Genomic DNA, 57671 nt, shown 5'->3' on the forward strand with positions numbered 1-57671 from the left:
CCGTTGATGTCGCTGATGCGTGCCCGAATGACATGGTTGAATGCAGAAGCGTACTTACGGTACAAGTAAATCCACACGACCATGATTGGCAAAATGACCAGACAAACGAGCGCGAGTCGTACATCAAGCAAAAACAGCGCCGAGAAAATCCCGATTAAATAAATCCCGCTCGTAATAAAGTTGCCGAGAACATTCGTAAACAGCTCACGGATTGCCTCCGTATCGTTTGTGACACGAGCAACCACCTTCCCGGCAGGGAGATGATCGAAATATTGAATAGGTAATCGTTGAATATGCGCGAACACATCAATGCGCAGTCTCTCGATGACCTGATTCGCCGATTTTTGCCATAAGAACTTTTGTCCATAATGGAAAAGCGAGGCAACTACCAATAATCCGAAATAAAGGGCAGCCAGCGTGAGCAAGCCGTTTGTTTCTGGCCGGAAAAATTCGAAAATCTCCTGATTGCTTAAGAGCGTCGCTGAATACTCTGCTCGATCCGTACCTTTGACAATGACGAGCTTCCCATTCTCAATGGAGCGCTGCCCATCATACGAAATCGCCTGATTCAAGAAATAATAGTCGCGCCCCACCTGCAGAACACGAACTTCCCCACCTTTGCTCTCACCTGCTGCCAAGTGATCCTGTCTGGTGTAATACTTCCCTTTGTACAGCACGGAATCCTCACCCTGTGCCGTCTCATACCAAGGGAATTCAATGCCCATGATGTGCGTATCGATCATTTTTTTCGCCAAAAACGGTCCTGTCAGTTCTGCCCCAACCGAGATGGACAACATCAATACCGCCAAGAGGATCGTCTTTTTAAAAATCGCTGCATAGTGGACTAGCCGTTTCCCTGTCGTCATTCATTCACCCGCTTTCTGTCAGCGTCGCTTCAATCTGCTGTTTCTCGAATTGTTCTTTATACCAACCGCCCAGCTCCAATAGCTGTGCATGTGTACCTTCCTCGACGATTCGTCCTTCGTCTATGACGAGAATCCAATCTGCATGCTGGACAGCCGTTAAACGATGTGTGGTGATCAGTGTTGTTTTGCCTGCACGCTCCCGGCGAATATTCGTGATCATCTCTGCTTCGGTTTTGCCATCCACCGCTGACATGGCATCATCGAGAATCAATATTTCCGGATTGACCAAAAGAGCCCGAGCAATTGAGACCCGCTGTTTTTGCCCACCTGAAAGGGCTACTCCTTTTTCACCAACGAGCGTTTGCAAGCCTTCGGGCAATAGCTGCACATCCCGGGCAAATGCGGCCTGCTTCAACACTTCCTGTAATTCTTCTTCTGTTGCCTCGTTGTTCCCGAACAGGATGTTTTCGCGGACTGTCTTCGAGAACAGAATCTGCTCTTGGGGTACATAGCCGATCCAGCTCTTGATGTTATCCAGACTAATCTGTTCTAGCGCTTCTCCCGAAACACTGATGGCTCCCCGTCCGATCGGATATTCACGAAGCAGTTGTCGCACCAGCGTGGATTTCCCGCTTCCCGTACGCCCGACGATTCCTAGCGTTTGACCCCGACCAAGAGTAAAGGAGACATCCACTAGCTGGTCAACCTGCGCAGATGGATAGCGGAATGTCACGGAATCGAACCGAATGACTTCTGGTACCGCCACATGTACCGGACTGTCGTGATCCGTCACATCGGCTTCGTACGCCAAGGTTTCATTGACCCGATCCAGCGAGGCACTTCCTCTTTGCATCACATTGATCAATTCACCAATCGCAAACATCGGCCAAATGAGCATCCCGAGATAGACGTTGAACGAGACCAGTTCTCCCAAGGTCAGTTCTCTTTGGAACACGAGGTATCCACCGTAGATCAAGCCGATCATATAACTGATTCCAACCAATATTTTGACGGTTGGCTCAATTAACGAATCGATTCTCGCCACATCGATATTTTTTTGATACACTTCATGTGTTTTTTGGCGAAAGCGCTCCTGATCCGCCATTTCCTGTACGTAGGCTCGAATTACGCGAACCCCGGAGACGGATTCCAGCACGCGGTCGTTCAGCTCGCCGAACGATGTTTGTGCGGTAGAAAAACGCTCGTGAATTTTTTTCCCATACTGCTTGATGATATAAGCCATGAACGGTAATGGAAGGATTGCCGCTAAGGTCAGCTTCCAACTGATCAAGAAGCCCATTGTCAGCACAATCGCCCCTGTAAAGGATAGCGAATCCACCATCGTCAAAATTCCGAAGCCTGTCGTCATCGAGACAGCCTTGAGGTCATTTGTCGCTCGCGCCATCAAATCTCCCGTCCGATTACGCTGATAAAACGTTGGCGTCATCCGCAAAAAATGCGTCATGAGCTTCGACCGTAACGTCCGCTCCGCCAGAAACGCTCCCCCAAACAGCTTGCGAATCCAGATAAAATTGACCCAATAAATCGCGACAGACAATACACCGAAAAACAGCAAAATGGATACCAGCCGCTCGCCAGTCAGCGTGCCCAGGTGAATCTCATCAATAGCCACCCCGATGATTTTTGGAGGGATAATCTCCAGTAGGCCGCCCAGAATCAATAGCAGAATAGCGACCGTATAACGTTTCCAATGCTCCTTGAAAAACCAATCAAGCTTTGCCAAAACCGAGAACATCCGTGTTTCTCCCCTCTCTTTAGCTGGATGGGTGACCTTTTAAAGAGGCCAAAAAAAGACATATCGCCCGTGAGCAACATGCCTTTTCCTCAACAAAAATAGAAAAGGCGCAAGTTACGAAAAATGTAACCTACGCCATGTTAACGAGATCAAAAAAACGATACTACGCTCGTATCAATGGTGGGGTTACGTCATGTATGCCCTTGTATGAATGACCCATACGTACAATTCTTTTCATGACTAGCCCACCTTTCCATTAATATTTTGAATTTCCAATAAATACATTCTGAACTTTACCACTCTTGCGGATACATTGTCAACTGATCTTTTCCGCGCTTTTGCTTCCCTTCATTTATTTGGTATGATTATCCTCATGAAGCTTATTCAGGAGGCCATTTATTTTGTTATCATCCAATCAAAAGCGTCGATTGACATCTGTTCAAATCATCGTGTTCGCCTACGTTGGGCTCATCCTGATCTCAGCGTTTCTTCTGTCATTGCCGTTTTTTCACTTGCCGGGAGTCTCTCTTTCATTTATTGACTCTTTGTTTACCGCGGCAAGTGCCATCAGCGTTACCGGGCTTACTGTCATTGCGATTCATGAGGTTTTCAACCAGTGGGGGATTCTCTTTCTTACGTTGCTCTTTCAGGTTGGCGGGGTCGGAATCATGACACTCGGAACGTTCATCTGGATCCTCATGGGTCAAAAAATCGGACTGGAGCAGCGCATCTGGATCGCGACGGACCACAACCGCTCCACATTGTCCGGTCTGGTCGACCTGATGCGCAATATTCTTGTGATTGCGCTCTTGATCGAGCTGGTGGGAACCATCCTGTTAGGCAGTCATTTTATTTACGCCGGCTACTACGACGATTGGTACACCGCGTTCTATCACGGCTACTTTGCATCTGTCAGCGCTTTTACGAATGCCGGGTTTGACCTGCACGGAAATTCCATGCTCGACTTTACCCACGATTACGTGTTTCAGACTATCGTGATGATCTTGATTATTTGTGGAGCGATCGGGTTTCCCGTACTCGTAGAGCTGAGAACGTACTTTTCCTATCGCCGTGCAAAAGTGCGTTTCACCTTTTCGCTCTTCACCAAGATTACGACACTGACGTTCTTTTCCTTGATCGCTATTGGCGCCCTGCTCATTTTCGTTTTTGAACGAAATCAGTTTTTGGCCGATAAGACCTGGCATGAAATGTTATTCTACTCGTTGTTCCACTCCGTCTCTTCGCGAAGCGGCGGCTTGGCTACGATGGATATCAGCCTCTTGTCGACTACAACACTCATCATGCTCTCCGGGATGATGTTCATTGGCGCCTCCCCGAGCAGCGTGGGTGGGGGGATACGAACCACGACGTTCTTCGTCCTGATTGCCTCTGTTTTTGCCAACATGCGTGGTTACAAGGAAGTAAAGGTGTTCGGAAGAGAGCTGGTTGATGAGGACATTCAGCGCTCCTTCAGCGTCTTTTTCATCGCGATCATCCTGGTGTTTACAGCGGTCATGCTGCTCGTCTGGCTGGAGGATTTACCTTTCCAGTATGTCTTGTTCGAGGTCTGCTCTGCTTTCGGTACGACCGGATTGTCTACCGGGATCACGGCTCAGATGGGCATAGGCGGCAAGCTCATCCTGATTATTACGATGATGATCGGACGTATCGGGATTATCAATTTGCTCCTCTTCTTGAAGCGCAATGACCGAATCGTACGCTACCATTATCCGAAAGAACGCATCATCATTGGTCAATAGAGGAAAGGAAATCCCCCAAAGCTATGTAGCCGTTGGGGGATTTTTTCTAGAAGAATTTTCATAAAAAAAAAGCTCCGCCAAGTCATGTTGGCGAAGCCTTCCTTGTCATCAAATGATGCCGGATTAATACGGGCCCCAGTTAATCAAGACCCCGATTACGATAAACACGATGGAGAGAACTGTCCATACCGCTGTGAGCGGAAGCATGAACTTCAGCCATTTGCCGTAGGAAATGCCACTCATCGCCAAAATACTCATCAGAACGCCTGAGGTCGGGTTAATGCAGTTGACCACACCTTCTCCGAGCATCAGAGCCTCTACGGCTACCTGGCGCGTAATGCCCATCAGGTCGGCCAATGGAGCCAGCAACGGCATCAGCATAACAGCTTCACCTGAACCGGACGAAATCAAGAAGTGCAGCCCCGCGCTTCCGAGGAACATTCCAATCGCCCCTGCCATCGGTGAGAGCGGCTCCAGAATGGTAGCAAGCCCGTACACGATGGTATCGAGGAACTTCCCATCTTCCAAAATGACCGTGACCGCACGTGCCATACCGACAATCAAAGCCCCATAAATCAGTCCCTGACAGCCCTTTAAGAATGTTTTGGCGATATCGTTGCCGCTCATCTTGTTGAGCAAGCCTACACCGATCGCAATGAAAATAAAGATTCCGGACATCTCGTTTACGTCCCATTTGAACAAGATCGTGCAGACGATAAATCCAATCAGAACGATCCCCGTAAACGCCAAGATTAATTTGTGACGGGTTGTAAAATCAACATTTTTCGTGTCTACTTCCATCGTGGTTGAACCACTATCAGAAGGAAAGAGCTCGTCCCCCAAGATACTCTTGTTTTGACGAACCTTCCGCGCGTAACGCCCGATGTACAGAATGGTTACGATCACGAACGTAACATAAATGATGGTGCGGTAGCCAATACCTGAAAACAGCGGCAGCTCCGCAATTTCTTGGGACAAGCCCAGCGTTCCTGGAAAAGCAATTGTCGTATTGAATCCGGCATACACACCCAAATAAATGAGAGCCACACCGAAGATCGCATCCATTTTCATCGCTCGCGCAATCATGATGCCAAGCGGAACGAAAGCAATAACAGAATTAACGATGACACCCAACGTACCCAATACGGAAAAGACGGAAGTGATCAAAATAACCAGCAGCCACTCTCTATTTCCTAATTTTCGGACCATGGTCAGAATCGCTGCGTTGAGTGCACCTGTCTTATCCAAAACAGCTAAAGCACCGCCTGTGAACAAAACGAGGAAGATGATCGGTGCGCCTTTGACCATCCCTGTCTGGATCGCGGTAAAAAACTCGATAAAGCCCGTAGGATTTGGCTCCACCGCATGATAGCTGCCCGGGACAACCGTCGTCACATTGCCGTTTTTTACACGGTCAAATTCTCCTGTCGGGACCACATAGGTAGCCAAAGCACATAGAAGTAGGATGCAAAACAAAAGGACGTAAGCGTCTAGCCGAAATAAGCTTTTCTTTTTTAGTTGCTTGCTCTCTGTCATAAGGTAACCCCCTGCGTATGTAGCGGTTCTCTAAGAATGTTGGGCTGCTTCATAAATCGCAGCTGTCATGATTTTCGCCCCATAAATCAAGGCATCTGTCTGAAAGGTCATCTGTGGATGATGCAGAACAGGTGTGAGCCCACATCCCAGACCAATCATCGTGGTAGCCAGCTCAGGGCGGTGAATCGCGTAAAAATGGAAGTCCTCTCCGCCTGGTGTCACGCATATATCGGCAATTTTGTCCTCACCCAGCACTTGCCCAATTGCCTTTTTGGCTACTTGGATCATACTCGCATTGGCGACCGCAGCCGGTGTGACTCCCGACCATTCCCACTCCACATCCATGCCCATCAAAGCCCCTGTCTGACTCATGGCATGCTCGGTCTTTCTCCGCAATTCTGCCATGCCTTCATTGGACTGGGCACGTACATCGAGGCTAAAGGTCGCTCGATCAGGGATGACATTCACCGTTTCTCCCCCTGCTTGCAATTGGGTCATCTTCACGGAAAAAGAGCATCCGTCTTGCAGGCGAATGTTTTGCAACGCCATAACCAAAAACGAAGCGGCTTCGATGACATTTTTACCGAGCGCTGGACGTGCCCCATGTGCTTGCAAGCCTGTAATCGTCCCTTTGATGGAGCTAGACGATCCATGCAAAATCGCCGGAGCAGCGCTACCATACGGCACTTCCATTTCTGGGCGCAGATGAACGCCGATCAGCTTTGTCACGCCTTCCAGGGCGCCATCCTTCATCATCTGCAAGGCTCCACCCATCTTCTCCTCAGCAGGCTGGAAAAGAAAGCGCATCGTTTTCGGCGGCACCACTCCGCTTGCTTGAATAGCAAGGGCGCTGTAGAGAGCCAGTGTCGAGTGAGCATCGTGTCCGCATGAATGATTCGGTCTCACCACGCCATCCACTTCCTGCACAAGTGCATCCATATCCGCGCGCAAAGCCACGATTTCAGCACTCTCTCCAGGAATCTCTGCAAAAAAGCCGTGGTGCCCCTCGAAGCGTGTGACGGCAATACCGGCCGCCTCCAAGCGCTCTCGCAAATATCTCGCCGTTTTCTCCTCGTGCCAGCTCGGCTCCGCCAATTGATGCAAATCTTTGTATGTTCGCACTATTTCGTCGCGATGCTCGTCCAAGTATAAGAACGGATTCATCCGATACATCATCCTCCTTGATGTCTTTTCTAGTATCTCTTTTTGCTCTACCGGATGTATAGCAAGATTTGTGCCAAAAGCATATTGTTATAAAAGTTAAGCATTTCTGAACAATTCTGGATTTTTAGGTTATAATATAGGTTGTTTTTTTGTTGATATTCAATCCAATATTTCCACCCAAATCTAAAAGCTATTCGGCAGATATAAAGGAGTCGCATCATGATAAAACAGAAACCATGCATCTTGTTGATGACCCGACTGGAGACCATCAGCCTGCTATTTGCAAACACGCTTACGTCTTTTTTCGGTAACCGCTTGGACATCATTCGAAACCACATGCAAGAACAGCTTCACCCGAGTGTGTACGATGAAGTTGATCTCATCCTCGTTTCGGACACGAGCCTCTTGCACGATCAGCCAGTTCCTCCGTCAGACATCCCCGTGCTACTAGCAAGACGCACGATTGACATTAACAAATTGGATCAACTCATGGACTTGCCGCCAGGAACGCGCTGTCTATTTGTGTCCAACTCCATCGAAATGGTAGAAGGCGCGATTGAGCTCTTGTTTCATCTCGGGTTCTCTCATCTGACATTTGTGCCGTACGTACCCGATACCAAGACTCCGCTTCCTGAAAAAGATCAAATAGATGTCGCTGTCTGTCATGGGCTCAGGGAGCTGATTCCTGCTCATTTTGAAAACGTCATTGAGTTGGGCCACCGCCCTTTGGATTTGACGACGATCTTTGATATTTCGCGTCTGCTTGATCTGTCTCCGGATAAGGCAAATCTGTACACGGCTGACTTCATCAGTGATTTCGTCCATATCGGGCGTAAGCTGACCAACTCGGTACACAATGAACGGAAACTGAATGAAAAGCTGAGCTCCATTTTAAATGCCGTCCATGAAGGCATCATTGGCACAGATGCCACAGGGAATATCACTGTGCTGAACAAAGAAGCCGAGAAAATTTTGCATATGGCTGAAACCACTTGCATCGGGCGAAATGTAGCGGAAGTCATTCCCGAATTTCTTATTCTGGAGGTAGTAGAGTCACACACGGAAGTAACGAAGCAAGTATTGGAGTTCCGCGATTTGTATCTCTTGGTGACCAAGATCCCCACGTTCTTGGATGACCAGTTTCTTGGCGCTGTCATTACCTTTCAGGACGTGACGAAGGTACAGCAGATCGAACAGGAAATCCGGACGAAGAGTGCCAATCTCGGACTGATGACCAAGTATTCGTTTGACAATATCATCGGCAAAAGCCCGTCTATTCAGACCAACAAGCGAGTCGCGACCAAGCTGGCCGAAAGCGACTTTACGATTCTCATCACAGGGGAAAACGGAACCGGGAAGGAGGTTTTTGCCCAAGCCATCCATCAACACTCGACACGCCGTGACGGTCCGTTCGTCCCCGTCAATTTTGCAGGGCTGACCGAGAGCTTGGTAGAAAGCGAATTGTTCGGGTACGAGGAAGGTTCTTTTACCGGAGCTCGAAAAGGCGGAAAAATGGGGCTGTTCGAGCTGGCTCACAACGGGACCATTTTTCTAGACGAGATTGGGGATGCCCCGCTTAGCATCCAGGCGTCACTGCTTCGTGTTCTCCAGGAAAAGCAGGTCATGCGCGTAGGCGGCTATCGCGTCATTCCAGTCAACGTCCGCGTCATCGCCGCTACGAATTGCAACCTGATGGAAATGGTCAAAAAAGGGACGTTTCGCGAGGATTTGTACTACAGACTAAACGTCCTGCCCCTGCACATCCAGCCCTTGCGTGATCGTCCCGATGATATTTTGGTGCTGATCGATTATTTCTTGCAGAAAAAAAAGCAGCGTCTGTCCTTCTCACGGGAAGTGACGGAACAGCTACTCCGTTACGATTGGCCAGGCAATATTCGCGAGCTGGAAAATTTCATTCACTATGCAGTCGTCATCGCAGAAGGGAATCAGGTGGAGTTGGCTCATTTGCCGGAGCGTTTTTTTGCGGGGCATGTCTCTACTCCGCCACTTCTCTCTCACCGGGATGATACGTTAGAAGATACAATCCGGTATTTGTCCAGGCAAGGCTCCTTGGGAGATTACGCAGCGATCCTGCAAGTGCTGTCCGATTGCTACAAGCGTCAGGAGCGTATTGGACGCAGTGCCCTGCTCGCGAGAATGGAGGGCCCTTCCATAACTGAAGCCCAAATCAGACAAAAGCTGACTGTGCTGGACCGCGCTGGATGTGTATCGATCGGGGTCAAGAAGCAAGGGACGCAGATTACTGCGTTTGGGCAGCAGGTGTTGGAGGCTTTGCTGATTGCTACGAAGGGGTAATTATTGTTGTCTTCCAACAGATGTGGAGCCCGAAGCCCTGCCACATGTTTTCCAGTCGCCTGTATCCTCTCTTCGTTCGGGCGGTCTCCTTCCAAACATGTGGCAGTACTTCTTTACAGCAATGTTATTATTCATTTTTTAAATCATTTTGTAGGTCAGTGCAGAGAAGCTTACTTGCTACACTTCTTGAATCACTCTTAAAAGGTTGACCAAAGCTACGTAGGAAGAAGTGCATTTCCAGTCCAAGCGCCTCTGGAGCCCTACCCAGCGTAGAAATGAATAACGGGGAATTTCAGCTTCACTTATGAGATACTTCCTCGAAACTTCAACGTTTGAAGCGCTCCCGATATTCATTTAGGAGCGACCAGTCAATCCCCTTGCGGGGCGTAGGCCGAAGCGTAGACTGGAAATGCACTTCTTCCTTCCACTACAGCATATAAAAAAAGCGGATAGGTTTTAGCTCCTCCGCTTTTTTCATGAATCCACCTAGGTAGTCACGATGGACGACTCTATTTTTTCTGATTGAATCATAGGCAAAATAGGCAGCTCCATCAAATTCCGATGCTTGCCCGGCCCGTAGTAATCCTGCTCAGCATGAGCCAGGCGGAAGCCATAGGCAGACAACGCACGAATAGAGGATGCGTTCGTTTCACTCACCGTAACCCGCACGGTGCGAAGTGTTGGAAACTGGCGCAGGGCTTGCAGTCTGGCTTCGATAAGCCGCTTGCCGATGCCTTGACCTTGAAACTCCTTGCTCACATTGCTGAACAGAAGCCAGCCAGTCGTCTGGTACATATCAATGCCGGCGCAGCTAAAACCGATGAGCTGGCCGTTATAGGTCGCCTTGAAAATCAGCTCAGGAAACAGCTCCATATACTTTTTCAGCTCATGCAAGTTCATTCGATCGGGTAATGTCATATCCGCCAACGTGATCATTTCCGCAAAATCATCTCTTACGACGCGCTCAATCTGCACTTCCACCCTACCCGCCTCCTGTACATTCGCTCTTACATTTACACTGTAGCAAACGGGTATAAAGCTGGAATGGATGGCGTGTGAAAGTACTGTAAAATTCATTGTGTCCGGTTGAACAAACGTCTAGAGAAGTGGGATATATATAGATATTTTCATCGCCTCAGGAAAGCTCGAGTCCCTCGCCTCTCTCATAGCTCGATTGAGGCAACCATGTTCCGTAAATGTAGCGACGTGTATTTTGCACAAGTTCGGCGTCACCCGTCACCTTTCTGACAGCCTACGCTTGCGAATGTACTCTTGTACGTGTCCATCTTTGACTTCCTTCACCTATTTTTTCTTTTAGTATACGGGAGATCACTGGCATTTTTTTTGATCCATTGTGCTATCTTTCAAGCTTTACGTCGTCAGTCGCTCTACCAATATGGGCGTCAGTTCCATCTCTTCCTTTTTCCCCTCCTGCTGCTGTGTCCAAATCCGCTCATGCAGCATCTCAAATGCGTATTTGCCCATTAACGTACTGGAGCTGGATACGGTGGTGATTTCTAGCAGTTCTCCGATTGGCTGATCATCGCAACCAACTACAGCTAAATCTTCCGGTACGCGAATCCCCAATCTGCTTGCTTCTTTGATGATCCCTGCCGCTATATGATTGCACGATACGATCATTGCTGTCGGCCGCTCTTCTGTTTGCAGCAATTTCCCCACGACATCCTTGCCGTCTTGGATCGTTAAACACTCTTCAAACGACCATTCAGGAGAGGGTGTCACGTAAATCGAGCGCAGCTTTTCGTAATAGGCACGTTTGCGATGCTGACTGTTAAAACTGTTTTTTCTGCCGATACAATATCCGATCCGGTGATGCCCCTTCTTCATCAGGTACTCCATCCCGATCAGAAACGTTTGATAGTGGTCGATATGAACACTCGAAACAGAGGTGGTATCATTAGCTTCACACGTGATGATTGGTCCGTATCCTGCGTATTCATTGAGCGTTTCGCAAGAGCTGGACCTGGAGCACATGATGAGCCCGTCGATTTTTTTATTTTTCAGCAAGTGTAGTACGCTGCGTTCTTGTTCGGGGTTGTTATTCGTTTGGCACACCATCAGCTTGTAATGATGCTGGACTGCTTCTGCTGCAATGCCTTCGATAATGGAGCTGTAGTATTGGTTATTGACGAGAGGCAATGTCACACCGATGACCATCGTTTTTCCCGTAGAGAGGTGGACCGCATTACTGTTTTGAACATAGTTTTGCTCTTCTATAATCTTGAGAATCTCCGCGCGTTTTTTCTCGTTCACGTACGGATGGTTGTTAAGCACACGGGAAACGGTTGAAACGGATACACCTGCCAATTTCGCGATTTCTCTTATGTTAGCCACTCAGATTACTCCTCTAAGTCGGATCAGTACTTATTACATACATCAAAGCACATTCCGCTTGCTCTGAAAAGCGTTCCACACATTATGCTCTCCTTATGTAGAATGAAAGGAGTCGTGTTTTGTGATTCGCTTAAAATTTGAATACCTCTTGTTTATCGTAGGCTTATTGATTTTGGCGCTCGGGATCAACATGATGACGACCATTACATCATTTGGTCTTAGCCCGTATGATTCTCTGTTTATTGCCCTGTATCAAAACTTCGGGATATCGATTGGCTTCTGGATGTTTGCCATTAATCTGACCTTTGTCATCATCGTCCTTTTCATGGATCGCAGTTATATTACTGTCGGTGCCATTTTGGTCATGTTGCTGATCTCCATCTTTGTCGATTTGATCGGGTCCATCGATGCGCTTATGGCTGCAATCCGTTCCTTGCCGCCGCTTCTGACCATGGCACTCGGAAACATTTGTATCGGCAGCGGTATCGGTTTGTATGTGTGTACGCAAGTGTGCACAGCTCCCCAAGAGGCATTTGTACTGGTTATGTCGAAAAGATTAAAGTGGACATTCAGACGGACAGAAATTTTGCTGGCGTGCATGTTTCTTAGCGCAAGTTTCCTGTTAGATGGCCCGATTTATTACGGAACAGTCGTGCTGTCTTTTACGACTGGCTACATTATTCAAGCAGCTATTAACGTCGGGAATAAGATGCTTCGTCTCGTCAATCAAACGAAGGGGGCGGAGGCATAAGAGGAGGAAAGCCTTGAGAAATTTTCGACCAAAAGTCGTGAGTTCCCTTGCAGTGAGCCTGTTTCTATTGCTTGTCGGTTGCTCCTCTTCCACTGGTCTCGTAAAAGCTAGCGGAGATGTTTTTGCCCAGAGCGAAATTCACAGACTGACCCAAGATCCTGAAAACGTGAAGCATTACCGGCCGATGAGTATTCAGGAAATGACACCGCTATTGCCTTCGTCTCTCCAAAGCCGAATCAAGCCAGTGGATAAAACGAAGCTACCTTTTCCTGTCGAAAAAGAGATGGCCTATCTCGTCTCATTCGCCTCAGGCTCGGAAAAAGTACCACGACACCAGCTACAACTGACATACGCGCAGGGTAACGAAGTCCCGATAACGGAAAATTTCTTCATCGTACGTATGACAGAGACAGATGAAAATCCTTTGGCCCACGTGAAGCCATCTGCTTCTGGACTGGACTCGTTTGGGAACGTCATGCGCGTTGAGTCACTTACTGACGATATCACTTTCTATCATCATATCATCACGACGAACAGCTCTTATGTGTATAACTTTTACAAGTACGATGATAAAAATCAGGCAGTAAATCTGATCGTCACAAACGCCCATGAGATGGAGTTCTATGATCAAGGAATCTTCTATCATCTCGCGTACCACACCGGAAGCACTCAACTGGACCTTACCCTTCATGATCAGATGGTAGCACTGGCGAAGGATTTAATTTCTGTCCGTTCCTAAATGAAAAAGAAGGATTCCCCTGTAGCTCATAAGACTGCCAGGCGGAATCCTTTTTTCTATCTCTTGACCTTCACGTGGCGTGAAGCTTTACGATATTTTCCAGTACGATCAAGTAACTGGAGGGTGAACGATGCCAAACCACGAACAAATTTATAAAAATCAAGCGGAACAGTACGATCTGATGATTTCCAGACAACCAAGTCTGCTCGCTGTCATCGAAGAAATCACCCCCATCAAGGGACTGGATGTAATCGATCTGGGAGCTGGCTCAGGAAGACTTACGTCTGTGCTCGCCCCTCATGCCAAGTCCATTCTGGCTCTCGATGCTTCCGCTGCCATGCTAGAAGTGAATGCGCATCAACTGACGAAAGCGGGTCTTTCCAATTGGAAAACCAGCGTAGCGGATCATCGAGAACTTCCCGCAGACGATAACAGTGCAGATGTCCTCGTAGCGGGGTGGACGGTTTGTTACCTTACCAGTTCAGAAGTTCCCAACAACGAGCTCAATCTTGAAAAGATCATTCAGGAGATGAAGCGCGTGCTTCGTCCTGGTGGCACGATCGTCATCATGGAGACGATGGGTACTGGATATGAAACACCGCACCCACCCGAATTTCTTACACAGTACTATTCCTTGTTAGAAAACAAATACGGCTTCTCTCACAAATGGATTCGCTTGGACTATCAGTTTACAGACATAGCGGAAGCCGAACAGCTTTCACGGTTTTTCTTTGGAGAGGAGCTCGGGAACAGAGTCGCTCGGGAAAAGCTGGTGACATTGCCGGAATGCGCGGGGGTATGGTGGCTGACACCCCACTAGAAATTTGGATTTCCCATCTTGCCCATCTGATAATCGTTAAAGGCCTCAGCGATTTCCTCCGGGCTATTCATAACAAATGGACCGTGCATGACAATCGGCTCGTCGATCGGTTCTCCGCTGAGTACAAGAATGATTGTACGGTCTGCTTGTCCTTCTAGCTGAATCTCTCCGGGGACATTTTCAAACAAGACAAAATCCCCTTCATGGACTACCTGGTTTTCGTTGACTCGGGCTGATCCTCGCAGTATTAAAGCAGCGGTATTAAAGGACGTTGGCAGGCTACATTGTGCTTTTCCACCTACTTTGAGCTCCATATCGAACAAATGGATCGGCGTAAATGTTTGCGCTGGCCCCTTTATGCCGTTGAATTCTCCTGCAATGACGCGAACGCTCCCACCACCATCGGGTAAATCGCTTCTTCCCATTTGGGAAGACAGCAGCTCCTGATATCTCGGGGAATGCATCTTGTTTGCACGGGGAAGGTTCACCCAGAGCTGAATCATTTGAAACAGTCCGCCGCGCTTGGCAAACTCTCGTTCATGATATTCCTTGTGTAAAAGTCCCGAGCCTGCCGTCATCCACTGTACGTCTCCTGGCCCAATGATGCCATGATTTCCTTGATTGTCATGATGCTCAATGGACCCCTCATAAGCAATGGTGACGGTCTCAAATCCACGATGAGGATGCGCTCCTACGCCTCTGACCTGCTCACTGGGAGGAAACACAAAGGGCGCGTTATAATCCATCAAGATAAAGGGACTAAGTCGTTGCCCAAACCGATTTCCCGACGGAAAGTAGTTGGAGACGCGAAAACCGTCTCCGACCATATGGAAGGGGGCTCCCTTGTAGACCCCCTCTATTTTACGAAAGGCTGTCATTGTTCAGGCCCCCTTTACTTTGCTGGCAGTACATCATGGTCGATATATCTTTCGCCATTCAGCTCACTAATGACATTGACCGCTACCTTGGCACCGTCTCCGGCAGTAATAATGGCGTGGAAGCCGGCACCAGCACAAACACCTGCGGCCCAAACGCCTTCCATGCTCGTCTTGCCGCTGTTATCTACCGCTATAACCGTTTTGACACGCGGTTCGGTCCCTGGCTTTGTTTCAATTCCCAATTGTCCCGCCAAGTCCACCAGCATCCCCGTCGTCAGGATGACCTGATTGGCTTCAAACTGCCCTTTGTCCTCTGTCTCAATGACAAAGCCATTTTCCTTTTTCACAATGTTTGTTACTTTGTCTTGCACCAATTCGGCTCCATACTTGACCGCCTGCTGCTTCCCTGTTTCTACAAGCTCAGGTCCTGTCATTTCCATCACACCAAGGTAATTCCAAAATAATGCCCGCTTTGTTACGCTCTTGTCATTGTCCACAAGCAACGTTTTCTTGCCTGATTTTGCCGCAAAAAGTGCCGCGCTCGATCCCGCAGGTCCTGCTCCAATAATGACGATATCATACATAATGATGTACCCCTTTCCCTTTGAAAAAATGACGATTCGTTCTGCCAGCTAGACACTGGCTACTCTCGTATTATTACCCCATCATTACTAATAATCCGTAGAAACGCCCTTCCTCTATATCTCAAATTAGAGATATTAGAACCGATTGAATACGTTCCGTTCATGACAAGGTGGGGGAAAAACTGTGGTTGTGATATATCTTAAATTAAAGATATAACGAACATGCTTATTCGTCAAGGAGATTTTCGCGCTACAGCAAAAAAGAAGAGGAAGACGTCAACTCTTCCTCTCTTCGGACTGCTCCATTCTCTCACGAATCAGCTCCACGAGAGCGTCGATATAGTCAGCCGAATCATTCAGAAATTCAGTAGAGACAAATTCCAGCCCACAAGCTTCTGCTTTCATTCGGCAATGGATTCTGCAATCGAAAATCGCCTCCACATTTTCGGTCAAAGACAGCAAGTCACAGACGACGACAGCCTTGCCGCCTGACTCGGCCACCTTTTCGATCATCGCAAGCACATCCGGTCCTAACCATTTCTGCGGAGCCGGTCCTGCGCTTCGGTAAGCGAGCATCCACTTTTTGCAAGCAGCTCGCATGGCGACCGCTTCAGCCAGCTCCATAAAAGCTTGGATGAATTCGTTGTTTACCTCTGGCACCCCCGGTTGGCTGTGTGCCGTAAACAATACAGTTGCTTCTGACCGATTTTCTATAGAGAGCCATTGCAGAGCGGTCCGCAGGCGAAGGCTGATCGCTTCTGCAATCCCCGGATAGCGGTGCCAATGATTGATTTCTACAACCGGAATATTCGCACCACTGGCTTCGAGCGCCTTTCGGACACTTTGATGATAGGCTGCTGTACCCGTTCTCGAATATAAGGGCGATGTCGGAAACGCGTACAACTCTGTAACGCCGTCTGCGACCATTTGTTGAACCGTCTCGTGCACAAAAGGAGACGTATGCTTCGTAGCTTGATAGACTTTGATTCGCTCGCCGCCTCCAATTTGATTCAATCGCCGCTCCAAGGCCAGCGCTTGCCGAGCTGTTACCGAGCCGAGCGGATCTGCAACGCCGATGGATTGAAAGCGTGTCTTGGCAGCCAGCAACGTATCCGACGAAGGGATTTTGCCGTGAAACAGATGGGCGTAAAAAGGAAGTACATCATCGATTGATTGCAACGAGGCGTAAGATAACATGAGCAGGGCTTTCATCTGATTTTCGCAACTCCTTTTGGCTATTCTACACGAAGACCTTGCTCTTGAACAAAAAAGACGACCCCTGATCGTTCAGAAGTCGTCCGCGTGTTAATTCCGTGTCTCTTATTTTTTCACAGAAGGCATGACACCATCTGGAATCGGGCATACATACGTTTGATCGCCCAAACGCTGTTTCAGCTCGGCTTTTGCCTGTTCGATCAGCTCTGGGTTTTTCAGCATGTCAATCGCTGTAGAAGCCATGACTTTCCCCGCATGCAGCATCCCTTTATGTGCCATGGATGTCGCCCCGAGAGACACCCATTGCCAGGAGTGCAGCGTGGAGCCGTTTATATAGCACGCAGTCGTGCATTGTGCGGTCGGCGTAATCCAGCTTACATCCCCTACATCCGTGGAGCCGTTCAGCGGAATTTTTGATCCGTCGAATGGATTGAGCCATGTCACCATGTCTGGAGCAGGCATGTCCGGTGACTGTTTTTCCGAAGTAGCGAGCTCCTGCTTGGACAGCGTCGCACGCATTTCTTTTGCCAATTGCAGCTCCGCTTCATCATGCACAGGGACGCCCAGCTCCTGGAAGTTTTTGTACATAACCTCTTCGAGCAGCTTATTTTGCACGAGGTTCGAGCACGCTTTGTCGAATACGATCTCTACCTCGGTTTCGGTCATGAGCGCAGCGCCTTGCGCAATTTTGCATACGCGCTCGTAAATCTCCTGTACTTGATCAACCTTTGGCGCACGTACGAGATAGAGCACCTCTGCTTTCGGTTGAACCACATTTGGCGACAAGCCGCCGGAGTTCGTGATGGCATAGTGCACACGTGCTTCCGGGATGATGTGCTCACGCAAGTAGTTCACGCCGACGTTCATCAATTCCACTGCATCGAGTGCGCTTCGACCGAGATGCGGACTTGCTGCGGCATGAGCGCTCTTTCCTTTGAACTTGAAGTAGATTTGATAGTTCGCAAGCGAATCGATGGACATGATGCTGTTGTAGCCCATTGGGTGCCAGCAAAGTGCGAAATCCACGTCGTCAAACAATCCTGCTCGTGCCATGAACGCTTTCCCGGAGCCGCCTTCTTCCCCTGGGCAGCCGTAGTAACGAACAGTCCCTGACATGTTGTTCTCTTCCATGTACTCTTTCACTGCAACGGCTGCCGCAAGAGAAGCGGTACCAAGCAAGTTGTGTCCGCAGCCATGGCCGTTTGCTCCTGCTACGAGGGGCTCTTCTGTGGTTTGGCCTTTTTTCTGGCTCATACCCGACAGGGCGTCGAACTCGCCCAAAATCGCCACGACAGGATTGCCGCTGCCAAAGCTTCCGATGAAGGCCGTTTGGATTCCGCCTACACCGCGTTCAACCTTGAAGCCCTCTCCTTCGAGTGTTTGAGCCAGCAGCTCAGCAGATTGGTACTCTTCAAAACGTGTCTCCGCGAAATCCCAAATCTGGTCGCTCACCTTGATAAAGGCTTCCCGTTTTTTCTCAATCATTTCTGCAATTCGCTTGGTATGCATTCGCAAACATCCTCTCTGCCCTCGTTGTCCACAGTGCTTTTTCGCTCAGTTAGGAACGTTTTTTACGTCAGCAATCGTCTGGCAATTCGGTTCAAAAGCGCTACGCTGCGTGGCAAAATCTCTTCTTGTATATCGAATTTCGGATGGTGGTGAGGGGCCGGGATGTCCGTACCGATTGCCATGTACGTTCCTTTTCCGCCACGATCCTGAACGCGTTTAATCATAAAGCTGGCATCTTCACTCCCCATCGAATTGTAATCGCCGTGCTTAAAGGAATGGAAGCCTTCTACTTGCTTGGCTTCTTCCAGTGCCAGCTCTGCCATCTCCACATCGTAGTTGATCGGGATGGCTCCCCCGACGACTTCGATCTTGTAGTCGAGCTCATGCATAGCGGCACTGTGCGCGATGATGTTGCGTACGCGGTTTTCTACTTCTGCATTTACTTCTTCGGTAATGGAGCGAGTCTCCACAACCATCTTGGCATAGGCTGGAATGATGTTTGCTGCTGTTCCGCCTTCTAGCACACCCACATTGATTCTCGTATCACCCGTGCTGAAGCGAGGAATCGCATGAATGTTCAACAGGGCGGTAGCGGCTCCGAGCAATGCATTTTTCCCTTGCTCTGGCGACGCACCAGCATGTGAAGAAACACCGTAGAAATGCGCCATCATTTTCGTGGTAGCCAAAAATCCATAGGAACCGCCGTGTACCTCACCTAGCGGCACATTGACACCCAAATGGTTGCAGAAAATATAGTCAACATCGTCCAAATGGCCTTTTTCCACGATCGCATATGCACCGCGAACACCTTCTTCGGCTGGTTGGAAGATCAGTTTGAGCGTACCGGAAAAATCTCCTGTTGCAAGCGCTTCTGCCAATCCCAAGCCAATCGTGGTATGACCGTCGTGAGCACAGGCATGCATGTTACCTTCATAATGGGAGCGGAAGCCATTCGCTTGTGGAAAATGATCTTGCTCCGTGCTTTCCAAAACAGGCAGTGCGTCCATGTCAAAACGGAATGCAACCGTTGGTCCAGGTGCCTTCCCTTTCTTCACACCGATCACTGCTGTATAGCCACCGCGCATTTTTTCCACGATCGCCGGGTTTGCACCGTCACGCAAAGCCCTTTCATACGCTGCCTCGAGAACCGCCTCGGAAGGCAAGCCCCGACGGGAATCTCCATCGATTGCTTCTTGTCCGTATATGACCTCATAGCCGAGGGACGTCAAAATCTCTACTACCTTGGAAGCAGTTCGGAACTCCGTAAACCCCACCTCTGGATGTCTATGAAAATCTCTTCGCAACGAAACCAGATCCAACATCGTTCAATTCCTCCTGTTAACTCTGAAGCATGTCTTTTTCCATGCCCAGGTCCGATAGGCAAGCTCTAGAAATATGAGAAGACTGGCAAATGTAAACCCTTACAATATACGAATATTAAAAGACATTTTCGCTTAATTGAATTATATAGTTGCCTCTCTGTTTTTTCAATAGAAGTTGTTAGAGTTCTTGAAAAATAACAAAATTTCTTCTCGCTGTTGTGGTGGGAGGAAACAGGAGAAAACGCTCAGATTCTAGGGCCACCCCCTGGGGGATTGACTGCACGACTCCATGCAAAAAGCGAAACCGCGTCCAAAGTGGTCCAATCAGGATGTGTCTCAGAGGTGGACGCTTAAAGGCGTGTTTCGCTTTTTGCATTGCGTCTCGGTCGATGTCCCTAAGATCTTCGCTTTTTTCTCCTGTTTCCTCTACGAACTTTCAGTGTGAATCGGATTTTTAAAAGCCCTAAAAGATTGAAGAATGTCAGCAGTTACGACAGAGAAGAATATTTCCAGACGTAGCGACTTGTGAAGTCCTACCTAGCGGAGAAGGGATTTGCGGGCAGTCTTGACCCCCAGTAGGACGGAGCCTGGAGCCTAGACTGGAAATATTCTTCTCCCCACCGTAGCTCCATGATATGAAAAAACACCCGAACATCTCGTCGGGTGCCTTCATTTCTTTAACTGATAAAGCTTCTTCGGTCGTCCACGCACAGCCTGCTGCTCTTCCCCGCTAAACTCGGCCAAATCCACTTCGCACAAGCTACCCATGATCCGCTGGGCATTCCGTACCGTCATCGACAAATGCGAAGCGATATCCGTCGTCGAAAACGTCTTCCAGCCCATACGCTGAACAAGCGCACGCAGCTTGTTATACGATTTGACACTTACATTGGCACGGTTCAGCTTTTCCAATAACTCGCGGTCACTGGAGCGGAACGAATAGGTGAGTTCCTCTGTTTCTCCCACCGATTCCATCATGACGCCATTATCCTGTACGACGACAATGCCCGCCCCCGGTCGTTCTTTTGCATGCTGGATCGCTTTTCGCGCATTGTTTTCCGCAGAAAAAGCTGTATCCCCAAAGCCTACACCTACTGCAACCGGAACCTCTGCCTCCAAAGAGAGCTGTTCCACCGTATGTCGTAGCATTTCAATCTCTCGCTGAATCGCACCACGCGAACTGAAAATCTGGTAGCGTCCGTTGCCATTTGCCAATAGAGAGCCGTCCAGCCGATCGCAGAGCGCAAGCAGGATTTGTCTGATCTTCAGCTCCAGATGCTGCAAGTAAAAGCGCGTGCTGGTCCGCTCTGGAATCTTGTCAAACTGCTCCAGCTCAATGATCTCTACCCCGATTTGTGTGTCCTTAAAATAGGAGCTTTTCACCTTTTCGATGACGATTTTCATCGCCTGACGAATCTCCATTTTCGTCATCAGGACACGATAGACAGGAATACCTTCCTCGCGCAGCGCATGTTCAACCACAGAAAACGTGGTGAACGCTCCTTGTGTCTTGCCTTCACGCCACAGCGATACATGAAACTGCGTGATCGCATCGAGGTCAAAATTTTCGTTGTACGTACTGACGTAAATCCCCTCTTCGGGTATGTCCAGCTCCGACATCGCTTCGCGCAAATGCGTTCCTTCCGACTCAATCATATCAATGGATACACGGTTCACGGCTGTCTTTTGATCAATCGACATCTGGATGAAGCAACGATACAAATTCGAACCGTTCGGCGGGCAATATACGATATTGGCATCCGGGCTGAGTACGTTTTTCGCAATCGTAAACGGAATCGGGCCAGAGAAAAACCATCCATTTAATTCTGGATGATGCTCCAGAACGATCTTGCTCACGTCACGAACGTCCTCATATCGAAAAGGAACAAATTCGATCTCATGCTCAAACTCATTGGCGACCGCCAGTATCCGCTCCACCGAAGGAAACGGTCCTACAACACCGATTCTATACATAAGGGCGTTTTCTCCTACCTGTTCTTGATAGACACCTTTTCCTCATTCATATCATGTACGCTTCTCTTTGTCCATCGAATACCAAATGTGTTGCCGAACGAAAAAGAATAAAAAAGAACTGATGGTTATTTACACCTGATCCATCAGTTCTTTCTCTATGTTTTATCCGACTAATAGCGATTCAAGTTTTTAATGTACTTGCCAGCAGCCACTTGTCCCTCGTAAACCCATCCTGGTGGAACAGGTGAATATTTGCTTACTAATAATACGGTTCCATAAGGAGCTCCAACGACATTCATAATCGTTTTGCTATCATAATTTTCTCGCGATACAACCCATCCAGTTGGAATCGGGGAGAATTTAGTTACATTGAACTCCGTACGATAAGTTGCTCCTATTACATATTTGATCACCCGACCAGCTACTTCATCTCTTAAAACGACCCATCCCGCTGGAACGGGAGAATATTTGCTAACTCGTAATTCCTCACCATAGGGAGCACCTGCTGTATTTTTAATGAGCTTGGAGCCTAGATCTTCACGAATGACGACCCAACCTGCTGGGACAGCAGCAGATTTTCGAATCCACTCCTCATCTGAACTCCATCTGGCAGAAGCCAATGAAGGTTCTTTATGCCCACCAACACTATTGGCTTGAATCGGAGACGTTAACACTGCAGAAAATACGGCTACACTTAATGCTGAAAAAACCATTTTCTTGAACATAGTGATTCCCACCTCTCCTATCATTAATAACTACCAGAATATACCATATTTTAAAAAATGAGTAAATTTTTGAGAAAAGTCAATTAATTTTACACCACTATTCCTATCTATCAATGACCTAAGTAAATATTTTTTATCGAGAAACTAAAAAAATTCCTTTGCTATCGAAAACACAAGCAAATATTCTGAATATACGTTTTCTATCATTTTTAAGGGGGTATTTATGAAAAAGGGACTGGCAATTGCAACCTGTCTTACCTTGCTTTTCGGGGTACTAGCGGGGTGCTCGAACTCTTCCGCACCCGCTGAACCCACAGGCTCCACTACACCTACAGAAGCAACAAAAACAGAGCCGATGGTGTTAAAATGGAGCATTAACAGTGAGCCGCCTTCGATGGACCCTGGGATCGCCGTCGACGCGGATTCGTTTGACATGATTTACGCTGCCTTTGAAGGTTTGACCAGCTATGACACGAATGGACAACTCGTCAATGCTACGGCTGAGAGCTTCACCAACTCGCCGGATTACATGAACTACACCTTCAAAATTCGCAAGGACGCCAAATGGAGCAACGGAGATCCTGTCACCGCCCATGATTTCGTCTATGCGATCAAGCGCAACCTCGATCCGAAAACAGCGTCCGAGTACGCCTACCAGCTTTATTACATTAAAGGAGGAGAGGAGTACAATACGGGGAAAGGCAAAGCAGAAGACGTAGGTGTTAAGGCTGTAGACGACTACACCGTGGAATTCAACCTGAAGTCACCGACTCCATTTTTCCGTGAGCTAACCTTCTTCCCTACCCTCTTCCCGTTGCATCAAAAAACGCTGGAAGGAAACCCGAAATGGGCGGATGAAGCGAAAACAATCGTAGGAAATGGTCCATTCATCATGGATACGTGGGAGCACAAAAGCAGAATCGTCTTTACGAAAAACCCGAACTACTGGGATCGCAACAACGTCAAGCTCGACCGGATTGAAATCGCTATGATCGAGGACAACAATACAGCGTTCTCGATGTTCGAAAATGGCGACATTGACTGGGGCGGCTATCCTGCCTCAACACTTCCGACCGACGCAATCCCTACACTCAAAGATGCAGGCAAGCTAATGGTCGCGGATAATCCCGGCACTCAATCCGTTGTTTTTAATACAAACAAACCACCATTCAACAACAAAAAAATTCGCCAAGCCTTCGCTTATGCCATCAACCGTCAGGAAATCATCGACAATATTTTGCAGACGGGTGTGCCGGCCGCCTATGGTTGGGTACCGACTTCCATGGGATTAAAACCAGACGGCTACTTTAAAGAAGACCAGGCGAAAGCAAAAGCACTGCTGGAAGAAGGTATGAAGGAGCTCGGACTCTCGACCTTCCCGACCGTTACCTACACCTTTGACTCGAATGATACCAACAAAAAGCTGGCAGAAGCCCTGCAAGATCAGTGGAAAAAAGCACTCGGCGTCGACGTGAAGCTGTACACGGCAGAGCTGAAGGTGTACCGCGACATGAGATCGCAAGCCAACTTTGACATGATCCGCTTCCAATGGGGCGCAGACTTCAACGACCCGATCAACTTCCTGGAGATGTTCCGCGACAAAACGGGCGGAAATAACCACCCGGATTGGGAAAATGCCACGTTCAAAGAGCTGATCGACAAGAGCTACAACGAGCCTAATCTGGACGAGCGCAAAAAAATCCTGCTAGAAGCGGAAACGATTCTTATGGAGGAAATGCCGCTGGCTCCGATCAACTTCCGTGGAAGCCCTTATGTGAAAAACGACAAGGTGAAGGATTTCATCATCTTCCCGCTGGGGGGCGCGTACTTTAAGTACACCTCGGTTAATCCGTAGGGAAGAAAACCTTATGTTTGTGCGAACATAGTGGTGGGGAAGAGAAAAACGGGCTCCCTTCGTTGGTGGCACGCCAACAAGGAAGCAGGGAAGTCCGTCTACACTCCAAAAAGCGGTACGTCGACCAAAAGCCACCCGATGGGCGGAAGCTTCTCAGGGGAGAGGTTGGTCGACAAGCGTGTACCGCTTTTTTCCGTTTCGACTGGGCAGGCGCGCCAAGGCCTCCGGTCGCTCCGTTTTTCTCTTCCTGTCCGTAGCGTTTTGTATTCACGAGCTTCTTTAAAAATACGTAACCCCAAATAATACAGGCTGTACCTGTCTGGATAGACGGTACAGCCTGTTTTGTTACATTTACACAGTCAGTGTTTTTTGGTCGTTTCCGTGGTAAGCGTTGGTATCCAGTTCTTTTGTCACTCTGCTTGTTAAGAGCCCGGAGGTCATGCTTCCGCTTACGTTTAGCGCTGTGCGGCCCATGTCAATCAACGGCTCAACGGAGATGAGCAGACCGACAATGGCAATCGGCAAATTCATCGTGGACAAGACGAGCAGTGCTGCAAAGGTCGCTCCGCCTCCTACACCTGCAACCCCGAAGGAGCTGAGTGCCACTACTGCGATCAGCGTCAGGATGAACGATGGTGTCAGCGGATCAATTCCCGCGACTGGAGCCACCATGATGGCCAGCATGGCTGGATAAATACCAGCGCAGCCGTTTTGTCCGATGGAGAGTCCAAAGGAGCCTGCGAAGTTGGCAATTCCCTCAGGAACCCCCATGCTTTGTTGCGTTTTTACATTCAGCGGCAATGCGCCCGCGCTCGTACGTGAAGTGAAGGCGAACGTCAGGACAGGGAATGCTTTTTTCACATAGGTGATTGGATTCAATCCTGCAAACGTCAGCAGCAACAGATGAATGATAAACATGATGATCATCGCCACATAGGAAGCGACAACGAACTTGCCCAGCTGCCAGATGGCATTGTAATCACTGGTAGCCGCCACTCTGATCATGATTGCCAGTACACCATATGGCGTCAGGCGCAAGATCAATGTCACGACACGCATAGTAATCGTATGGAATGCGTCCACAATTTTTGCAAACAATTCAGCTTGCTCCGGATTTTTACGTTTTACCCCTAAATACGCAACACCGATAATCGCAGAGAAAATCACGACGGCAATTGTAGAAGTCGCCCGATCTCCAGTCAGATCGAGGAAAGGATTCGCTGGAAGCAGTTCCAGAATTTTGGCTGGCATGCTCAAGTTCTCGATATCACCCAAGCGCTGCTCTACCTGTTCGATTCTAGCGGATTCCGCATCCCCTTGCTGGAATTGTGCCCCGTCGAGATTAAATGCCAAGGTAGTCGAAATCCCGATCGCTGCCGCGACAGCAGTCGTTCCTACCAAAAGTCCGATAATCAGCGTACTAATTTTCCCAATGTTATTGGTTAATTTCATTTTGGTGAAAGCCGATAAAATAGAGATGAATACCAGTGGCATTACGATCATTTGAAGCAGCTTCACATAGCCTTTCCCTACAATGTTGTACCATTCGATGGTGGATTTGAGTACGTCCGATTTGGCTCCGTATACGTATTGCAAAATGAGTCCAAATAAAATCCCGAGTCCAAGACCGACAAATACTCGCTTGGAAAAAGAAATATGCTTCTTTTGCATGGCGTACAATCCAGCAATGAATAAGAGCAACAAAACAATGTTTACGATGATCAATAACGTCGACATATATTCCCCTCCCTTTCGTTTTATGTACCTCTCATTATTGTATTCGGTATAGATATAGTTATATTACCAACAATCCCTACTGGTCAAGTATGAATTGTTTTTGTATTATTCCAAACTGTCTTACATAGCCTTTTAAAAAACTTTGTCCGGCTGCAGTGGTGGGGAGGAAACAGGAGAAAACGCTCAGATGCTAGGGCCACCCCCTGTGGGATTGACTGCACGACTCCATGAAAAAAGCGAAACCGCGTCCAAAGTAGTCCATTCAGGAGGTTTTTGCAGAGGTGGACGCTTAAGAGCGTGTTTCGCTTTTTGCATTGCGTCTCGGTCGGCGTCCCTAAGATCTTCGCTTATTTCTCCTGTTTCCTCTGCGAGCTTTCCCTGTTTAAACGGGCTTTTAGAAATTTAAAAGAATGAAGAAATATCATCAGTTACGACAGAGAAGAATATTTCCAGACGTAGCGACTTGTGGAGTCCTACCGAGCGGAGAAGGGATTTGCGGGCAAAAGAAACGCAACGTGCTCGCGCTACGAAGCGGCTACCACTTTTGCGTTTCCCCGCGAATCCCTTCGGAGCGGGCAGTGCATTCTTCCAGTGGGACGGAGCCTGGAGCCTAGACTGGAAATATTCTTCTCTCCACTACAGCTCAGCATAAAAAAACCAGGAGCCGCCCATTTGGACGATTCCTGGTTAGTTAGTAATACGAAATTGTTTCGCTTATTTCAGTTGCTTCACCACCAAACACCACAACCAAGTGATGACAACCGCACCAATGGCTCCGGCAATAACGTTGAAGCCGGCCCACATCCACAGCCAATCACCCAGTACCAAATCGCCCAGCCAGCTACCCAAAAGAGCAGCAATGAGCGAAGCCCACCAGCCTGATCCTGCCGCTTTTCCTGTACAGATCAAGCTCATTGCCCACCAAACGACCACACCGACGACAGCCCATACGAACCAGAACATTCGTACACACTCCCTCTCTCATGATGGCGACGCTTACATAAGGGCCAAAATAATGACTAGTTATCTGTTACCATCATATTGAACAAAAGAGAAAGTGTGCATAGGCGTTTAATTGGTATACAGTTCTGCTCGGCGGTTGGCTACGCTTGGCAATTTGCCCCGTACTCGTTCAATCCGACTTACATCCAGTTCTGTGATCAATAACGTTTCTTCTTCCCCTGCGCTTGCAATCACGACACCCATCGGATCGACGAACATGCTGCGTCCGGCAAAAATATTTCCAACCTGATCAGCCGCACATACAAACATCGTGTTTTCAATGGCACGCGCACGAACCAGTGTCTCCCAGTGATCCTCTTTCATCGCTCCGGCTACCCAACCTGCTGGCACAAACAAAATATCGGCACCCTGGAGTGCAAACTGTCTCGCGATTTCCGGGAAGCGCACCTCGTAGCAAACCATCAGCCCGATTTTGCCGAATTCCGTTTCCACCACTTGATACGGATTATCCCCAGGCGCGATGAAGTCCGATTCTGTGTAGGAAAAGGCATCGTACAAATGTGTCTTGCGGTACGCATGCAGCAGTTGTCCTTCACGGCCTAGAAAAACAGTCGTATTGTAGGCGCGGTTTTCATCACCCTCGATGGATTCAAACACACCGCAAACCACATAAACGCCATGCTCTGAAGCTAACTCTGCCAATCCGGAAACAAATGGACCATCCAGCTTTTCCGCTACCTCCGCTGGCGTTACTCCCGACTTTGGCGTGGCAGGTGCGCTATACATTTCAGGCAAGATGACAAAATCTGCTCCTGCTGCCTTTGCTTTTGAAATGTAATCGGCTGCTTTTTGCAAATTTTGCGTCTTATCCATCGTCGCTGTCAGTTGTGCAATGGCTACTTTCATGAATATCCCCGTCCTTCCCATTCATACAAAGCTCTCGGTTTCTTACTTGCTAGTATAACTGATTTTGACCGAGTTCCAAGTAATTATGCTTTACCAACTGGACGTCTTGTATATAATGGACTTGTCATCTTGCGTATAAATTTTCACCCCATCGAAAGTAGGTGAGTTCATGTCTATCCGTATCAAGCTGCTGCTCTCTTACACAGGGATGCTAGTCATCAGCTTGCTGACGTTTTTCGTAGCCGCCAGCCTGTTTACGATTGCGGCGACAGGCGATTTCAACAGCTTTCGCGACTTTTATAAAGTGCATTATCAGCTCAATCCGCTGACTGAACAAGAAGAGAATATTTTCCTTGAATTAAAATATCTCGCCAAGAATGAGCCGGATCAATTGCAAAACCAGGAGCTGCTTGCCGATTATGATTTCAAGCTCAAAACGGTACGAGCTGGCCTGTATGTCCGCAGAGAGAGCAATCAAGTCTTTACCTCCCCAACCATCAATCAGCCCGAGCTGGAAAATAGCTTGCCGCCCTACGACTTGAACAACAACCAGATTCGCAACACGTTCAACATCGGCGAAAGATTTTATGCGTATGCCAAGTTTGACTTCAAGTTTTCAGATGGCGCAAAAGGCAGTGTCTTTGTAATCCGCGAGCGCAGTCCATTTGGTGAAGTTATCCGCAAACTGCTGCCGATGCTCGTGTTCCTCCTCCTCGGCGTCATTGTCATCGCAAACGTCTTGTTGTACCGCTGGATTACTCGCAGCGTCGTCAAGCCGCTCGATTTACTGCGCAATTCAGCCGAGAACATCAAGGAAGGCAATCTGGACTTTGAGCTCCATCTACAAACGAAGGACGAGATTGGACAACTGAACGAAGCGTTCGAGAACATGCGCAAACGATTGCAGGAATCAGTGCGGCTTCGCCTTGAGGATGAAGAAAGTCGCAAAGAGTTGATCTCCAACATCTCGCATGATTTGCGTACACCGATTACCAATATCAAGGGCTACATCGAGGGAATCCGCGATGGCGTAGCTGATACCCCGGAGAAAATGGACAAATACGTGAACATCATTTACTCCAAAGCAGTAGACCTCGACTTGCTCGTCGATGAGCTGTTTCTCTACTCCAAGCTCGATCTGAAGCAAGTGCCCTTTACGTTTGAACATGTAGATATCGTGCAGTTTTTGGATGACTGCATCGACGAGCTGCACTACGATCTGGAAAAGAAGGGTATCACAATTCAGTGGAATCAGCGCACAGCAGAAGACACCCTGGTCATCGCCGATCTGGAAAAAATCAAGCGCACGGTCTTAAACATCATCGGCAACTCGCAAAAATACATGGATAAACCTGAGAAAATCATCTGCGTCTCGGTTCAAGCGGACGCTCAGTGGGCCACCATTGAAATAAAGGACAACGGCATCGGTATCCCGCAAGAAGCCATTCCTCACCTGTTCGAACGCTTTTATCGAGTGGAGCAATCCCGTAATTCTTCCACGGGTGGTAGCGGCCTCGGACTGTCCATCGCGCGCCAGATCGTCGAGGGTCACGGCGGCAGAATTTGGGTAGAGAGCAAGCAAGGTGTAGGTACCAGCCTGTTCTTTACGTTAAAACGTACCCACAAACAATAGGAGGTGCACATTCCCATGTCTTCACGTATCCTCATCATTGAAGATGAGACGACTATCGCTCAACTGGAGCGGGATTATTTTGAACTGAATGGCTTTCAGGTCGATTTATGCCACTCTGGCAGCGAAGGCTTGCCACTTGCCATCAATGGCGACTACAGTTTGATCATCGTTGATTTGCAGCTTCCTGGTATGGACGGCTTCGAATTGTGCAGCCAGATCAGACAAGTCAAGGAAGTGCCGATCCTGATCGTCTCCGCCAAAAAAGAAGAGATCGATAAAATCCGCGCCTTTAATCTCGGTGCCGATGACTATATTACAAAGCCGTTTAGCCCAAGCGAATTAGTAGCCAGAGCCAAAGCCCATCTGACGAGATACGAGCGTTTGACAGCCCGACAACCTCAACCAACGAACGCAGAGATTCACATTCGCGGTCTCGTCATCGACAAAGTTTCAAGAAGAGTGTATGTACGCAATCAGGAAGTCATTTTCACGACAAGAGAATTCAATCTGCTTGAATTTTTAGCGACTCACCCGAATCGGGTTTTTAACAAAAACGAGCTGTTCGAACGAATCTGGGGCATGGATTCCAGCGGAGATATCGCGACCGTTACGGTGCACATTCGCAAGCTGCGTGAAAAAATCGAAGTCGATCCATCCAATCCACAGTATATCGAAACAGTCTGGGGTGCTGGTTACCGATTTACTGTCTAAGCGTGAATACCATGATCATGACAAAGCCTTCAGCGAAAACGAGGACGGATTTTCCGCTCTACGTCAAAGCTGGAGGCTTTTTTTTACGTGTAAGAAAGTTTAATCACTTCCCGTTTCAAAGCGTCATTGCTTAAACTTTCTGGAGCGCATAATGACTTTCCGCTAAAGCGCGGTCGCTCCTCCATGTCCAGGCTTCGATAGAGGTCATTTTATCTTTTTTTAAGAACTTTTTTAGATTCTATTAATCTCTTGTTTCTTGGCAGTTTAGGTCTCTCGACTATCCTACAAGTAATCAAGCAACAACCGACTCTAAAGGAGGACCAACCGATGAGAAAGTTTTCCAATAAAATCGCAATCATGATGCTGGCAACTGTTTTGGGTACAGCATCCCTTCCTTACGCTGTACTGAATGTGCAAGCAGCTTCCACTCCCCTGAGTGCACAAGAAGTTCAAAAAGCGGTTAGTGAGCTCGCCAAGCTGCAAGTGATGCAAAGCAACTCTAACACTCACAATCAAGTTACGCGCGCTGAACTGGCAAAAATGGTCTCGCACACATTTGGTTTGCAAGGCGGCAAAACAGATAAATCCGTAACCTTCACGGATGTGAAAACAAATGATTGGTTCTACAAATACGCAGTTGACCTGGTATCTCTTGATATTATGCAAGCAAAAGATGGCAAGTTCGATCCGCGTGGAACTGTGACGGATGCTGAGCTCACTCAAGTCGTTGCAAAAGCACTCAAGCGCGATGCGAAGTCCGTTAACTACTGGGCTGAACGCTTCTTCTCGGCAGACAGCACCGCTACTCGCGGCGAAGCTGCTTATCTGTTGAATACGGCTCGTCAGGCAATGCCTTCTGACAAAGCAAGCATCACGAATGTACAAGCCTTGAATGAAATCACGTTGATTGTGACCTTCGACGCTCCGTTAACCGCAGAAAACGAAGCATTTGCCAAAGCAAAAGAAGACTTTGTCTTCAGCGAAGGTCTGACACTGACCAACATGCCACGTCTGAAAACAGGTTCTACCAATACTTACATCGTGCCGACCTCGGTTCAAAAGCCAGGAACTACCTACACCCTGACATACAAAGGGAAAAAGGCGGGTACATTCCAAGGTAATGCAACCAAGATCGACATGACGGAAGTACGCCAAGTAACAAACGACACGTTTGAAGTGGAATCCTTGCGTGAAAATGGTGTCCTTGATTACGGATATATCATCTCTGCCTACAGCGGCGGACGCGGTGCAAATGCATTGGTGCTGGATCAAAACAACAGTGCAGACGGCAAAACGTATCAAATCATTCCTTCCATGCAAGCAAGACAAGTGACCATTACACCGGAAGGCGGACAACCAATCGTAGCGAAATACGTGCCTTTCACACAATCAACAGACGGCAAGCAAGAAATTAAATTCCGTCTCCCAGAAGGCCAAGTCCTGACTCCGGGTGTTACGTACACCATCACGTCAGACTGGGCGAATATCGCGAAGCCTACCTTCACCGCAAAAGAAATCGCTCCGCTCGAAATCAGCGAAGCCAAAGCAGCTAGTGAAACTTCTATCACCGTTACCCTGACAGAGGACCCGGGAGACGAGCTGTTCTCCGGACGCAGCGTAGAACTTACTAGTGCAGATGGAGAAAAACTGCTGGCGACGTACAAATATTCCAGCCGCAAAGGTACCACAGGCGTGTTTGACATCCAGCAAGATGGTAAACTGAAAGCAGGTACCACATACACGGTAACACCTGTCGGCGATTGGGCTGGCAAATCTTCTGCCGAGCTGACAGTCGACTAGTTTTTGTGTGATGCAGGTATCCAAATCAAAAGAAAGGTGTGGGCTCGCTGTGCTGTATGCAGGTCTTTTGACCGCCGTCATTATTCTGACTGGGTGTGAGATGAATTGGAATACCCTCTTGACGAGTGGCGAGCAGCAAGCAACCCAGGCGGTGAAAGTTGAAATGGATAAGCTGAATCAAGCCTTATTGACAGCAACCAGTCAAGGAGACAAAGCAGCGATTGAGAAGCTGCTTGCAGAAGGCGCGGATATTGACGCTACCGATAGTAGAGGCCGCACCTCTGCGATGATCGCGGTCCACTCTACTCAACTCGACGTTTTCAACTTGTTGGTTGAACGAGGAGCTAACATCAACATCCGAGACAACAACTTAGACAATCCCCTGCTCTTCGCAAGCGCAGCAGGCCAGCTCGCATTCGTAAAAGCCTCGATAGCAGCAGGTGCCGACACTACCATTACGAACCGTTTTGGCGGAACGGCCTTGATTCCTGCGGCTGATCGTGGACATGTCGAGATCGTCAAGGAACTGCTCACCACCTCTGATGTCAACATTGATCACGTCAACAGATTGGGCTGGACCGCTCTCTTAGAAGCAGTGATTTTGGGCGATGGTGGCAAGAAGCATCAGGAAATCGTGAAGCTCCTGATCGAGCACAATGCCAATGTCAATCTCGCTGATAACGATGGTGTGACGCCTCTCGGGCATGCGAAGAAGCATGGCTACAAAGAAATGATTGAAATGCTCACGCAAGCTGGCGGAAAATAAGAAAATACCTAATTGAAAAAGGATAGGATCGTCAGTACTCTCTGACCCCTATCCTTTTTCTTATTTTCTAGACCAAAAGACCCCGAAAAACTCAAAACTTTTTCTATATTCAGGCGTCAATTACTAGTGGACTATTCCATTATACCTATACCATTTTGATGATTGGAGCCTGTTTTACATGACCGTCAGCTCGTATACATCTATTCTGGAAACGGACAAACGAATCCGAAAAGCTTCTCCTAACCTTGAACCCAAGGTGGAGATGTACAAGCTCTTTCTTGCTTCTACAGACGCTATTGAAATCCACATGAATAACCTGACGCATCCTTTGACTACCATCAGAATCTATGACATCCATCGGACAAAACTCGCAGAAGCTGAATATAGTCCGAACGCCCCGATCATCCTTCCCTTTTTTCCGGAGGAAGATGGTCTATACTACGTGCAACTGACGATTGGACCTGATCCAGACCCTCAGCACACCTATCAACTGCACGTGGATAAGTACAAACGCCTATCGGGGATCATCAATCAATCGGAGGAATTTCCCGCAGAAAATGGTCCGTACATGATCGGACCAGACGATGTCATCATAGCTGCTGGGACTTCAATCTGCTTTGAAGCAGGTACATCCATCAACGTACGCTGCCAAAACAAGATCGTCGTCCAAAACGGTGCCTCCATTTCTTTTCGCGGGGAATCAGACAAACCTGTCGTCGTCATCGGCGCCATTGACGATACAACCGCGCACCGTTGGAATCAGCTCGTGTTATCTCCCTTGGCTGAGGCAAGCTTCCAGCACATCATTGTGCAATACGACAACGACGAAGACGGCGTGGACTTCCTGACCTCAGCAGCCCCTTTCGTGGCGATCGCCTCATCCGTTGAAGAATTCGAGTCAACCGTTGCCAAAACGAACTATGTGGAGCGGGCCGCAGTCGTATCTCCCTCTTCTCGCCTGGACTTCATCAAAACTTGGTTTCAACAGTCCAGCCCGTATCGCTTCCATATTTTTGGAGACTTCTTGCCTGAGCTTTATTTCGGCATTGATGTCACCACCTTTGCACGATGGGAAACGGATACCAAGCGGATTAATGAAGAACGCGTAGAAGCTGGTGAAATCAACTACTGGGATTTTGTTAACGGCAACTTCACTGCCGATTTGATAGAGGCTACGTATCTGTTTGCCAATAATGAGAGCAGCCCGGAGCTGCGAATCCAACGATTGATTGATTTTCTGATCATCGCGCAAAAATGGAGAAGAAAACACGGGTGCTTCAGCTTGTTCGACATGCTCGATCCGTTCCATGATCACGACGAGGAATTTTACAAAACGTTCGAACAGATGTCGTCCGCCTTCTGGCTCGCGCACAATACATCCATTATTCACTGGGATACTCTTTCACGAGAACTCGGCATTTGGCAAAAAGAAAGTTTCTTCGAACGGCAATTTATCAACTCTGTCATGATTCGCCTGCACTTCGCAGCCGATCTGCCGTTCTCCCTCCCGGGGTATGGAAACAACATTCCACCTGTCGGCTTTCTCGGTATTTCCATTCATTTTGGGCCGTTCCGCTATCCAGAGGATTATCCAGCACCCGAGCCTGAATTCGGCGTCAATTACGGGGAACTCTCTACAGCTACCTATGTGAAATTTATGTTCGAATCGTTGCTCAATGGCAAAACGAATCCCGTCTACACATGGTGGATACCTACGCAAGCGGATAAGGAGCTGTTTCGAACCTTGCAGGAGAAGGGCATCTCGCTGGATTCCCCTCCAGAAGATTGGGACCGCGAATTCGTGCAGCCTGCTAGAAAAACGCTAGAGGAGATTCGGGCATTCTACCTTAATCCTACTGCAAATGAAAGGTTTACCTCCAACTGTTGAGGTCGGGAGAAGCCATGCCACATGTTTTCCAGTCGCCTATATCCTCTCTTCGTTCGGGCGGTCTCCTTCCAAACATGTGACATGACTTTCGAACAGCAGATGATTATTTCGGGGGTTAGAGCTTTTTTTCAGTTAGGTCTGGAAGTCTTTTGAGGTAGATGATCCTTTGCTTCATCTTCTGGTGTAATCTGTAGAAATTATTTCGATTTTAGACATCTCGATTCATATTTCAGAGCTTCTTAAGCTGCGTAGAAAGAAGCGCATTTCCAGTCCAAGCGCCTCTGGAGCCCTACTTAGCTCTGGAATGAATGGCGGGGAATTTCAGCTTCACTTATGAGATACTTCCTCGAAACTGTCTACGTTTGAAGCGCTCCCGCCATTCATTCTGGAGCGGACAGTCAATCCCCCTTGCGGGGCGGAGGCCGAAGCGTAGACTGGAAATGCGCTTCTTTCCCCCACTACAGCTACGAAAAAAGCCTCCCCAAGTAGGAAGGCTTACTCTTTAATTCACAAAATTTTTCCCATAGTAAATCTCGTCCATCTCTATTTGCAATTGTTTCGCAATATCCTCCTGCTCCTCCGGTGTCAGCTTATCCTTCGTGTATCCGAACAAATAATTGTTCAGATCAAACTCCCTTCGCTTGCACTTGGTATGAAAAATATTATCTTGGTACACATTCACATCAATCATGTGGAACAATTCCTTAATTTCCTCGGGAATATAATTTTGGATCGAGCTGATGTCGTGATCGATAAACAGCTTGTATCCATGTATGTCCCGGGTAAAACCGCGTACCTTGTAATCAATTGTCATCAGGTCTGTATCAAACGAACGAATTAAATAATTGAGTGCTTTGAGCGGAGAAATTTCGCCACAAGTCGACACGTCGATATCGGCCCGGAATGTACTGATGCCCTCCGTTGGATGGTACTCTGGATACGTATGTACCGTAATATGACTCTTGTCCAATTGCAGCACCACATTTTCAGGCAAAGGTCCGGGGGATTCCTCATAAGATTCAGTAGGGACTTCTACGACAGGACCCTCGGATACAAGAACAGTGACGCTCGCTCCTTGTGGTACATAATCTTGTTGGGCGACATTCAGTATATGTGCGCCGATAATATCCGACACGTTTTTTAGGATATTCGTCAAACGCTCTGCATTGTATTGTTCATCTATGTATTCGATATACGCTTCCCGTTCGGCTTTTGTTTTCGTGTAGCAGATGTCGTACATATTGAAGCTGAGTGACTTGGTCAAATTGTTGAAGCCATGCAGCGTAACGTTTTGTTCTGTTTTTTGTTCCAAGCGTCATTTCCCCCTGTGGTAGCATCCAAAACTCGTTCGTCTTACTTTTTCCTCCACCTCGCTCATAAATACCCGTTACTTTTGTCCTACCTAAAAATGATTCAATAGCATTAGGAAAACTTGACAGAATCTGGTTCTAATCCCCTGGGTTTAATGATAAAATATCGAAGTGTGTCAAATTTTAGAAGAAAGGGGGAAATTATCATGCATTGGTATACAAGCGTATTGAAGAAATACGTCGCATTTGAAGGAAGAGCTAGACGTCAAGAATATTGGATGTTCACTTTGTTCAACATCATCGTATCTCTGGTAATTGCTCTCGTAGACTATTTAATTGGTACAGGATCTATTTTGGGCATGATCTATTCATTAGCTGTTTTACTGCCTAGTTTGAGCGTAACTGCACGCCGATTGCACGATACCGGAAGAAGCGGTTGGTGGATTCTTATCTCGTTTATTCCTTTTATCGGTGCAATTATTTTGCTCGTATTCTTGTGCCAAGACAGCCAAGGAGACAACAAATACGGTGCGAATCCAAAAACTTCGAACTCCTTCTAATGTCTCCATCGCCTCTCCCCAAAGGGAGAGGTTTTTTATTTTTGGTCCAAAGAAAAAACGGCAGTTCGGGGCTCCCCAAATGCCGTTTTTCCACTACCGTTTTACGCCTCGTCCCAAAAACGTCGCAGGTTGTCCATCCCAATCTTGGAACCTTCTCGACAATCCTCCATGCCTTCGAACTCGACCGTGATATAGCCATCATAGCCGGACTGCTTGACCAGCTTGACGACTTCGCGGATGTTGATGTCGCCTTGTCCGACTATTGCTCCACGCAGGAAGTTGCCATTGACGGTCTTGAACCATTTGCCTGCGCCTGGATCATGGTAGGACGGGCGGAAGTAGAAATCTTTGAAATGCACAAGCGAAGCATAAGGCAGATTTTTTTGCACACCGACCAGCGAAGCCTCGTCTACACACATGAAGTTTCCTATATCCAGCGTCGTTTTGAAATTCGGACGGTTGACCTCATGCAAGACACGCTGCACGCGATCACTTGCCTGTACCAGCCAGCCGTGATTCTCGATTGTCGTCGTTATTCCGAATTGAGCAGCATAATCAGCGATTCTGCGGCTTCCCTCGACCATCTCAGCCAAATGCTTTTCAAAGTACTCGATCGTCGTCTCCTCTACGGGAACAGTAAAGGCGGACACATCGTGGCGCATATGCTTGATACCCATGCGGTGCAGCAGATCAACATGTGTTTTTACACGTGCGACTTCTGCTTCGAAGGCTTCTTCATCTGGTTGAATAAAGTTCGTCGGCATCGAGTAGTTGGACAGCTCAATCCCTACCGCTTTTGCCTTATCCCGAACAGCGTCTGCTAATTCGTAGTTATCGACCAGTGTAAAACCGTACGGCACGATTTCCATGTGCTCGCCGCCGTTATCCGCGATCCATTGCACGACATCCAGAACATCCATTTCCCCAGCTCGGATTGCTGTTAGCAGACTGTAAGTGCTCAATCCAATTTTCATCAGTTCCACCTCATTTGATTTATTGTATAGAAAGGCTACTGCTCATCATGATGTGAGATGCACCTTGTTGATAGTCACGACTTGCTTGAGACGATGAGATTCGTAGGCTGCCTTCACCACTTCGAGTGTCCGCAGTCCATCCTCTCCAGTAATAGACGGAGGTCGACCTTCCATGACATTTTGCACAAAGTCGGCGATAAGCCGCTCATCCATATCCACAGCCCAAGGTAAATGTTGCAGCTTCGAATCGCGGTCATTGTAATAGAACGCGTGTTGCTTGAATACATCGACGTCCAACGTGCCCTTGGTGCCGACAATCCGCATCGTCACATCTCCCCACGTCGGGAACGTCTTCGGCCGCGACCAGCTCGGATCGATTCCGACGATCACGCCAGACTCCATTTCTACGGAAACCAGGCCACAATCCTCTACCTCAATCTCGTAAAAGCGTGTGTCCAGCTCAGCGTAGACGCTTTTTACTTCGTCTTGGAGCATCCAACGTACGAGGTCCATCAGATGGACGATGTGATCCGTTGCTGCCCCACCGCCAGACAGCTCTTTTTCAATGAACCAGCCACCTGGCATTTGTCCGTGGTTCGTGCCATCGATGGCGATAATGTCTCCGAGACCACCTGATTGAACGATTTGTTTGACACTTTCCATCACGGGTGCAAATCGGACAGGGTAGGCAATCTGGAGCAAGACACCTTCCTCTTTGCAGACCTGAATCATTTCGCGTGCATCCGCAATCTCGGTGGCAATTGGTTTCTCGCACAGAATCTGCTTTTTCGCTCGGGCTGCCGCAATCACATGCTCCTTGTGCTTGGCATTTTCCGAGCAAACAATGACCGCGTCGATACCGGATTGTAAAAAGGCTTGCAGATCTTCGTAAAAATCGAGCTGGTAGGCAGTAGCCGCTTCCTCTCCCCGGCGGGAGTTATCATCCCAGACTGCTATCAGCCGCGCATCGGGGTGCTTTTGCAAATAAGTAGCGTAGCTATGCGCATGCATATGGGCGAAGCTGATGATTCCTACCTTCATCCCTCATCACCTCCGTGCATGAGCTTCACAGATTGACCCGTCTTGACCGATTTTCTCGCCGCTGAAGCGATATCGAGAGCTGCGAGCAGATCACAAGAATACAGACGTGGCCCTTCCTGTTTTTGTACACAGCGAATGAAATGCTCCCGCTGTCGCTGCATCAGGTCCATCCCTTGGAATGTTGTCGGAAGAAATTGCTCTCCTCGGCTCCAGCGAATGGGGGTGCTTTCCCGGCTATCATGTGTAATCATTCCTTGATCACCGGCAAGCTCAAAGGAAGCATATTCTGTCCCCTCCGCCCAAGATAGCTCTACATGCGCAATTGCCCCGCCTGCCATTCGGAGCATGACCAGCGCATAATGGACGATCTGTCCTGATTCATTCGTGTGCTTGACCTCTCGCGCCATTACTCGCTCGACTTCGCCGAACGTCCAGCGCAGCCATTCGAATTCACGCATTCCAAGTGCTTGAAATATGCATTTCCCTACATTTGTAGCCGATGCAGGAGCACCTCTTCGCAAGCGAATGACGCCTGCTTTGCCTATGGCCCCATTTTTTATTTGCTCGTGCGCTTGCTCGTATTCTGGAGCAAAACGCAGCGTATTTGCGAGTTGCAGCACGATATCATACTGATCGCACAAACTGATTCCTTCACGCCCTAGAGCAGGACTGCCTGCACATAAAATATGCTTTCCCGCCTGGGCAGCAAGCGTCACCCATGGGTCAGCGCTGTCCGTAACTGAGCCAATATCCACGATATCCACTTCTGTTCCCTGCAAGATTTCGCGCAAAGAAGACAAGCTGTCTGCCACACCTACAATCTCTGCCTCTTTGATCCGCAACCAAGCTTGCGACTCTTTTACGCTTGTTCCCGCTTCCCCTGCGACTACAACTTTTACCATGATCCCGCTCCCCCTCTCCTCGAGCTTTCTGGACTGCTAGACACAACCCTTTTATAGCGAAAACTGAAACGTATCTTGCAATAAAACTGCGGCAGCTCCAGCGACCTCTACATTTTCACCCAACGAATTCGGCCGAATCTCCAGTTCCTCCGTCAGGATTCCATGCGCGTATTCCCGCACGTAGTCTTTTACTTTGGCGATCAACAGCTCATTTTCGAAGGCAATCTCACCGCCCAGAATAATCACTTCCGGATTGAACAAATGAATCAGATTGACTAGCCCCGAAGCCAAATAAGAAGCAGTTTCCTCCAAAATGCTGACCGCAAGCGGGTCCTGCTCTGCCAAAGCCTGACGAAACACCGCAGGAGTAATTCGGCCAACATCCTGCTCCACCAAATCCGAAATACGGCTCGTCTTTCCTTTCGCAAGCGAGGAGACCAGCTTGGAGTAAATCGTTGGCCAGCTCACGTAATTTTCCAGACAACCAACATTTCCGCAGTCGCACCGCACACCTGCCCGATCAATCGTGGTATGACCGAACTCACCGGCCCCGCCTTTAAAGCCCCTGTAGATGGCACCATTCATCAAAATACTGGCTCCCAATCCATCCCCAATCGTGACGTACAGCATGTTTTGATAATGACTGAAATCCCCGATGGTCTTCTCGGCGAGCAAGTACGCGTTCGTGTCGTTATCTAGCCATGTTTTCAACTGGAAACGTTGCTCGATCATTTCTTTAACAGGGGCGTTCTGCAAGCGGAGCTTTGGATTGTAGCGAATCACCCCATGGACCGAGTCAACGATGCCTTGAGTGACAATCGAGATTCCCATGCATGTCTCCAGACTCGCCGCGGTTCCACGCAAAAACTGCTCAATCACCTCCAGCAAATAAGCGAGTATGCTCTCCCCTTGGTACGGCTTGATCGAGTGGACTTCCTTTCGTTTGACTGCGGCTTCCAGATTCATCTCGGCAATCGTAATCTTCGAGCCAGAGATCGAAATGCCGATCAGAAAACGACTGTCTGGGGAGAACTGGACCAATATCGGTTTTCGTCCGCCATTTGACTCCCCTGTTCCCACCTCGCATACGAACGAGTCACGAATCAGCTCACTGACAGCCGAGGTCACGGTAGTAGGACTCAGTTTGTTCCGCTTCGCTATTTCACTCCGGGAAATGGGCCCGTAATGACGGATCGTATCGAATATGATGGAGCGATTCAGTTCCTGGATCAGCTTTAAATCACCCGTCCTACGCATGTAACCATCCCTTTTTTTCAAATCACAAATGGCAAGCGACAAAATGCTCTCGGTCTGCCGCTTTCCGCAATGCAGGTGCTGTGGTCTTGCATATGTCCATCACGAACGGACAGCGCGTATGAAACAGACAGCCTGACGGCGGATTCACCGGGCTCGGCACATCTCCCTGCAAAATGATCCTCTCCCGCTTTGCCCGTGGATCAGGAATCGGAACCGAAGAGAGCAGCGCTTTTGTATACGGATGCCCGGGATTCGCAAAAATCGTTTCCTTCGGGCCGGATTCTACGAGACTCCCCAAATACATCACACCGATTTTGTCGCTAATATGCTCGACCACGCTCAAATCGTGGGAAATAAACAAATAGGTCAAATGAAATTCTTCCTGCAAATCTTTTAGCAAATTCAAGATTTGCGATTGAATCGACACATCGAGAGCAGAGACTGGCTCATCCGCGACGATCAGCTTCGGCTTTAAAATCAGGGCACGAGCGATTCCGATACGTTGCCGTTGCCCTCCGCTGAATTCATGGGCGAATTTCTCCGCATGATAGCTGGAGAGCCCGACGACCTCGAGCATTTCGGCGACAATCCGATCACGCTCCAGGGCAGACAGCTTGGTATGAATGAGAAGCGGCTCTGCTACCACATCGCGAATTTTCATCCGCGGATTCAGTGAGGCGTACGGGTCCTGAAAAACCATCTGTACCTGCTTGCGCACTTCCCGCAGCTTTGTTTCGTTCATCTTGGAGATTTCTTCACCATTGATCCAAATCTTGCCCTCATCTGGCATCAAAAGTCGTGTGACCAAGCGCCCTGTCGTCGACTTGCCACAGCCACTCTCTCCGACCAGACTGAACGTCTCGCCTTCCTTGATTTCGAACGATACGTGGTTTACTGCCTTTACGCTTTTTTTGCTGCTGAATAGACCGCTATCAATCGGGAACGTTTTTTTGATACCGTCTACCACGACCAGTGATTTAGACATGAACATCCCTACCTTCCTCTTGATAGAGCCAGCAGCGGCAAGAACGTTTTTCTCCCACCGTCGTAATGGTGGGCTCCTTTTCCCAACAAACAGGCATGACATCCTTGCAGCGCGGAGCGAACTTGCAGCCCTTCGGCATATTGTTTGGTGTCGGTACGTTTCCCGGAACCGAATCCAGCCGTTCGCGCTTCTGCCCGATTTTAGGGACAGAGCCAATCAAGCCTTTGGTATACGGATGCTTGGGTTCATCGAACAAGTCGTAAACAGATGCTTCCTCCACGACACGCCCTGCGTACATGACCACAACACGGTTGCACATCTCTGCCACGACGCCGAGATCGTGCGTGATCAACAGCATCGACATATGCTCCTCAGCCTGAAGCTGCTTCATGACATCGAGGATTTGGGCTTGAATCGTGACATCGAGTGCCGTCGTTGGCTCATCGGCGATCAACAGGTTAGGATTGCAGGACATCGCCATCGCAATCATGATGCGCTGTCGCATACCGCCAGAGAGCTGATGCGGATACTCCCCCATAATTTCGCTCGGTCGTGGAATGCCCACCTTTGTCAGCATGCTCACTGCTTGTTCTCGCGCTTTTTGGTCGGAGTAGCCGAGATGCAAACGAATGGCTTCCATCAATTGCTCTCCGATTTTCATCACCGGGTTGAGCGAGGTCATCGGCTCCTGAAAAATCATCGAGATTTCTTTTCCGCGAATACGGCGCATATCACTCTCCGAAATCGAAAGAAGATTCGTACCGTTGTAAACAATCTCTCCGTTGGTAATTTCACCAGTCGTGTCCTTGAACAGGCGCATGATCGACAAGGAGGTCACGCTCTTGCCGCAGCCCGATTCGCCAACCAGTCCGAGCACCTCGCCTTTTTTTATATGAAAGCTGACATGATCGAGGACGACTGTCTTCTGGTTGTCTCTCGTAAATTGTGTTTGCAGATGCTTTACTTCAATGATGTTCTCACTCATCTGCCCCATCTCCCTCGTTTAGTTCTTCGTTTTCGGGTCCAAAATATCGCGCAGGCCATCCCCAACGAGGTTGAATGCCAGCACGGTCAAAAAGATCGCAATCCCGGGAATGATGACCACATGAGGAGAAGTGGCGAGGTAATCACGACCCATACTGAGCATCGCTCCCCAGTCGGGACTCTCGGGCGCAGCCCCCAGGCCTAGAAAACTGAGACTGGATGCTGCCAAGATCGAGGTGCCGATCCGCATGGAAAAAAAGACGATCATACTAGAGACGGTCTCTGGGAAGACGTGACGAAAAATAATCCGGCTGCTTTTGGCCCCCATGGATCGCGCTGCTTCTACAAACACCGCTTCCTTGGCAGCCAATGTATTGCCGCGGATCAAACGAGCAAACGATGGAATACTGAACACCGCGACTGCTACGACGACATTCGTTAATCCCGGGCCGAGGATCGCAACGATGGCGATTGCGAGCAGCAAATCGGGAAAAGCGAACATGACGTCACTCCACCGCATAATGAGGCGATCCAGCCACCCGCCGTAATATCCGCTAATCAAGCCTAATACGGTTCCAACCACTGCGCCGACCAGCACAGAGGAAAAGCTGACGCCAAGAGAGATTCCCGTTCCTACGATGATGCGGCTTAAAATATCTCGTCCGTATTCATCTGTCCCTGCCCAATGCTCCATGGATGGAGTTTGCAACGTTACGTCATAGTTCGGCTCGTACGGATCATACGGCGCGATCCACGAGCCAAACAGCGCGATCACAAACAAAAACAAGATAAAAAACCCTGCCCAGAATGCTGTCTTTTGCTTCTTCCACTTCTTCCAAAACTCGCGGGCTTTGGATTTCTTTTCAGTGGGAACTATAACGTTTTGCCCGATTTCTTTTACTACCTCCATTTACGTCACCTCCTTGCCATTAGCTGTCATAACGGATTTTCGGATTCAGTGCCTTGTACAAGATGTCTACCAGCAGATTCACGAGAATGAACTCCAGTGAAAACAACAGAATGACTGCCTGTACGACCGGATAATCCCGAAAAGCAATGGAATCGATCAACAGACGCCCCATACCCGGAATGCTAAACACCGTCTCTACGACAACCGATCCGCCCAAGAGAAAGCCGAATTGCAATCCGGCGATGGTCACGACCGGAATCATTGAGTTTTTCAGGGCGTGCTTACGAACGACTACGGATTCCTTCAACCCTTTTGCCCGACCTGTTCGGATAAAATCTTCCTTTAATGTTTCGAGCAGGGAGGACCGTGTAAAACGGGCCAGCATCGACATGATTCCTGCTCCTAAGGTTAACGAAGGAAGCACGTAGCTTTTCCAGCTCTCGACCCCACCTGTGGGAAACCAGCCCAGCGTGACAGAAAAAACTTGTATGAGAATGAGCCCCAGCCAAAATCCAGGCAAGGAAATACCGGAAATCGCCGTCAGCATCCCTACGTAATCCGGCCATTTATCGCGGAAAACAGCAGAGATCGTCCCAATCAGCAGACCGAGCACCAAAGCCCAGCCCAGGCTCATAAATGTCAACGTCATCGTTACGGAAAAACGGTTTTCAAACATATCGCTAATGGGAAGCCCCGTCTTCAAGGAGTGTCCCAAATTTCCTGTCACGAGGTTTTGCATGTAGTTGACGTACTGGGTAAGCAATGGCTTATCCAAGCCCAGCTCCTGACGCACCCGCTCGATCTCTTCCAAGGTCGCTTCTTTTCCCGCCGCCAAGCGGACAGGATCACCCGGAACCAGATGGATAAAGAAGAAAATGAGCAACGACACGACAAAAATAATCGGGATGATCTCGATGAGTCTCTTCACGATATAACGGAACATGGTACGGTTCCTCCTAAAAGAAAAGCAGCGCCCAGCGGCAGACAATGCCCGAACGCTGCTTCAAGTATTATTGGAACGCCGCTTCTCTTACATAGATGCCGCCACTCGGTGTAATATAAACACCGTTCACGTTCGCGCGTTTTCCGTACAAGATTTCATCGACTGCGAGGAAAATCCATGGTGCATCTTTAAACACATGTTCTTGCACGACACCATATAGCTGCTTTTGCTTGTCTTGGTCTGACGATTGTGTCGCTTCCTTGATACTTTGGTCGACGAGGTCATTTTTGTAGAAAGCCGTGTTCGCTCCCGCAGGCGGGAAGTTCTCGCTGCTAAACAACGAACGCATTGCATTGTCTGGATCAGCAGAGGACCAGCTTACGTACCACATGTTCATTTTTGCTTCTTCTGGAGACTTGATGCCGTAGATTTCATCGGACAGCGTCGCTTCTTCCATCGATTTCACTTCAACGGTGATGCCGACCTTTTGCAATTGCTGCTGAATGAATTGCATGCCCTTCATCGTATCCGAGTTCGTATTTCCCCAAATGTCCGTTGTGAAGCCGTTCTCGTAGCCTGCTTCTTTCAAAAGCTGCTTCGCTTTTTCGATGTTGTATTCATACGCACCTTGCTTCGCGTAGTGGGCAATCGTCGGAGACATCACGGACTCCAGTTGTGCGCCGTATCCGGATTTCACGACTTTAATGAACGCGTCCTTGTCCACTGCATGATTGATGGCTTGGCGAACGCGCGGATCATCAAACGGCTTTTTCAGCATATTGATCGAGACATACCGGGTGATGGTGGAAGGTGTGCGCTCAACCTTTACTCCCTCTGCTCCGTTCAGTGTCTCTACTTGCTGCTCCGGCAACGGATAAATGACATCGGCTTCACCGGTCTTCAGCATGGCTACGCGGGAGCCGTTTTCAGGAACGGGCTTGTAGACGATTTTACCGACCTTGGCTGCACCCTTGTTCCAGTGATCTGGATTCAGCTCTACCGTCAGATGGTCACCCTGTACCCATTCCACGAATTTATATGGACCTGTACCGACTGGATTTTTGGTAATGTCTTTGCCGTACTTTTCCAGAGCCGCCGGGCTGATGATTCCGGTCGTGAACTTGTTGATCATCGCGGAAAACGGCTGGTTCAGCGTCACTTTCACTGTGTGCTCGTCAACAACCTCTGTGGACTTGATGTATTTGTAGTTTCGATAAGCTCTCAAGTTGTTGTCTTTGTTGCTCATCCGGTCGAAGTTGATTTTGACCGCTTCGGCATTGAATGGTGTGCCGTCATGGAACTTCACGTTTTGCCGGAGCTTGAAGGTGTACTCTGTCGCACCTTCGTTCACCGAATATTCAGTCGATAGACCCGGCATAAGCTTCAAATCCTTGTCGTAAATCAGAAGCCCTTCAAACATTGCGCTTTGGACACCCGATGACAGTGCATCCCCTGTATTTTGCGGGTCCATCGTGATGAAGTTTTCGTTTACGGCGATGACCATCTGATCCTTTTGCGACGCTCCCGTCGTTGTCCCCCCATTGGAAGCTACCGGAGTTCCACTACCATTGCCACCGCCACTGGAACATCCGAAAAGTAAAGCCACTGAAAAAAGTAAGACGGATGCTGTTCGCAAAAACGATGCTTTTTTCATTTCTTTTCCCCCTTGTCTTCATCTACTCTATGGATGATATCTGGATGTCCATGGATAGGTCTTGCCTGCCGGTTATCGGGTAAATACGATTTCTCTTCCTGTCGCCGCTGATTCGTAAATGCCGCACAGAATCTTCATCATCTCCACGCCGTCTTCTACTGGGCTGAGCGTTTCTTTTTCACCCAATAGGCTTGCGATGAAATGATCGATCTCATTTTGAAAGCCCCGCTTGAAATCAAACGATAGTTTATCCATCTGCGGGCTGACATTCAGGATCGTGTCATGCTTTTCTGCAATGATGGACAGCTCTGGCTCCACCTCTGCGCCTCCCTTGTTTCCGTACAGCTTGACGGCCAGCTCGTCTTTTTTCGCATGCAGTGTATAGCTCACATCCACGAAAAGGGACGCCCCATTTTCAAAACGAATGAGTGCATTGGCCATATCCTCGACGGTGTTTTGGGAAGGGTCGTAGTCAGCGGCTTTGTAAAAGGAGAGATTTTTGACGTTGGCGCGATTGCCCAGCTTGTTGTATGTATTGCCGCTGACAGTCGTTACTTTTGGGCAGCCCATCAAGTACCAGCACAGATCAATGACGTGCACGCCGAGATCGATGAGTGGACCTCCGCCAGATCTGTCCTTGTCAGCGAACCAACCTCCCGGATTGCCCAAACGGCGCAGACAGGATGCCTTCGCGTAATAAATGTCACCCAGCTCGCCCGCATCGATGAACTGCTTGAGCAATTGCGCATTCGTATCGTACCTTCTCACAAAGCCCACCTGGAGCAGCTTGCCACTCTCTTTTACGGCCTTTTCTATCAGGAGAGCGCTTTTAACTGTTGTACTTAAAGGCTTTTCCAAAAGCACGTGCTTACCCGATCTAAGAGCGGCGATGGCAATATCTGCATGCGTGTTGTTCCACGTACAAATACTCACTGCATCTACCTGTTCATCTGCGAGAACATCCTCAAGCTTGCTGTAGTAGGTCTCGGCCTCGTACTTCTGTGCTTTTTCCCGAGCGCGCTCCTCGTTGAAGTCCATGACGGCACGAATTTCTGTACGCTCGTTTTGTTGGTACGATTGCAAGTGCATGTCTGAAATTGATCCTGCACCAATCACCGCAACTCTCACTTTTGCCATGATGTTTACTTCCTCCTTGCTTCTCATTTCTTAATTAGTTTTTTCAGTGGAGTAATTAATAAGATGATACAAAATTGTTTTAATTTTTGCAATAAAGATTTTCGAATATTCCCCCTGCCGCTCCCATCACTCCAGCTTCTATCCCGCTATGACTCGTAACCACCCGTACTTTCTCCGCCAATCCAGCTATGCATCTATCCCTCATGCTCTTTTCGATTTCGGGAAGCAATAATGTAGAAGCGTTCATAACCCCACCTCCGAAGACGATAACCTCCGGATTAAACAAATAGATCAGATTGGCTGCTCCTATGCCTAAGAAAAAACCAGCTTGCTTTACGATTTGCGCGAAAAATGGATCTCCTGCAAGCGCAGCTTCACTGATCACTTTTGCCGTCAGCTCGCCATTTTCCACAAGGAATCGATCGATGACAGGCTCCTTCGCAGTTGTCAGCTTTTGACGGGCACTGTTTTCGATGGCAGTACCGGAAGCGTAATTTTCCAGACATCCGCGATTTCCACAGCGACATGACGGTCCGTTCCAATCGATCGAGATATGACCAAATTCTCCCGCGCTCCCATCTCTACCTGAAACCAGCCGACCATCACTGATGATCCCTGCCCCTACCCCTGTGCTGACCGTAACGTAAATCATATTTCGTGTACCGACACCTGCACCCCATAGCCACTCTGCAATTGCAGCCGCATTCGCGTCGTTGAACAGTCGAACAGGCAATCCGAACCTTTGCCCGATCAACTTGCCAATCGGTACATTTCGCCAACCCAGATTGCTCGCAAAAATGACCTCGCCGCTCTCACTGTTAATCACACCAGCTGAAGCAACGCCTACACCGCTTACTTTTTCGAGATCGATGCCACTTTCTGACAGGACATCGTGAATGGCAGAAAGCACCCTTTCGATCACTGCCTTTTCCCCTTCTTCCGCGGTGGTTGGCAGCAGCTTTTGTACGATTATCCTGCCTTCACGATCAACCAAACCAGCCAAGATTTTGGTCCCGCCCAGATCCAGCCCAATCGCATATTCATCCTTTGTCATGCTCGTCTCTCCTTCGTTCACTACTACTCTCTATTAATTTCTCCAATGACTTTATAAATTTAACTTAGCTTTATTTGTAGCACATCCCCTCCCTTTCGTCCAGATTATTCGAAAAATTCAATTTGTCGGCAGACTCCTTCTTTCGAATACCAAGAAACACAAAGGACAGAATAAAACTGTTAAAACGCCCAAAAGGAGGGTTGCGCGTTGAATAAACATACACTGGCTGCCCATGAATCACTGGATATTCATGAAGTACTTAACTTCAAAACACTCTGCCTCGCCAAATCCAAGCTGATGCAAGGCATTGTATTCGATCAGGATTTGCGGGCGTTAATGCAAAAAGATGTAGAGCAATCCATGCAAGCAATCGCGGAGCTCCAAGCTATTTACAAGAACGCCCCCTTTCAGGCACCGATCCCGCAAACTCGTCCGACCCCCATCATAAACTGAAGGTGAAATTCCGATGAACAACGATTATCAAGACCCGATCAATGCGTTAAACATGCCGGAGAAGGCAGATATGACTTTTGCGATAGACTTCCTCCTTCGTACCAAAGAAGGCGTCCGAAACACAGCAATCGCCCTGACTGAAACGGTTACGCCAGAAGCACGCGCTGTCTTACGAAAACAACTTCACCAAGCCATCGCTCTCCATCAAGAAATGACAGAGCTGATGATCAGTAAAAAATGGTTCCATCCCTACGAGCTTCATGAACAATATCAACTAGACCACCTCTCAGCCTTGGAAACGATCCAAATCGGGCAAATGAACCTCTTCCCTGAGGATACCTCGCGAAAAGGCATGTTCGATCGGACACCAGATGAACACCAGTGATGGAGGAACTTATCGATGAAAGCTGTTACCTATCAAGGCATTAAAAACGTAGTGGTCAAAGAGGTCCCCGATCCGAAGATGGAAAAGCCCGATGATATGATCGTGAAATTGACCAGCACCGCCATATGCGGATCTGATCTGCATCTAATTCATGGCATGATCCCCAATTTGCAAGAGGATTATATTATCGGTCACGAACCAATGGGCATTGTCGAAGAGGTAGGCCCCGGTGTAACCAAGCTGAAAAAGGGCGACCGTGTCATCATTCCATTTACGATTGCTTGTGGCGAATGCTTTTATTGCAAAAACGATTTAGAAAGTCAATGTGACAATTCAAACGAAAATGGCGAAATGGGTGGTTTTTTCGGATATTCCGGTACAACTGGCGGTTATCCTGGGGGACAGGCGGAGTATTTGCGGGTCCCCTTTGCGAACTTTACCCATTTCAAGCTTCCTGAAAACTGCGAAGTAGAAGATGAAAAGCTTTGCTTGATTGCCGATGCCATGCCAACTGCCTATTGGAGCGTAGATAACGCAGGTGTTAAGAACGGAGATACCGTGATCGTTCTCGGCTGCGGCCCTGTGGGTCTTCTAGTGCAAAAATTTTGTTGGCTAAAGGGTGCAAAACGTGTGATTGCGGTTGATTATATCGATTACCGCCTGCAACATGCAAAGCGTACAAACAACGTTGAAATCGTAAACTTTGAGCAAAAGGAGAATATCGGCAACTACCTCAAAGAAATCACGAAGGGCGGTGCTGATGTTGTCATCGATGCGGTTGGCATGGATGGAAAAATGTCCGCTCTGGAGTTTCTGGCGAGTGGCTTGAAGCTGCAAGGAGGCGCTATGGGCGCAATTGTCATCGCTACCCAAGCAGTCCGCAAAGGCGGTACGATCCAAATTACCGGTGTTTATGGCGGGCGCTATAATGCCTTCCCTCTGGGAGACATCATGCAACGCAATGTCAACATACGTTCCGGACAAGCTCCTGTGATCCACTACATGCCATATATGTATGAGCTCATTACCACCGGAAAAGTCGATCCAGGCGACATCATCACGCATGTCATCCCTTTGAGTGAAGCTAAGCGCGGATACGAAGTGTTCGATACGAAAACCGACAATTGCATAAAAGTCATTTTGAAGCCTTGATGAAGACAGAAGGGAGGATTTTGCTACGATGGGTTACGGATTGCATGAACAGCTTGAACTGCATGAGATCGCTGCTTTTAAAACCATATGCATGACCAAGTCAAAGACAATGCAAGCCTTAGTTTCAGACGAGAAGTTGAGGCAGTTTTTGGCTGATGATGTTCTCGTCTCGACCAGACAGCTTCAGGAGCTGGACTCTTTACTATCAAAAGCAAATTCATAGGGGGAAACATGGAATGTCTGGCATTCTTCAAAGCTTAGCTGGTATGGGTGCCCTGACGGATCAAGTAATCGCCATGGACTTTCTTATCTCCGCCAAAAGCGGTGTGCGGAACTATGCGATGGCACTGACGGAAACAGGCACCCCAGAAATGAAGGCAATACTAACCAAGCAATTGGAAGAAGCAATCGATTTGCACGAAAAGATCAGCCTGTACATGATTGAGCGAGGCTGGTACCATCCCTGGAATATTACCGAGCAGATTCAGTTGGATCAGCAAAATATCCAGACCGCGTTAAATCTTTCGTGAAGTGAAAGCATCCTTTATGGGTGCTTTTTATTTTGTCTACTATTCGACAATATCTCCTAAAGCAAAAGGAATAGGCATCCTATAAAATGGTATATATAGCTTTTTTAGGGAGAGGCGATGATATCCACCTTATATCTTTGATAGAGTACCGCAACATCTGGCATCTACTCGATGATCGTTTCAGCGCTACATTTACCACTGTCAAGAAAGGTTGATGTTCATGTTAAAAAAAGCCTTGATCATCCTGACATTAAGCTCAGTTGTCGCTGTACCAAGTGTAGCCGCTCAAGCGCAAGGGGCAGCTCTACCTCTACAGGAGAAGGCGCCAGTCTCCGCAAAAGCAATAATCAAAAATGCCGCATTTGGTCAAGAAGTCTGGGTAATGCTCGGCTCGCCTATTCCAACCGGATGGGTCGTGATCCGATCTTCTGGCAATATGAACCTGATTAAGGATTTGAACAATGCTCCTGCTGGTTACGAGGTTTGGGTAATGCTCGGCTCACCTATTCCTGACGGCTGGGTTGTGATCAGAAGCTCTGGGAATATGAACCAGATCAAAAATTTGAATAACGCTTCTTCTGAGCAGGAAGTCTGGGTAATGCTCGGCTCGCCTATTCCTGACGGATGGGTTGTGATCAGAAGCTCTGGGAGTATGAACCTGATTAAAAATTTGAACAACGCTTCTTCTGGTCAAGAGGTATGGGTGATGCTAGGCTCGCCTATTCCTGACGGCTGGATCATTATCAGATCATCGGGAACAATGAACCTGATCAAGCGCCTATAGGCTAATCAGAATAATGAGATAACCGCATCCTCAATTACTAGGTACATGACATGTATCCCGTCCACAAGCTGACGTCGAAACTCAATCGACATCAGCTTTTTTCCTTTTCTTTTTGGCCACAGGCACAGGACTCCACCCCCCTCCCGAAGTTTCCTGATCATTTTCTATAAAAATGACAATATTGTAAATGATTTGTAGTTATCTTGAAAATATTGGGTATTTATTTTACCATTAGAAAAACAATTTCAAACTACTCAAAAGAGATGGACTAGTAGGAATGAATTTGTTTTTGTAATCAAAAAATTGAGAAGGAGGTCCACAGAGAACTGTACATGGAAACACGAAAACTCTTGTTTGGAAAGGAGCTTCATGATGTTAGAAAGAATTTTGGGTAAACTTTTATTGCTCACCATTTCTCTTGTCACTCTTGTAAATGGATATTTTGTAACGCCGACATACGCACAGGATCAATCCGAATATCGCGTGGATTTTAGTGGTGTATCCGCTTCGATCCCTGTCAATATCCGTACCGGCCCGACTACTTCTGCTACTATCATCGACAAGCTTCAACCAAATACCCGTGTACAATTTTCTGGTTGGACCCGAGGTACCTCGCTCAATGACTTTTGGACAAATGCCCCTGATAATAGATGGTTTTTCTACGAGAAAAACGGCGTAAAACACTATGTTGCCTCTGCTTTTATTAATGGAAACCCACCTGCAACCGATCAAAATAAGGTATTAGTCTCGTATCAGGTGACAATTACGACGAATATCCCTGCTCTCAGACAGGCCTATGAAAATGCCATACGAAATTGGAACAACACAGGAATTGTTTCATTAACCCCAACACAAAATGCTCCCATAACCTTAGGTGAAGGCTATGCGAGGGGGTATGATGGATTTGGCTGGTGGCAATCGAATGGTTCCAGAGTTACCGGTGGTACCGTCATTCAATGGAACAGAGTGAGCAACAGAAACGCTGCTTATTTAGAAGCTTTGGCTACTCATGAGATTGGACATGTCCTCCGACTAAATCATAGGTCGGATCACTCGATCATGAATAATTCCTGGCTAACAAGAATTACAGGTCCTACACAAAATGACATTAATGAGCTTATAAGAATTTATAGTCGATAACGAATGCTTTGTCCCACATAAAAAGACAAGGCAAGGCACTCTTTTGGCTGTCGAGAAAGTCGACGGCCTTTTTTGATGAACACCCCCACTCTTGGTGATAGACTCCTTTCTCAGTGCGCGCCTGACTCTCACTAAAGTGGCATTACAAGATTGGGAGCTGATCCGCTCCATCTATTCCAACCCGACACTGATGGAGCATATCGGAGCGACCATGAGCGAGGAAGATATCCGCCGTAACTTTGAGAAAGAACTCGCTCCGTGGAGCCTCGAATCCACCCACTGGCTAACCTGGATCATACGTGAAACCGACTCCAGCAGCGACGTTGGCTTGATTAGCATCTGCACCCGTAACCGGGGAAATCTCACTGCGGAAGTAGGCTTCATCATACTGGACGGATTCAAAGGCAAGGACTATGCAACGGAAGCAATCAGACGCGTATTTGATTTCGCTGTGGATACGTTTGGATTTAAAAAGTTTACGGCTGTTTGTTCCGAAGAGCATGACGCTTCACGACGCGTTTTAGAGAAAGCTGGAATGAAGCTGGATAAAATCGTGCCCGAAAGCACTGAAATGGCTGGCAGGATGGTGAATGACTGTTTTTATTCGTTGGAGAGATAACGGATGGTTTGCTTACATCGCTTTTGGCGGTATTGTACTCGGTGGAATCGTTGCCTTTGAACCAATAGAACGATTTCTAGCTGCACCGAGACCAAATACAAAGAGCAAGATTGACGCACAAACCAAAAGTAGAAGTGGAACAGTCCAGCTATCCGTTACATCATGCAGATATCCGAACAGGGTCGGGCCTATTGCAGCAAGCAGGTATCCAACTGATTGAGCCATACCGGATAGCTCTGCAGCCTGTTGAGCATTCTCTGTACGTAAGCCAAAAAACATCATCGATAAACTAAATGCAAAACCTCCACCAATTCCTAGCATGATGATCCACCAAACAATAAAATTCGAGCTTCCGTAAAGCAATCCGAGCGTTCCCATTAAAAGCAAAATGGTCGTAATCGTAACTAATGAACGTTGACTGGACATACGTCCTGCGATAATCGGAACGACAAATGTAAAGGGAAGCAAGGCTAACTGCATAATGGAAAGTAACCAGCCAGATTGATCTGAACTTGTTCCTTGCTGTTTTAAGATTTCAGGTAGCCATGTGATCAGTACATAGAAAAACGTAGATTGGAGTCCCATAAACAAGGTTACTTGCCACGCTAATGGCGAGCGCCATAAATTAACACTGCTATCAGCCGATTGATTTTGAACCGTGGCTGTTTCCCTATTGCGGCGTTTCATTTGAGGTAACCAAAATATTACGGATGCCAAACTAAGAATGCCCCATATACCCAATGCCCCTTGCCATCCAACTCCTAATCCAACTGCAATGGGAACACTAATACCAGATGCAATTGCTCCCAATAAATTCATAGAAACGGAATATACACCAGTCATTAAACCAATTCGTTCAGGAAACTCTCGTTTAATAAGACTAGGCAACATTACATTAGAAACGGAAATTGCCAACCCAAGAACAGCAGTACCGATATATAAAGTAGCGATTCCTGAGAGAGAACGCAAAATAACCCCAAAAGTAAGCAGGATGATGGAAATTAGAATAATGACTTCTACTCCAAACTTTCGTCCTAATTTAGGAACAATAGGAGAAAAAAGAGCAAAGGCTAATAGGGGCAACGTGGTAATCATACCTGCCAGCGTATTCGAAATATGAACATCGTCCCTAATCAGACCAACTAGAGGCCCCACCGAGGTTAAAGGAGCCCGTAAATTAGCTGCAATAAATATAATCCCTACAATAACCACCCAAACGGCTGATCTCGTGCTCATCATTTTCCCTCTTTGTCTATTAGATTGAATACAGGAGTTCATTCGAAACCGAAGAGAAAAGTATATTAAAATATACTTTCATATCAATAACGCATATTATAATACAACAAAAACCCTCTAGCAACCATTCGGTCGATAAAGGGTCATAGTCGTGGCAGTCTATGAACATACAGGGGATTGATATTTAAACCCCGTATTTCAATATAATATGGAGCACAACAAGCTCGTCGGACTGATTTATATAAGAATGTGTGCCATCTGCACAAAAACTAATTGAATCATACTGATTTAAGACGTATGACTCATTATTTACATGAATGGAAAGGGTTCCTGACATGACTGTCGCAATTTCCGTTGTATTGTGGTGATGCTTCTCCGGATAGTATGAGCTATTCGGTTGTAAATAAGCTCTATACGTTTCCATTTCACTACTTACGTTTTGAAAGATTGGCTCAATGACCCACTCTTTATTATCTCCAGCAATTCTGAGTCCCTTCCCGGCTCTGGACAAATTCACACTGTTTTCCGTTGAGAATAAAGCCAAGAGTGGTATAGATAAGCATTTCGAAATTTTCCACAACACCCCAATTGTTGGGTTGGTTTCTCCACGTTCAATATTTCCAAGTGTCAGCTTGCTCACACCGGATAGTTCTGATAAATCTTCAAGGCTCAAATGCTTCTCTTTACGAATTTTTTTTAATACCCCTCCAACCTGTAAAACAACTTGTTTGGGATCATCGGTTTCTAGATTCACTTTAAGCCCCCCTTTGCCATAACGATGGAAACGATAAAAAAGATGCGATTAGCATTTCATATACGATGGTGGATGAAATCATACTAAATATACCAGATCATCAATCATAACCCCATAAAAAAGAAACCCTTCCTGCCAAAACAGAAAGGGCCTCCTCCAACAGATCTGCTACTTAAACCAGCCTTTTTCCTTGGAATGCATAATCGCCTCGATCCGATTGCTCACACCGAGCTTGTCGAGAATGACGGAGATGTAATTCCGCACAGTCCCTGTCGTAATGTACAGTTGGCTGGCAATCTCCTTGGTGTTCTTCCCGTCAGCGATCAAAAGCAGGACTTCCTTTTCCCGCTCCGTCAGCGGATTCTCCTGCCCGTATGCCTCATCGACCAGCTCAGGCGCATAGATCCGCCGCCCTGCCATAATGCTGCGAATCGAGCTGGCCAGCTCCTCGCTCGGACTGTCCTTGAGCAAGTAGCCGTTTGCACCTGCCTTCAGTGCTCGTTCGAAGTAACCTGGGCGGGCAAAGGTCGTGAGAATCATCACCTTGCAGCCGCTGCCTTTCAATTCCTCGGCAGCATCTAATCCGCTTTTGACCGGCATTTCGATATCCATGATGCAAATGTCGGGTTGATGCTGATGCACGAGCTTGACCGCATCCTCACCATTACTTGCTCTTCCGACGACCTTCATATCCTCTTCCAAATCGAGCAGGGAAGCAAGGGCTCCCAAGAGCATCCGCTGATCCTCTGCAATAACAATGCGAATCATCCTCCCGCCTCCTGTTCTGGTTGTTTGAAGACGTTGGGTACTCGAATCACTAGCTGTGTTCCAGACATTGAGGACTGGATTTCCATGCTTCCGTTGACAAATTCCAGCCGTTCCTTCATCCCGCGCAAACCGTTGCCTCGGTAGACCAATTCCTCTGCCATTCCAATCCCATTGTCCGTTACGCTTACGACAAGATCAGTACGGGTGGGTTCGATGACGATGGAGCAGGCGGTGGCATTGCTATGCTTCACAATATTGTTGACCGCTTCTTTCAGGCACATGCACAACACGTTTTCTGTCATCAGCGAAGTGTTGGTCAGGTTCGTGTCGCCTTCCAGCACGAATTCAATTTCCGCCGCCTTGAAAATTTGCTTGATCCGAAACATCTCATCTTCTAGCCGCGTCCCACGCATTTGCGTGACCATTTCCCGTACTTCTTTCAAAGCGATTCGCGCCGTTTGCCTGATTTCTTCCAGCTCTGTTCTCGCAAGAGCAGGATTTTTGTTGATCAGCTTGTTCGCCAAATCGCTTTTCAACCCAATCAAGGAGAGCTTCTGCCCCAACGTATCATGCAAGTCACGGGCAATGCGTTGGCGTTCCTCGAGCTTGACCAGCTCCGATATTCGCTTGTTCGCATGCTCCAGCTCTCCCTGCAACTTCTCTCGCTTATTCCAGTTGTACGTGGTCACGGGCAAGAGAATGACCGCAATCATGCTAACCAAAACAAACGGAAGCTGGCCAATCAATTGCGCGTTTTTGGTAAAAAAGCCGATGTTGACCGATATGGTGGTGCTAATCAAATGAACCGTGTACAGCGTAACAAAGCCGATCTTGTTCTCGATATTCCCGATAAAAAACGCCAGGAAGAGCGAGAAATACACATAGCCGAACATCAAGGTCATGGCGATGGATATGATAATCTGCACACTCGTCCAAAAGTAAATCAGCCAGCCCTTTGACAAGAAGGAGAATACATAGCAAATGAAAAACAGAATGATCATGATGATTCCGATCACCGCTTCGTACGTCGAGGATGACCGGAAGATGAAATAGAATGGCAGGATGTAGAAGACAACCCACACATAAGGGCTCAAGCCCGTATTTTTTTGTAGAATGTGATACCACTTCTGCTTCTGCATGCTTGCCCACCTTTTCTTCGCCACTCTCTCAAGTGTATCGGAATTCAAAGGTTTATGGCAGGCTTATTTTCCTTCCAAACTCGTTTGGGAGCCTTGGAGTGCATCCATGATCGCTTCGGATCGAGCAGCAGCCATTCGCTTGATGCCTTTGAAGCTCACAAAACGCTTGTTGCTCTCATCCCATAAATGAAAACGCAGGCACTGCACACTGGCCGCCAGTGTGATCGTTGTCGCCTTCTGAAGCGGCGGTGTCTCGTTATGTGCTTTTTCCAGGTTGTAATTCGGTACACGTGGGCTTAAGTGATGGACGTGGTGAAAACCAATATTGCCTGTGATCCATTGCAGCACCTTCGGCAGCTTGTAGTAAGAGCTTCCTTCTACTGCTGCTTTCACGTAGCTCCAGTCTTCTTCGTTCTCAAAGTACGAATCCTCATACGTATGCTGCACATAAAACAGCCAAATCCCAAACAA

53 protein-coding genes and 1 pseudogene (2 of these 54 only partly in view) are annotated in these 57671 nt (G+C 48.0%); 20 read left to right on the plus strand and 34 right to left on the minus strand.

The features are described from left to right. Positions 1-866, minus strand: the 5' end (the start) of a protein-coding gene (locus ASG16_RS11615; RefSeq protein ID WP_056490610.1) for an ABC transporter ATP-binding protein. 1192 nt of this gene lie to the left of the window's left edge; the window shows 866 of its 2058 coding nt (coding positions 1-866); the start codon lies at positions 864-866; its stop codon lies beyond the left edge, outside the window. Positions 867-870: 4 nt separating this feature from the next. Next, positions 871-2622 carry an ABC transporter ATP-binding protein gene (locus ASG16_RS11620; RefSeq protein ID WP_056490613.1) on the minus strand — a complete coding sequence of 584 codons (1752 nt, stop codon included), beginning with the start codon at positions 2620-2622 and terminating at the stop codon, positions 871-873. A gap of 401 nt (positions 2623-3023) precedes the next feature. Between ASG16_RS11620 and ASG16_RS11625 the strand changes: the two genes are divergently transcribed. Beyond that, the gene (locus ASG16_RS11625) at positions 3024-4382 is read left to right on the plus strand and encodes a TrkH family potassium uptake protein (protein WP_056490616.1); all 1359 of its coding nucleotides are present in this window, start codon (positions 3024-3026) and stop codon (positions 4380-4382) included. A 123-nt stretch (positions 4383-4505) separates the two neighbouring features. Here ASG16_RS11625 and ASG16_RS11630 read toward each other — a convergent pair whose 3' ends face one another. Further along, positions 4506-5918 carry a YfcC family protein gene (locus ASG16_RS11630; protein WP_056490619.1) on the minus strand — a complete coding sequence of 471 codons (1413 nt, stop codon included), beginning with the start codon at positions 5916-5918 and terminating at the stop codon, positions 4506-4508. Positions 5919-5948: 30 nt separating this feature from the next. Next, entirely contained in the window at positions 5949-7082 is a 1134-nt protein-coding gene (locus ASG16_RS11635; RefSeq protein ID WP_056490622.1) for a M20 peptidase aminoacylase family protein, read from the minus strand. Between the two features lie 219 nt (positions 7083-7301). On the opposite strand from ASG16_RS11635, the gene ASG16_RS11640 reads away from it, so the two are divergent. Next, positions 7302-9398 (plus strand): sigma-54 interaction domain-containing protein, encoded by a 2097-nt coding sequence (locus ASG16_RS11640; protein WP_056490623.1) that lies wholly within the window; start codon positions 7302-7304, stop codon positions 9396-9398. Between the two features lie 486 nt (positions 9399-9884). On the opposite strand, the gene ASG16_RS11655 is transcribed toward ASG16_RS11640, so the two are convergent. The 3 genes and pseudogenes from ASG16_RS11655 to ASG16_RS11665 all read right to left on the minus strand — a co-directional run bounded on the left by ASG16_RS11655 (position 9885) and on the right by ASG16_RS11665 (position 11753). Continuing rightward, a complete protein-coding gene (locus ASG16_RS11655; protein WP_056490625.1) occupies positions 9885-10379 on the minus strand; it encodes a GNAT family N-acetyltransferase in 495 nt (164 codons plus the stop codon). Between the two features lie 117 nt (positions 10380-10496). After that, positions 10497-10641, minus strand: a pseudogene (locus tag ASG16_RS31220) (AraC family transcriptional regulator); the annotation flags it as partial. Positions 10642-10769: 128 nt separating this feature from the next. Continuing rightward, positions 10770-11753: a LacI family DNA-binding transcriptional regulator gene (locus tag ASG16_RS11665; RefSeq protein ID WP_056490627.1), complete on the minus strand. Its 984-nt coding sequence runs from the start codon at positions 11751-11753 to the stop codon at positions 10770-10772. 121 nt (positions 11754-11874) lie between these two features. Here ASG16_RS11665 and ASG16_RS11670 point away from each other — a divergent pair, with 121 nt between their 5' ends. The 3 genes from ASG16_RS11670 (at position 11875) to ASG16_RS11680 (ending at position 14063) form a co-directional block, all read left to right on the plus strand. Beyond that, on the plus strand, positions 11875-12504 hold the full coding sequence (locus ASG16_RS11670; RefSeq protein ID WP_048031251.1) for a YczE/YyaS/YitT family protein: 630 nt from the start codon (positions 11875-11877) through the stop codon (positions 12502-12504). A 13-nt stretch (positions 12505-12517) separates the two neighbouring features. Next, positions 12518-13243: a hypothetical protein gene (locus tag ASG16_RS11675; RefSeq protein ID WP_056490630.1), complete on the plus strand. Its 726-nt coding sequence runs from the start codon at positions 12518-12520 to the stop codon at positions 13241-13243. Positions 13244-13373: 130 nt separating this feature from the next. Then, a complete protein-coding gene (locus ASG16_RS11680) occupies positions 13374-14063 on the plus strand; it encodes a class I SAM-dependent methyltransferase (RefSeq protein WP_056490633.1) in 690 nt (229 codons plus the stop codon). On the opposite strand, the gene ASG16_RS11685 is transcribed toward ASG16_RS11680, so the two are convergent. From ASG16_RS11685 to ASG16_RS11720, 7 genes are all read right to left on the minus strand, one after another. Next, a complete protein-coding gene (locus ASG16_RS11685; RefSeq protein ID WP_056490635.1) occupies positions 14060-14941 on the minus strand; it encodes a pirin family protein in 882 nt (293 codons plus the stop codon). The genes ASG16_RS11680 and ASG16_RS11685 overlap by 4 nt on opposite strands. A gap of 14 nt (positions 14942-14955) precedes the next feature. Beyond that, positions 14956-15525 (minus strand): NAD(P)/FAD-dependent oxidoreductase, encoded by a 570-nt coding sequence (locus tag ASG16_RS11690; RefSeq protein WP_056490639.1) that lies wholly within the window; start codon positions 15523-15525, stop codon positions 14956-14958. A 276-nt stretch (positions 15526-15801) separates the two neighbouring features. Then, positions 15802-16737, minus strand: a complete 936-nt coding sequence (locus ASG16_RS11695) for a ferrochelatase (protein WP_056490642.1) — start codon at positions 16735-16737, stop codon at positions 15802-15804. A gap of 108 nt (positions 16738-16845) precedes the next feature. Continuing rightward, positions 16846-18249 carry a M20 family metallopeptidase gene (locus tag ASG16_RS11700; protein WP_056490645.1) on the minus strand — a complete coding sequence of 468 codons (1404 nt, stop codon included), beginning with the start codon at positions 18247-18249 and terminating at the stop codon, positions 16846-16848. Positions 18250-18311: 62 nt separating this feature from the next. Beyond that, complete coding sequence (locus tag ASG16_RS11705) at positions 18312-19571, minus strand: amidohydrolase (protein WP_056490648.1); 1260 nt, start codon at positions 19569-19571, stop codon at positions 18312-18314. A gap of 669 nt (positions 19572-20240) precedes the next feature. Further along, positions 20241-21545, minus strand: coding sequence for a hypothetical protein (locus ASG16_RS11715; RefSeq protein WP_056490651.1), 1305 nt, complete (start codon positions 21543-21545; stop codon positions 20241-20243). Between the two features lie 170 nt (positions 21546-21715). Continuing rightward, complete coding sequence (locus ASG16_RS11720) at positions 21716-22270, minus strand: hypothetical protein (RefSeq protein ID WP_056490654.1); 555 nt, start codon at positions 22268-22270, stop codon at positions 21716-21718. 223 nt (positions 22271-22493) lie between these two features. Between ASG16_RS11720 and ASG16_RS11725 the strand changes: the two genes are divergently transcribed. Continuing rightward, entirely contained in the window at positions 22494-24125 is a 1632-nt protein-coding gene (locus tag ASG16_RS11725; protein ID WP_056490657.1) for a peptide ABC transporter substrate-binding protein, read from the plus strand. A gap of 351 nt (positions 24126-24476) precedes the next feature. Here the strand turns inward: ASG16_RS11725 and ASG16_RS11735 are convergent, their stop codons facing one another. The 3 genes from ASG16_RS11735 to ASG16_RS11750 form a co-directional block, all read right to left on the minus strand. Continuing rightward, complete coding sequence (locus ASG16_RS11735) at positions 24477-25862, minus strand: L-cystine transporter (RefSeq protein WP_056490660.1); 1386 nt, start codon at positions 25860-25862, stop codon at positions 24477-24479. Between the two features lie 714 nt (positions 25863-26576). Beyond that, positions 26577-26825 carry a hypothetical protein gene (locus tag ASG16_RS11745; RefSeq protein ID WP_056490663.1) on the minus strand — a complete coding sequence of 83 codons (249 nt, stop codon included), beginning with the start codon at positions 26823-26825 and terminating at the stop codon, positions 26577-26579. 108 nt (positions 26826-26933) lie between these two features. After that, positions 26934-27731 (minus strand): carbon-nitrogen hydrolase family protein, encoded by a 798-nt coding sequence (locus ASG16_RS11750; protein ID WP_048031240.1) that lies wholly within the window; start codon positions 27729-27731, stop codon positions 26934-26936. A 169-nt stretch (positions 27732-27900) separates the two neighbouring features. Here ASG16_RS11750 and ASG16_RS11755 point away from each other — a divergent pair, with 169 nt between their 5' ends. From ASG16_RS11755 to ASG16_RS11775, 5 genes are all read left to right on the plus strand, one after another. After that, positions 27901-29364: a sensor histidine kinase gene (locus ASG16_RS11755; protein ID WP_056490666.1), complete on the plus strand. Its 1464-nt coding sequence runs from the start codon at positions 27901-27903 to the stop codon at positions 29362-29364. Between the two features lie 15 nt (positions 29365-29379). Further along, complete coding sequence (locus ASG16_RS11760) at positions 29380-30075, plus strand: response regulator transcription factor (RefSeq protein ID WP_048031238.1); 696 nt, start codon at positions 29380-29382, stop codon at positions 30073-30075. 327 nt (positions 30076-30402) lie between these two features. Then, on the plus strand, positions 30403-31875 hold the full coding sequence (locus tag ASG16_RS11765) for an S-layer homology domain-containing protein (protein WP_056490669.1): 1473 nt from the start codon (positions 30403-30405) through the stop codon (positions 31873-31875). A 100-nt stretch (positions 31876-31975) separates the two neighbouring features. Next, positions 31976-32641, plus strand: coding sequence for an ankyrin repeat domain-containing protein (locus ASG16_RS11770; protein ID WP_056490827.1), 666 nt, complete (start codon positions 31976-31978; stop codon positions 32639-32641). Positions 32642-32819: 178 nt separating this feature from the next. Next, positions 32820-34529 (plus strand): hypothetical protein, encoded by a 1710-nt coding sequence (locus ASG16_RS11775; RefSeq protein ID WP_056490672.1) that lies wholly within the window; start codon positions 32820-32822, stop codon positions 34527-34529. Positions 34530-35031: 502 nt separating this feature from the next. Here the strand turns inward: ASG16_RS11775 and speD are convergent. Beyond that, positions 35032-35841, minus strand: a complete 810-nt coding sequence (gene speD / locus ASG16_RS11780; protein ID WP_056490675.1) for an adenosylmethionine decarboxylase — start codon at positions 35839-35841, stop codon at positions 35032-35034. 204 nt (positions 35842-36045) lie between these two features. On the opposite strand from speD, the gene ASG16_RS11785 reads away from it, so the two are divergent. Next, positions 36046-36399 (plus strand): DUF805 domain-containing protein, encoded by a 354-nt coding sequence (locus ASG16_RS11785; RefSeq protein ID WP_056490678.1) that lies wholly within the window; start codon positions 36046-36048, stop codon positions 36397-36399. Between the two features lie 101 nt (positions 36400-36500). On the opposite strand, the gene ASG16_RS11790 is transcribed toward ASG16_RS11785, so the two are convergent. The 11 genes from ASG16_RS11790 to ASG16_RS11840 all read right to left on the minus strand — a co-directional run bounded on the left by ASG16_RS11790 (position 36501) and on the right by ASG16_RS11840 (position 48240). After that, positions 36501-37373, minus strand: coding sequence for a sugar phosphate isomerase/epimerase family protein (locus ASG16_RS11790; protein ID WP_048031233.1), 873 nt, complete (start codon positions 37371-37373; stop codon positions 36501-36503). Positions 37374-37418: 45 nt separating this feature from the next. Beyond that, entirely contained in the window at positions 37419-38414 is a 996-nt protein-coding gene (locus ASG16_RS11795; protein ID WP_056490681.1) for a Gfo/Idh/MocA family protein, read from the minus strand. Beyond that, positions 38411-39316, minus strand: a complete 906-nt coding sequence (locus ASG16_RS11800; protein WP_056490684.1) for a Gfo/Idh/MocA family protein — start codon at positions 39314-39316, stop codon at positions 38411-38413. The genes ASG16_RS11795 and ASG16_RS11800 overlap by 4 nt, the downstream gene beginning before the upstream one ends. A 51-nt stretch (positions 39317-39367) precedes the next feature. Further along, positions 39368-40573, minus strand: coding sequence for an ROK family transcriptional regulator (locus ASG16_RS11805; RefSeq protein ID WP_056490686.1), 1206 nt, complete (start codon positions 40571-40573; stop codon positions 39368-39370). A 22-nt stretch (positions 40574-40595) separates the two neighbouring features. After that, positions 40596-41558, minus strand: a complete 963-nt coding sequence (locus tag ASG16_RS11810) for an ABC transporter ATP-binding protein (RefSeq protein ID WP_111914417.1) — start codon at positions 41556-41558, stop codon at positions 40596-40598. Then, complete coding sequence (locus ASG16_RS11815; protein ID WP_056490692.1) at positions 41551-42543, minus strand: ABC transporter ATP-binding protein; 993 nt, start codon at positions 42541-42543, stop codon at positions 41551-41553. The genes ASG16_RS11810 and ASG16_RS11815 overlap by 8 nt, the downstream gene beginning before the upstream one ends. An 18-nt stretch (positions 42544-42561) precedes the next feature. Beyond that, complete coding sequence (locus tag ASG16_RS11820) at positions 42562-43452, minus strand: ABC transporter permease subunit (RefSeq protein ID WP_056490696.1); 891 nt, start codon at positions 43450-43452, stop codon at positions 42562-42564. A 19-nt stretch (positions 43453-43471) separates the two neighbouring features. Further along, a complete protein-coding gene (gene nikB / locus ASG16_RS11825; protein WP_056490699.1) occupies positions 43472-44395 on the minus strand; it encodes a nickel ABC transporter permease in 924 nt (307 codons plus the stop codon). A 67-nt stretch (positions 44396-44462) separates the two neighbouring features. Then, a complete protein-coding gene (locus tag ASG16_RS11830; protein WP_056490702.1) occupies positions 44463-46049 on the minus strand; it encodes a glutathione ABC transporter substrate-binding protein in 1587 nt (528 codons plus the stop codon). A 72-nt stretch (positions 46050-46121) separates the two neighbouring features. Beyond that, the gene (locus ASG16_RS11835) at positions 46122-47186 is read right to left on the minus strand and encodes a Gfo/Idh/MocA family protein (RefSeq protein WP_056490705.1); all 1065 of its coding nucleotides are present in this window, start codon (positions 47184-47186) and stop codon (positions 46122-46124) included. Positions 47187-47265: 79 nt separating this feature from the next. Continuing rightward, the gene (locus tag ASG16_RS11840) at positions 47266-48240 is read right to left on the minus strand and encodes an ROK family protein (protein ID WP_056490709.1); all 975 of its coding nucleotides are present in this window, start codon (positions 48238-48240) and stop codon (positions 47266-47268) included. Positions 48241-48447: 207 nt separating this feature from the next. On the opposite strand from ASG16_RS11840, the gene ASG16_RS11845 reads away from it, so the two are divergent. From ASG16_RS11845 to ASG16_RS11880, 8 genes are all read left to right on the plus strand, one after another. Next, entirely contained in the window at positions 48448-48693 is a 246-nt protein-coding gene (locus ASG16_RS11845; RefSeq protein WP_056490713.1) for a hypothetical protein, read from the plus strand. 13 nt (positions 48694-48706) lie between these two features. Beyond that, positions 48707-49078 carry a spore coat protein gene (locus tag ASG16_RS11850; protein WP_056490715.1) on the plus strand — a complete coding sequence of 124 codons (372 nt, stop codon included), beginning with the start codon at positions 48707-48709 and terminating at the stop codon, positions 49076-49078. 15 nt (positions 49079-49093) lie between these two features. After that, a complete protein-coding gene (locus ASG16_RS11855) occupies positions 49094-50230 on the plus strand; it encodes a zinc-dependent alcohol dehydrogenase (RefSeq protein WP_056490717.1) in 1137 nt (378 codons plus the stop codon). Between the two features lie 28 nt (positions 50231-50258). Then, positions 50259-50453 carry a hypothetical protein gene (locus ASG16_RS11860; RefSeq protein ID WP_056490720.1) on the plus strand — a complete coding sequence of 65 codons (195 nt, stop codon included), beginning with the start codon at positions 50259-50261 and terminating at the stop codon, positions 50451-50453. 13 nt (positions 50454-50466) lie between these two features. After that, positions 50467-50760: a spore coat protein gene (locus ASG16_RS11865; protein WP_056490724.1), complete on the plus strand. Its 294-nt coding sequence runs from the start codon at positions 50467-50469 to the stop codon at positions 50758-50760. Positions 50761-50980: 220 nt separating this feature from the next. Beyond that, complete coding sequence (locus tag ASG16_RS11870) at positions 50981-51544, plus strand: hypothetical protein (RefSeq protein ID WP_056490726.1); 564 nt, start codon at positions 50981-50983, stop codon at positions 51542-51544. A 372-nt stretch (positions 51545-51916) separates the two neighbouring features. Continuing rightward, positions 51917-52684, plus strand: a complete 768-nt coding sequence (locus ASG16_RS11875) for a matrixin family metalloprotease (protein ID WP_056490730.1) — start codon at positions 51917-51919, stop codon at positions 52682-52684. 94 nt (positions 52685-52778) lie between these two features. Continuing rightward, the gene (locus ASG16_RS11880) at positions 52779-53303 is read left to right on the plus strand and encodes a GNAT family N-acetyltransferase (protein WP_056490830.1); all 525 of its coding nucleotides are present in this window, start codon (positions 52779-52781) and stop codon (positions 53301-53303) included. 12 nt (positions 53304-53315) lie between these two features. Here ASG16_RS11880 and ASG16_RS11885 read toward each other — a convergent pair whose 3' ends face one another. From ASG16_RS11885 to desA, 5 genes are all read right to left on the minus strand, one after another. After that, positions 53316-54539, minus strand: a complete 1224-nt coding sequence (locus ASG16_RS11885) for a CynX/NimT family MFS transporter (RefSeq protein ID WP_241970741.1) — start codon at positions 54537-54539, stop codon at positions 53316-53318. A 184-nt stretch (positions 54540-54723) separates the two neighbouring features. Further along, the gene (locus ASG16_RS11890) at positions 54724-55293 is read right to left on the minus strand and encodes a helix-turn-helix domain-containing protein (protein ID WP_056490736.1); all 570 of its coding nucleotides are present in this window, start codon (positions 55291-55293) and stop codon (positions 54724-54726) included. 168 nt (positions 55294-55461) lie between these two features. Then, complete coding sequence (locus ASG16_RS11895; protein ID WP_056490739.1) at positions 55462-56061, minus strand: response regulator transcription factor; 600 nt, start codon at positions 56059-56061, stop codon at positions 55462-55464. Beyond that, on the minus strand, positions 56058-57200 hold the full coding sequence (locus ASG16_RS11900; protein WP_048031211.1) for a sensor histidine kinase: 1143 nt from the start codon (positions 57198-57200) through the stop codon (positions 56058-56060). The genes ASG16_RS11895 and ASG16_RS11900 overlap by 4 nt, the downstream gene beginning before the upstream one ends. Positions 57201-57263: 63 nt before the next feature. Continuing rightward, positions 57264-57671, minus strand: the 3' portion of a protein-coding gene (gene desA, locus ASG16_RS11905; protein WP_056490744.1) for a Delta(5) desaturase DesA. 651 nt of this gene lie beyond the right edge of the window; the window shows 408 of its 1059 coding nt (coding positions 652-1059); its start codon lies off the right edge, out of view; it ends in the stop codon at positions 57264-57266.

Origin of the sequence: Brevibacillus sp. Leaf182, assembly GCF_001423865.2 — a bacterium.
GTDB lineage: Bacteria > Bacillota > Bacilli > Brevibacillales > Brevibacillaceae > Brevibacillus > Brevibacillus brevis_C.

What these genes read in the sequence shown, in the direction of transcription:
- ASG16_RS11785 (WP_056490678.1), top strand. Translation starts at nt 36,046, where the DNA reads ATGCATTGGTATACAAGCGTATTGAAGAAATACGTCGCATTTGAAGGA.
- ASG16_RS11885 (WP_241970741.1), bottom strand. Translation starts at nt 54,539, where the DNA reads ATGAGCACGAGATCAGCCGTTTGGGTGGTTATTGTAGGGATTATATTT.
- ASG16_RS11835 (WP_056490705.1), bottom strand. Translation starts at nt 47,186, where the DNA reads ATGGCAAAAGTGAGAGTTGCGGTGATTGGTGCAGGATCAATTTCAGAC.
- ASG16_RS11810 (WP_111914417.1), bottom strand. Translation starts at nt 41,558, where the DNA reads ATGTCTAAATCACTGGTCGTGGTAGACGGTATCAAAAAAACGTTCCCG.
- ASG16_RS11850 (WP_056490715.1), top strand. Translation starts at nt 48,707, where the DNA reads ATGAACAACGATTATCAAGACCCGATCAATGCGTTAAACATGCCGGAG.
- ASG16_RS11690 (WP_056490639.1), bottom strand. Translation starts at nt 15,525, where the DNA reads ATGTATGATATCGTCATTATTGGAGCAGGACCTGCGGGATCGAGCGCG.
- ASG16_RS11830 (WP_056490702.1), bottom strand. Translation starts at nt 46,049, where the DNA reads ATGAAAAAAGCATCGTTTTTGCGAACAGCATCCGTCTTACTTTTTTCA.
- ASG16_RS11800 (WP_056490684.1), bottom strand. Translation starts at nt 39,316, where the DNA reads ATGGTAAAAGTTGTAGTCGCAGGGGAAGCGGGAACAAGCGTAAAAGAG.
- ASG16_RS11790 (WP_048031233.1), bottom strand. Translation starts at nt 37,373, where the DNA reads ATGAAAATTGGATTGAGCACTTACAGTCTGCTAACAGCAATCCGAGCT.
- ASG16_RS11795 (WP_056490681.1), bottom strand. Translation starts at nt 38,414, where the DNA reads ATGAAGGTAGGAATCATCAGCTTCGCCCATATGCATGCGCATAGCTAC.
- ASG16_RS11760 (WP_048031238.1), top strand. Translation starts at nt 29,380, where the DNA reads ATGTCTTCACGTATCCTCATCATTGAAGATGAGACGACTATCGCTCAA.
- ASG16_RS11895 (WP_056490739.1), bottom strand. Translation starts at nt 56,061, where the DNA reads ATGATTCGCATTGTTATTGCAGAGGATCAGCGGATGCTCTTGGGAGCC.
- ASG16_RS11770 (WP_056490827.1), top strand. Translation starts at nt 31,976, where the DNA reads ATGAATTGGAATACCCTCTTGACGAGTGGCGAGCAGCAAGCAACCCAG.
- ASG16_RS11855 (WP_056490717.1), top strand. Translation starts at nt 49,094, where the DNA reads ATGAAAGCTGTTACCTATCAAGGCATTAAAAACGTAGTGGTCAAAGAG.
- ASG16_RS11815 (WP_056490692.1), bottom strand. Translation starts at nt 42,543, where the DNA reads ATGAGTGAGAACATCATTGAAGTAAAGCATCTGCAAACACAATTTACG.
- ASG16_RS11695 (WP_056490642.1), bottom strand. Translation starts at nt 16,737, where the DNA reads ATGAAAGCCCTGCTCATGTTATCTTACGCCTCGTTGCAATCAATCGAT.
- ASG16_RS11765 (WP_056490669.1), top strand. Translation starts at nt 30,403, where the DNA reads ATGAGAAAGTTTTCCAATAAAATCGCAATCATGATGCTGGCAACTGTT.
- ASG16_RS11745 (WP_056490663.1), bottom strand. Translation starts at nt 26,825, where the DNA reads ATGTTCTGGTTCGTATGGGCTGTCGTCGGTGTGGTCGTTTGGTGGGCA.
- ASG16_RS11755 (WP_056490666.1), top strand. Translation starts at nt 27,901, where the DNA reads ATGTCTATCCGTATCAAGCTGCTGCTCTCTTACACAGGGATGCTAGTC.
- ASG16_RS11900 (WP_048031211.1), bottom strand. Translation starts at nt 57,200, where the DNA reads ATGCAGAAGCAGAAGTGGTATCACATTCTACAAAAAAATACGGGCTTG.
- ASG16_RS11840 (WP_056490709.1), bottom strand. Translation starts at nt 48,240, where the DNA reads ATGACAAAGGATGAATATGCGATTGGGCTGGATCTGGGCGGGACCAAA.
- ASG16_RS11700 (WP_056490645.1), bottom strand. Translation starts at nt 18,249, where the DNA reads ATGCATACCAAGCGAATTGCAGAAATGATTGAGAAAAAACGGGAAGCC.
- nikB (WP_056490699.1), bottom strand. Translation starts at nt 44,395, where the DNA reads ATGTTCCGTTATATCGTGAAGAGACTCATCGAGATCATCCCGATTATT.
- ASG16_RS11735 (WP_056490660.1), bottom strand. Translation starts at nt 25,862, where the DNA reads ATGTCGACGTTATTGATCATCGTAAACATTGTTTTGTTGCTCTTATTC.
- ASG16_RS11720 (WP_056490654.1), bottom strand. Translation starts at nt 22,270, where the DNA reads ATGTTCAAGAAAATGGTTTTTTCAGCATTAAGTGTAGCCGTATTTTCT.
- ASG16_RS11680 (WP_056490633.1), top strand. Translation starts at nt 13,374, where the DNA reads ATGCCAAACCACGAACAAATTTATAAAAATCAAGCGGAACAGTACGAT.
- ASG16_RS11635 (WP_056490622.1), bottom strand. Translation starts at nt 7,082, where the DNA reads ATGAATCCGTTCTTATACTTGGACGAGCATCGCGACGAAATAGTGCGA.
- ASG16_RS11630 (WP_056490619.1), bottom strand. Translation starts at nt 5,918, where the DNA reads ATGACAGAGAGCAAGCAACTAAAAAAGAAAAGCTTATTTCGGCTAGAC.
- ASG16_RS11715 (WP_056490651.1), bottom strand. Translation starts at nt 21,545, where the DNA reads ATGTATAGAATCGGTGTTGTAGGACCGTTTCCTTCGGTGGAGCGGATA.
- ASG16_RS11860 (WP_056490720.1), top strand. Translation starts at nt 50,259, where the DNA reads ATGGGTTACGGATTGCATGAACAGCTTGAACTGCATGAGATCGCTGCT.
- ASG16_RS11820 (WP_056490696.1), bottom strand. Translation starts at nt 43,452, where the DNA reads ATGGAGGTAGTAAAAGAAATCGGGCAAAACGTTATAGTTCCCACTGAA.
- ASG16_RS11685 (WP_056490635.1), bottom strand. Translation starts at nt 14,941, where the DNA reads ATGACAGCCTTTCGTAAAATAGAGGGGGTCTACAAGGGAGCCCCCTTC.
- ASG16_RS11750 (WP_048031240.1), bottom strand. Translation starts at nt 27,731, where the DNA reads ATGAAAGTAGCCATTGCACAACTGACAGCGACGATGGATAAGACGCAA.
- ASG16_RS11775 (WP_056490672.1), top strand. Translation starts at nt 32,820, where the DNA reads ATGACCGTCAGCTCGTATACATCTATTCTGGAAACGGACAAACGAATC.
- ASG16_RS11805 (WP_056490686.1), bottom strand. Translation starts at nt 40,573, where the DNA reads ATGCGTAGGACGGGTGATTTAAAGCTGATCCAGGAACTGAATCGCTCC.
- ASG16_RS11640 (WP_056490623.1), top strand. Translation starts at nt 7,302, where the DNA reads ATGATAAAACAGAAACCATGCATCTTGTTGATGACCCGACTGGAGACC.
- ASG16_RS11870 (WP_056490726.1), top strand. Translation starts at nt 50,981, where the DNA reads ATGTTAAAAAAAGCCTTGATCATCCTGACATTAAGCTCAGTTGTCGCT.
- ASG16_RS11865 (WP_056490724.1), top strand. Translation starts at nt 50,467, where the DNA reads ATGTCTGGCATTCTTCAAAGCTTAGCTGGTATGGGTGCCCTGACGGAT.
- ASG16_RS11725 (WP_056490657.1), top strand. Translation starts at nt 22,494, where the DNA reads ATGAAAAAGGGACTGGCAATTGCAACCTGTCTTACCTTGCTTTTCGGG.
- ASG16_RS11875 (WP_056490730.1), top strand. Translation starts at nt 51,917, where the DNA reads ATGTTAGAAAGAATTTTGGGTAAACTTTTATTGCTCACCATTTCTCTT.
- ASG16_RS11620 (WP_056490613.1), bottom strand. Translation starts at nt 2,622, where the DNA reads ATGTTCTCGGTTTTGGCAAAGCTTGATTGGTTTTTCAAGGAGCATTGG.
- ASG16_RS11705 (WP_056490648.1), bottom strand. Translation starts at nt 19,571, where the DNA reads ATGTTGGATCTGGTTTCGTTGCGAAGAGATTTTCATAGACATCCAGAG.